The 54,440-nt window shown below is 66.6% G+C and carries 55 protein-coding genes and 1 tRNA gene (1 of these 56 only partly in view); 17 read left to right on the top strand and 39 right to left on the bottom strand.

The window, feature by feature from the left end:
- Positions 1 to 115 precede the first annotated feature (115 nt).
- The 4 genes from AC1DNE_RS09195 to AC1DNE_RS09180 form a co-directional block, all read right to left on the bottom strand.
- Positions 116 to 382: a hypothetical protein gene (locus tag AC1DNE_RS09195; protein ID WP_441468750.1), complete on the bottom strand. Its 267-nt coding sequence runs from the start codon at positions 380 to 382 to the stop codon at positions 116 to 118.
- Between the two features lie 11 nt (positions 383 to 393).
- Positions 394 to 663 carry a translation initiation factor IF-1 gene (gene infA, locus AC1DNE_RS09190; protein WP_047578165.1) on the bottom strand — a complete coding sequence of 90 codons (270 nt, stop codon included), beginning with the start codon at positions 661 to 663 and terminating at the stop codon, positions 394 to 396.
- Positions 664 to 867: 204 nt separating this feature from the next.
- Complete coding sequence (locus AC1DNE_RS09185; RefSeq protein ID WP_441468751.1) at positions 868 to 2,340, bottom strand: DEAD/DEAH box helicase; 1,473 nt, start codon at positions 2,338 to 2,340, stop codon at positions 868 to 870.
- A 172-nt stretch (positions 2,341 to 2,512) separates the two neighbouring features.
- Positions 2,513 to 2,722, bottom strand: a complete 210-nt coding sequence (locus AC1DNE_RS09180; protein ID WP_441468752.1) for a cold-shock protein — start codon at positions 2,720 to 2,722, stop codon at positions 2,513 to 2,515.
- Positions 2,723 to 2,996: 274 nt separating this feature from the next.
- On the opposite strand from AC1DNE_RS09180, the gene AC1DNE_RS09175 reads away from it, so the two are divergent.
- Positions 2,997 to 3,491 carry a GFA family protein gene (locus tag AC1DNE_RS09175; RefSeq protein ID WP_441468753.1) on the top strand — a complete coding sequence of 165 codons (495 nt, stop codon included), beginning with the start codon at positions 2,997 to 2,999 and terminating at the stop codon, positions 3,489 to 3,491.
- A 27-nt stretch (positions 3,492 to 3,518) separates the two neighbouring features.
- Here the strand turns inward: AC1DNE_RS09175 and AC1DNE_RS09170 are convergent, their stop codons facing one another.
- The 3 genes from AC1DNE_RS09170 to AC1DNE_RS09160 form a co-directional block, all read right to left on the bottom strand.
- Positions 3,519 to 4,220, bottom strand: a complete 702-nt coding sequence (locus tag AC1DNE_RS09170; RefSeq protein ID WP_441468754.1) for an HAD family hydrolase — start codon at positions 4,218 to 4,220, stop codon at positions 3,519 to 3,521.
- Positions 4,221 to 4,332: 112 nt separating this feature from the next.
- Positions 4,333 to 7,017 carry a pyruvate, phosphate dikinase gene (gene ppdK, locus AC1DNE_RS09165; RefSeq protein WP_441468755.1) on the bottom strand — a complete coding sequence of 895 codons (2,685 nt, stop codon included), beginning with the start codon at positions 7,015 to 7,017 and terminating at the stop codon, positions 4,333 to 4,335.
- Between the two features lie 182 nt (positions 7,018 to 7,199).
- Positions 7,200 to 7,694 carry a YcgN family cysteine cluster protein gene (locus tag AC1DNE_RS09160; RefSeq protein ID WP_441468756.1) on the bottom strand — a complete coding sequence of 165 codons (495 nt, stop codon included), beginning with the start codon at positions 7,692 to 7,694 and terminating at the stop codon, positions 7,200 to 7,202.
- A gap of 242 nt (positions 7,695 to 7,936) precedes the next feature.
- On the opposite strand from AC1DNE_RS09160, the gene AC1DNE_RS09155 reads away from it, so the two are divergent.
- From AC1DNE_RS09155 to AC1DNE_RS09145, 3 genes are all read left to right on the top strand, one after another.
- A complete protein-coding gene (locus AC1DNE_RS09155; RefSeq protein ID WP_441468757.1) occupies positions 7,937 to 10,159 on the top strand; it encodes a transglycosylase domain-containing protein in 2,223 nt (740 codons plus the stop codon).
- A 186-nt stretch (positions 10,160 to 10,345) separates the two neighbouring features.
- On the top strand, positions 10,346 to 10,921 hold the full coding sequence (locus AC1DNE_RS09150; RefSeq protein WP_441468758.1) for a DUF1214 domain-containing protein: 576 nt from the start codon (positions 10,346 to 10,348) through the stop codon (positions 10,919 to 10,921).
- The gene (locus AC1DNE_RS09145) at positions 10,918 to 11,550 is read left to right on the top strand and encodes a DUF1254 domain-containing protein (protein ID WP_441468759.1); all 633 of its coding nucleotides are present in this window, start codon (positions 10,918 to 10,920) and stop codon (positions 11,548 to 11,550) included. Before AC1DNE_RS09150 ends, AC1DNE_RS09145 begins: the two co-directional genes overlap by 4 nt.
- A gap of 10 nt (positions 11,551 to 11,560) precedes the next feature.
- On the opposite strand, the gene AC1DNE_RS09140 is transcribed toward AC1DNE_RS09145, so the two are convergent.
- Both AC1DNE_RS09140 and AC1DNE_RS09135 read right to left on the bottom strand, forming a co-directional pair.
- On the bottom strand, positions 11,561 to 12,358 hold the full coding sequence (locus AC1DNE_RS09140) for a hypothetical protein (RefSeq protein ID WP_441468760.1): 798 nt from the start codon (positions 12,356 to 12,358) through the stop codon (positions 11,561 to 11,563).
- The gene (locus AC1DNE_RS09135; protein WP_441468761.1) at positions 12,355 to 12,558 is read right to left on the bottom strand and encodes a hypothetical protein; all 204 of its coding nucleotides are present in this window, start codon (positions 12,556 to 12,558) and stop codon (positions 12,355 to 12,357) included. The genes AC1DNE_RS09140 and AC1DNE_RS09135 overlap by 4 nt, the downstream gene beginning before the upstream one ends.
- A 169-nt stretch (positions 12,559 to 12,727) precedes the next feature.
- Here AC1DNE_RS09135 and AC1DNE_RS09130 point away from each other — a divergent pair, with 169 nt between their 5' ends.
- The gene (locus AC1DNE_RS09130; protein ID WP_441468762.1) at positions 12,728 to 13,864 is read left to right on the top strand and encodes a DUF2336 domain-containing protein; all 1,137 of its coding nucleotides are present in this window, start codon (positions 12,728 to 12,730) and stop codon (positions 13,862 to 13,864) included.
- A gap of 9 nt (positions 13,865 to 13,873) precedes the next feature.
- Here the strand turns inward: AC1DNE_RS09130 and AC1DNE_RS09125 are convergent, their stop codons facing one another.
- The 3 genes from AC1DNE_RS09125 to AC1DNE_RS09115 are packed head-to-tail and all read right to left on the bottom strand — an operon-like array spanning position 13,874 to position 16,639.
- Entirely contained in the window at positions 13,874 to 14,209 is a 336-nt protein-coding gene (locus AC1DNE_RS09125) for a DUF1491 family protein (RefSeq protein WP_441468763.1), read from the bottom strand.
- An 18-nt stretch (positions 14,210 to 14,227) separates the two neighbouring features.
- On the bottom strand, positions 14,228 to 14,821 hold the full coding sequence (locus AC1DNE_RS09120) for a hypothetical protein (protein ID WP_476841016.1): 594 nt from the start codon (positions 14,819 to 14,821) through the stop codon (positions 14,228 to 14,230).
- 15 nt (positions 14,822 to 14,836) lie between these two features.
- Positions 14,837 to 16,639, bottom strand: a complete 1,803-nt coding sequence (locus AC1DNE_RS09115; RefSeq protein WP_441468765.1) for a sensor histidine kinase — start codon at positions 16,637 to 16,639, stop codon at positions 14,837 to 14,839.
- Positions 16,640 to 16,953: 314 nt separating this feature from the next.
- Between AC1DNE_RS09115 and AC1DNE_RS09110 the strand changes: the two genes are divergently transcribed.
- Together AC1DNE_RS09110 and AC1DNE_RS09105 are read left to right on the top strand one after the other, a co-directional pair.
- A complete protein-coding gene (locus tag AC1DNE_RS09110; protein ID WP_476764918.1) occupies positions 16,954 to 17,232 on the top strand; it encodes a hypothetical protein in 279 nt (92 codons plus the stop codon).
- A gap of 103 nt (positions 17,233 to 17,335) precedes the next feature.
- Positions 17,336 to 17,764, top strand: coding sequence for a SufE family protein (locus tag AC1DNE_RS09105; protein WP_441468767.1), 429 nt, complete (start codon positions 17,336 to 17,338; stop codon positions 17,762 to 17,764).
- 6 nt (positions 17,765 to 17,770) lie between these two features.
- Here the strand turns inward: AC1DNE_RS09105 and AC1DNE_RS09100 are convergent, their stop codons facing one another.
- From AC1DNE_RS09100 to AC1DNE_RS09090, 3 genes are all read right to left on the bottom strand, one after another.
- The gene (locus AC1DNE_RS09100; protein ID WP_441468768.1) at positions 17,771 to 18,568 is read right to left on the bottom strand and encodes a DUF6456 domain-containing protein; all 798 of its coding nucleotides are present in this window, start codon (positions 18,566 to 18,568) and stop codon (positions 17,771 to 17,773) included.
- Positions 18,568 to 18,852 carry a helix-turn-helix domain-containing protein gene (locus AC1DNE_RS09095; protein WP_476841070.1) on the bottom strand — a complete coding sequence of 95 codons (285 nt, stop codon included), beginning with the start codon at positions 18,850 to 18,852 and terminating at the stop codon, positions 18,568 to 18,570. The genes AC1DNE_RS09100 and AC1DNE_RS09095 overlap by 1 nt, the downstream gene beginning before the upstream one ends.
- A gap of 271 nt (positions 18,853 to 19,123) precedes the next feature.
- A complete protein-coding gene (locus AC1DNE_RS09090) occupies positions 19,124 to 19,540 on the bottom strand; it encodes a Ros/MucR family transcriptional regulator (protein ID WP_441468770.1) in 417 nt (138 codons plus the stop codon).
- Positions 19,541 to 19,932: 392 nt separating this feature from the next.
- Here AC1DNE_RS09090 and AC1DNE_RS09085 point away from each other — a divergent pair, with 392 nt between their 5' ends.
- On the top strand, positions 19,933 to 22,044 hold the full coding sequence (locus AC1DNE_RS09085; protein ID WP_441468972.1) for a S9 family peptidase: 2,112 nt from the start codon (positions 19,933 to 19,935) through the stop codon (positions 22,042 to 22,044).
- On the opposite strand, the gene AC1DNE_RS09080 is transcribed toward AC1DNE_RS09085, so the two are convergent.
- A complete protein-coding gene (locus tag AC1DNE_RS09080) occupies positions 22,045 to 23,403 on the bottom strand; it encodes a hypothetical protein (RefSeq protein ID WP_441468771.1) in 1,359 nt (452 codons plus the stop codon).
- Positions 23,404 to 23,691: 288 nt separating this feature from the next.
- Between AC1DNE_RS09080 and AC1DNE_RS09075 the strand changes: the two genes are divergently transcribed.
- Positions 23,692 to 24,291, top strand: a complete 600-nt coding sequence (locus tag AC1DNE_RS09075; RefSeq protein ID WP_476841015.1) for a superoxide dismutase — start codon at positions 23,692 to 23,694, stop codon at positions 24,289 to 24,291.
- A 72-nt stretch (positions 24,292 to 24,363) separates the two neighbouring features.
- Here AC1DNE_RS09075 and AC1DNE_RS09070 read toward each other — a convergent pair whose 3' ends face one another.
- A complete protein-coding gene (locus AC1DNE_RS09070) occupies positions 24,364 to 26,049 on the bottom strand; it encodes a methyl-accepting chemotaxis protein (RefSeq protein WP_441468773.1) in 1,686 nt (561 codons plus the stop codon).
- Positions 26,050 to 26,170: 121 nt separating this feature from the next.
- Positions 26,171 to 27,004: a ChbG/HpnK family deacetylase gene (locus AC1DNE_RS09065; RefSeq protein ID WP_476764916.1), complete on the bottom strand. Its 834-nt coding sequence runs from the start codon at positions 27,002 to 27,004 to the stop codon at positions 26,171 to 26,173.
- Positions 27,005 to 27,127: 123 nt separating this feature from the next.
- Here AC1DNE_RS09065 and AC1DNE_RS09060 point away from each other — a divergent pair, with 123 nt between their 5' ends.
- Positions 27,128 to 28,159 (top strand): glycosyltransferase family 2 protein, encoded by a 1,032-nt coding sequence (locus AC1DNE_RS09060; protein WP_441468775.1) that lies wholly within the window; start codon positions 27,128 to 27,130, stop codon positions 28,157 to 28,159.
- A gap of 116 nt (positions 28,160 to 28,275) precedes the next feature.
- Complete coding sequence (gene murJ, locus AC1DNE_RS09055) at positions 28,276 to 29,802, top strand: murein biosynthesis integral membrane protein MurJ (protein WP_441468776.1); 1,527 nt, start codon at positions 28,276 to 28,278, stop codon at positions 29,800 to 29,802.
- 3 nt (positions 29,803 to 29,805) lie between these two features.
- Here murJ and AC1DNE_RS09050 read toward each other — a convergent pair whose 3' ends face one another.
- The 4 genes from AC1DNE_RS09050 to AC1DNE_RS09035 form a co-directional block, all read right to left on the bottom strand.
- Entirely contained in the window at positions 29,806 to 30,789 is a 984-nt protein-coding gene (locus AC1DNE_RS09050) for an NAD(P)H-dependent flavin oxidoreductase (RefSeq protein ID WP_476841014.1), read from the bottom strand.
- A 16-nt stretch (positions 30,790 to 30,805) separates the two neighbouring features.
- A complete protein-coding gene (locus tag AC1DNE_RS09045; protein WP_441468778.1) occupies positions 30,806 to 31,678 on the bottom strand; it encodes a branched-chain amino acid aminotransferase in 873 nt (290 codons plus the stop codon).
- Positions 31,679 to 31,804: 126 nt separating this feature from the next.
- Entirely contained in the window at positions 31,805 to 32,122 is a 318-nt protein-coding gene (locus AC1DNE_RS09040) for an AzlD family protein (protein ID WP_441468779.1), read from the bottom strand.
- Entirely contained in the window at positions 32,109 to 32,768 is a 660-nt protein-coding gene (locus tag AC1DNE_RS09035; RefSeq protein WP_441468780.1) for an AzlC family ABC transporter permease, read from the bottom strand. The genes AC1DNE_RS09040 and AC1DNE_RS09035 overlap by 14 nt, the downstream gene beginning before the upstream one ends.
- A 183-nt stretch (positions 32,769 to 32,951) precedes the next feature.
- On the opposite strand from AC1DNE_RS09035, the gene AC1DNE_RS09030 reads away from it, so the two are divergent.
- Positions 32,952 to 33,566, top strand: coding sequence for a 4'-phosphopantetheinyl transferase family protein (locus AC1DNE_RS09030; protein WP_476841013.1), 615 nt, complete (start codon positions 32,952 to 32,954; stop codon positions 33,564 to 33,566).
- 3 nt (positions 33,567 to 33,569) lie between these two features.
- Here the strand turns inward: AC1DNE_RS09030 and AC1DNE_RS09025 are convergent, their stop codons facing one another.
- The 7 genes from AC1DNE_RS09025 to pheS form a co-directional block, all read right to left on the bottom strand.
- A complete protein-coding gene (locus tag AC1DNE_RS09025; RefSeq protein WP_476764914.1) occupies positions 33,570 to 34,310 on the bottom strand; it encodes a TerC family protein in 741 nt (246 codons plus the stop codon).
- A 21-nt stretch (positions 34,311 to 34,331) separates the two neighbouring features.
- Positions 34,332 to 35,036: a TerC family protein gene (locus tag AC1DNE_RS09020; RefSeq protein WP_476764913.1), complete on the bottom strand. Its 705-nt coding sequence runs from the start codon at positions 35,034 to 35,036 to the stop codon at positions 34,332 to 34,334.
- Positions 35,037 to 35,124: 88 nt separating this feature from the next.
- Positions 35,125 to 36,201, bottom strand: coding sequence for a tartrate dehydrogenase (locus AC1DNE_RS09015; protein ID WP_476841012.1), 1,077 nt, complete (start codon positions 36,199 to 36,201; stop codon positions 35,125 to 35,127).
- Positions 36,198 to 37,109 (bottom strand): alpha/beta fold hydrolase, encoded by a 912-nt coding sequence (locus AC1DNE_RS09010; protein ID WP_476764911.1) that lies wholly within the window; start codon positions 37,107 to 37,109, stop codon positions 36,198 to 36,200. The genes AC1DNE_RS09015 and AC1DNE_RS09010 overlap by 4 nt, the downstream gene beginning before the upstream one ends.
- Before the next feature lie 193 nt (positions 37,110 to 37,302).
- A complete protein-coding gene (gene pheT, locus AC1DNE_RS09005) occupies positions 37,303 to 39,726 on the bottom strand; it encodes a phenylalanine--tRNA ligase subunit beta (protein WP_476764910.1) in 2,424 nt (807 codons plus the stop codon).
- Positions 39,727 to 39,752: 26 nt separating this feature from the next.
- Positions 39,753 to 40,934 (bottom strand): ceramide glucosyltransferase, encoded by a 1,182-nt coding sequence (locus tag AC1DNE_RS09000; protein ID WP_476764909.1) that lies wholly within the window; start codon positions 40,932 to 40,934, stop codon positions 39,753 to 39,755.
- A 28-nt stretch (positions 40,935 to 40,962) separates the two neighbouring features.
- Positions 40,963 to 42,045: a phenylalanine--tRNA ligase subunit alpha gene (pheS, locus tag AC1DNE_RS08995; RefSeq protein ID WP_441468788.1), complete on the bottom strand. Its 1,083-nt coding sequence runs from the start codon at positions 42,043 to 42,045 to the stop codon at positions 40,963 to 40,965.
- 113 nt (positions 42,046 to 42,158) lie between these two features.
- On the opposite strand from pheS, the gene AC1DNE_RS08990 reads away from it, so the two are divergent.
- The gene (locus tag AC1DNE_RS08990) at positions 42,159 to 42,935 is read left to right on the top strand and encodes an LOG family protein (protein WP_441468973.1); all 777 of its coding nucleotides are present in this window, start codon (positions 42,159 to 42,161) and stop codon (positions 42,933 to 42,935) included.
- 134 nt (positions 42,936 to 43,069) lie between these two features.
- On the opposite strand, the gene rplT is transcribed toward AC1DNE_RS08990, so the two are convergent.
- Positions 43,070 to 43,444 (bottom strand): 50S ribosomal protein L20, encoded by a 375-nt coding sequence (gene rplT / locus AC1DNE_RS08985; protein ID WP_441468789.1) that lies wholly within the window; start codon positions 43,442 to 43,444, stop codon positions 43,070 to 43,072.
- Positions 43,445 to 43,472: 28 nt separating this feature from the next.
- Positions 43,473 to 43,673, bottom strand: coding sequence for a 50S ribosomal protein L35 (gene rpmI / locus AC1DNE_RS08980; protein WP_377846399.1), 201 nt, complete (start codon positions 43,671 to 43,673; stop codon positions 43,473 to 43,475).
- Between the two features lie 271 nt (positions 43,674 to 43,944).
- On the opposite strand from rpmI, the gene AC1DNE_RS08975 reads away from it, so the two are divergent.
- Positions 43,945 to 44,970: an amino acid ABC transporter substrate-binding protein gene (locus tag AC1DNE_RS08975; protein ID WP_476764908.1), complete on the top strand. Its 1,026-nt coding sequence runs from the start codon at positions 43,945 to 43,947 to the stop codon at positions 44,968 to 44,970.
- A 24-nt stretch (positions 44,971 to 44,994) separates the two neighbouring features.
- Here the strand turns inward: AC1DNE_RS08975 and AC1DNE_RS08970 are convergent, their stop codons facing one another.
- Positions 44,995 to 46,203 (bottom strand): MFS transporter, encoded by a 1,209-nt coding sequence (locus tag AC1DNE_RS08970; protein ID WP_441468791.1) that lies wholly within the window; start codon positions 46,201 to 46,203, stop codon positions 44,995 to 44,997.
- A gap of 102 nt (positions 46,204 to 46,305) precedes the next feature.
- Here AC1DNE_RS08970 and AC1DNE_RS08965 point away from each other — a divergent pair, with 102 nt between their 5' ends.
- Entirely contained in the window at positions 46,306 to 46,893 is a 588-nt protein-coding gene (locus tag AC1DNE_RS08965; protein ID WP_441468792.1) for a TetR/AcrR family transcriptional regulator, read from the top strand.
- 124 nt (positions 46,894 to 47,017) lie between these two features.
- Here the strand turns inward: AC1DNE_RS08965 and infC are convergent, their stop codons facing one another.
- A complete protein-coding gene (gene infC / locus AC1DNE_RS08960; RefSeq protein ID WP_441468974.1) occupies positions 47,018 to 47,560 on the bottom strand; it encodes a translation initiation factor IF-3 in 543 nt (180 codons plus the stop codon).
- A gap of 117 nt (positions 47,561 to 47,677) precedes the next feature.
- Positions 47,678 to 48,895 carry a glycosyltransferase family 4 protein gene (locus tag AC1DNE_RS08955; protein ID WP_476764907.1) on the bottom strand — a complete coding sequence of 406 codons (1,218 nt, stop codon included), beginning with the start codon at positions 48,893 to 48,895 and terminating at the stop codon, positions 47,678 to 47,680.
- Positions 48,896 to 49,002: 107 nt separating this feature from the next.
- On the opposite strand from AC1DNE_RS08955, the gene AC1DNE_RS08950 reads away from it, so the two are divergent.
- On the top strand, positions 49,003 to 49,779 hold the full coding sequence (locus AC1DNE_RS08950; protein WP_476764906.1) for an alpha/beta hydrolase: 777 nt from the start codon (positions 49,003 to 49,005) through the stop codon (positions 49,777 to 49,779).
- Between the two features lie 22 nt (positions 49,780 to 49,801).
- On the opposite strand, the gene AC1DNE_RS08945 is transcribed toward AC1DNE_RS08950, so the two are convergent.
- The 5 genes from AC1DNE_RS08945 to AC1DNE_RS08925 all read right to left on the bottom strand — a co-directional run bounded on the left by AC1DNE_RS08945 (position 49,802) and on the right by AC1DNE_RS08925 (position 52,427).
- Complete coding sequence (locus AC1DNE_RS08945) at positions 49,802 to 50,068, bottom strand: BQ00720 family protein (RefSeq protein ID WP_441468795.1); 267 nt, start codon at positions 50,066 to 50,068, stop codon at positions 49,802 to 49,804.
- 110 nt (positions 50,069 to 50,178) lie between these two features.
- Positions 50,179 to 50,607 (bottom strand): Hsp20 family protein, encoded by a 429-nt coding sequence (locus AC1DNE_RS08940; RefSeq protein WP_441468796.1) that lies wholly within the window; start codon positions 50,605 to 50,607, stop codon positions 50,179 to 50,181.
- Between the two features lie 185 nt (positions 50,608 to 50,792).
- Positions 50,793 to 50,869 (bottom strand) — tRNA-His (locus tag AC1DNE_RS08935).
- A 151-nt stretch (positions 50,870 to 51,020) separates the two neighbouring features.
- Positions 51,021 to 51,938: a phasin family protein gene (locus tag AC1DNE_RS08930; RefSeq protein ID WP_441468797.1), complete on the bottom strand. Its 918-nt coding sequence runs from the start codon at positions 51,936 to 51,938 to the stop codon at positions 51,021 to 51,023.
- Between the two features lie 93 nt (positions 51,939 to 52,031).
- Positions 52,032 to 52,427 (bottom strand): phasin, encoded by a 396-nt coding sequence (locus AC1DNE_RS08925; protein ID WP_441468798.1) that lies wholly within the window; start codon positions 52,425 to 52,427, stop codon positions 52,032 to 52,034.
- 222 nt (positions 52,428 to 52,649) lie between these two features.
- Here AC1DNE_RS08925 and AC1DNE_RS08920 point away from each other — a divergent pair, with 222 nt between their 5' ends.
- Positions 52,650 to 54,440 carry the 5' portion of an ATP-binding protein gene (locus AC1DNE_RS08920; protein ID WP_476803804.1) on the top strand. Its footprint extends 1,167 nt past the window's final position, so 1,791 of the gene's 2,958 nt are visible here — the first part of the coding sequence; it begins with the start codon at positions 52,650 to 52,652; its stop codon lies off the right edge, out of view.

Genomic DNA, 54,440 nt, shown 5'->3' with positions numbered 1-54,440 from the left:
CACGCAGACCCTTTTTTACCACGGAAATGACCACTTATACCCCGGCCTCGCGCCGGGGTTTTTTCGTGGTGCCTGGTTTTTCGTGGGGGCCCGCGGTGCGGCGCGATCCGCCCGCTCAGATGTAGCGTTCGCCGAGCAGGAAGATGCAGACCCCGACGACGAAGGCGAGGAAGCGGGCGGGCATGCCGACCAGCGTGCCGGGCGAGCGGCCTGCCGCGTAGCCGATCAGCACCTCCGCAAGACCGAGCCCCAGCAGCACGATGACGAAAGGCGGAAAGGCTCCGTCCTGAACGACGAAGCCCGCTTTCACGCCGTAACCGACCGCAGCACCGAGAATGGCGCCCAGCGCGATGAAGAGAAGCTCATTCCGCGACAGGCGCATCGGCAGATCTCTCAGCGACGGCGGAAGTTCTGACGCGGCGGACCGCCGGGGGCCGGGCCGGCCGTCTTCTGGCGGAAGTTGATGCGGCCGCGATCGAGATCATAAGGCGACATCTCGACGATGACCCTGTCGCCCGCGATGGTGCGGATGCGGTTCTTCTTCATCTTGCCGGCCGCATAGGCCAGGATCACGTGGTCGTTGTCGAGCTTGACCCGGTAGTTGCCGTCCGGGAGCACCTCAACCACGGTGCCGTCGAATTCAAGCAGTTCTTCTTTCGCCATCTGTCGTCCTTCGTGAGCCCCAGAGCACGCGCTGGTCGGATTGCTGCGCAATCTGACCGGATCAAGCGTTCTCTACCAGTAGTCCGGAGACGGATTCACCGGCCAGATTGAACAATCTGGCCGGATCCGGCTCCTGGCGCGGAGCGGGCCACCGTCCGGCTCGGAAGCCGGGATGTAGCCTACCCTGTTCTGGCCTATCGCGCGTCAGCGCGCGCGCCGCCGGGCGCCGTTGGTGCGTGGTTGCTGTGTTCTTTGCTGCAAGAACGCGACGCCGCCAAGCCCTTCTTTTGCGGAAACCGCTTCTTTTCGCTGCTGCGTCTGCTCAGGGCGCTGCGGCCGCTCGGCATTGCGCGGGCGATGCTCTTGCCGGTCCTGGCGTTCCGGCCGCGGGCCGCCGCCATTGGCGTGGTTGCGGTGGCCGGCGTGCTCGGCTCGCTTGCCCTGCTGGGCGGGCTGCCCCTGCGGCCTGCCCTGCCCTTGCGGGCGGCTTTGTTGCTGGCCGCGCCCACCGCGATTCTGCTGCGGCTTCTTCGGCGTGCGCCCGTCCCAGTACGGCACTTCGCCGACCGGTGTCGGCTTGACGCCGGTCAGCTTCTCGATCGCGGCGAAATCGCCGCGCTCTTCCGGCGTGCAGAAGGCGATGGCCACGCCGGAAGCGCCAGCGCGTGCCGTGCGGCCGATGCGGTGGACATAGCTCTCGGGCACGTTCGGCAGATCGTAGTTCACGACATGGCTGACGCCGTCGACATCGATGCCACGGGCGGCGATGTCGGTGGCGACGAGGATGCGCAAGCTACCGTCGCGGAAGGCGCCGAGCGCACGCTCGCGCTGGCCCTGGCTCTTGTTGCCGTGGATTGCCGCCGCCTCGATGCCGGACTGGCCGAGCTGGCGCACGACCTTGTCGGCTCCGTGCTTGGTGCGGGTGAAGACGATGGCGCGTTCGAGCTCGGGCACGTTCAGCGTCTTCGCCAGCAATGCCGGCTTGTCGTTCTGCTCCGTGAAGATGACACGCTGGTCGATCTTTTCCGCGGTCGTCGCGACCGGCGTCACCGCGACCTCGACCGGATGGGTGAGATAGGCGGAGGCGATCTCGCGGATCGGCTTCGGCATGGTCGCCGAGAAGAGCAGCGTCTGGCGCTCCTTCGGGATCAGCGTGGCGATGCGGCGCAACGCATGGATGAAGCCGAGGTCGAGCATCTGATCGGCCTCGTCGAGGACGAGGAACTCGATCTCGCGCAGCGAGACGGCGCGCTGGTCGACGAGGTCGAGCAGGCGGCCGGGGGTGGCGACGAGGATGTCGATCTTGTCGCCGAGGGCGCGGATCTGCTTGCCGACCGGCACGCCGCCGAAGATCACCGTCGAGCGCAGCGTGGTGAACTGCGCGTAGGTGCGGATCGAGGTCTCGATCTGGGCGGCGAGTTCACGCGTCGGCGAGAGGATCAGCGCGCGCACCGCGCGCTGCGGCATCTGGCGCGGCTTGCCGAGCAGCCGATGCAGCATCGGGAGCGAGAAGGCAGCAGTCTTTCCGGTGCCGGTCTGGGCGGCGCCGAGCAGGTCACGGCCCTCGAGAATGTGGGGGATCGCCTGCGCCTGGATCGGCGTCGGCGTTTCATAGCCCTCGGCCGCGAGCGCCTTGAGCAGCGGCTCGGCGAGGCCGAGATCGGTGAATTTGGTCAAGAAAGGTCTTTCCGGACGCCGCGATGCGAGGGGCGCATGTGGAATTCGGCGCGCCGCAGGCCCGCATCCGGCCTGATACTGATAGTCGAACCCGCCGGCGAACCGCTAGCCACAGCGCCGGCAGGCTTGTCGTATGCCGGGCGGCGCGACGCCGTCCCGGCTGTAGTTTGGCTCAGGCGACGACGAGGTTGCCGGCCGAGGTCTTGCCGGTCTTACGATCGGCAACGAGTTCGAAGGAGACGACCTGGCCGTCGCGCAGCTCGCGCAGGCCGGCGCGCTCGACAGCGCTGATGTGGACGAAAACGTCCTGGCCGCCGTTCTCAGGCGTGATGAAGCCGTAGCCCTTGGTGGTGTTGAACCACTTCACGGTGCCCTTGTTCATGGGGTTAGTCCTTACGTTTCAGATCCGCGTCTATCGTGATGACACGACGGGACGCGCGGACGCCTCGCCATGGCCTTGTAGCGATGTGTGGTGGATCTGATTCGTAACCGCCGACCGGACAAGCCGCCGAGCGGAGGGGTGGCCAGAACCCGGCCGCATCTCGTCTTACATCGTGCTCCCTAGCACGGAATGCAAGAAGGGTCCAGTAAGCCTGCAGCAGACATCTCGGAACACTCTGCGAAAGCCGGTGTTACTGGCGAATGGAGGCTGCATCATGCCGATAAAGCTGAAGGGCTCATGCCGCTGTGGAGCGGTGCACTTCTCCGTAGAGAGCCATGCGCCGGTGCCGTACCAGCTCTGCTATTGCTCGGTTTGCCGCAAAACCGCTGGCGGTGGCGGCTTCGCGATCAACCTGTCGGCCGATGCGGCGACGCTGAAGGTCGAGGGCAGAGACGCGATCGGCAGCTTCAGCGCGGAAATCAGAGGCGATGACGGTGTCTGCGAGCGTTCGCAGGCGCAGCGCCGCTTCTGCAAGACCTGCGGGACGGCGCTTTGGCTGTTCGATCCGCGCTGGCCGGATCTGCTGCATCCCTTCGCCTCTGCAATCGACAGCCATCTGCCGCACGCTCCCGAGAAGACCCATATCATGCTGCGTTTCAAGGCCGGTTGGGTCGACCCGGATATCGCAGCGAATGACCTGAGCTTCGAAGGCTATCCGGAGGAATCGATCGAGGAATGGCATCGCAGACATGGCCTTTGGGTCGACTGACCCCTGCCACGGCCGAGCTGCGAAACGCTAGCGAAACAGTTGCTCGACAAGGCCCCGCAGAGGGCCGAGGTCCGATATTGCGTGATAGCGACCGTGCCCGACAGGCTCTTCGGCATGCTCCAGCACCCAGGTCAGATCGTGCGGGACATGCACGGCCCAAGCACCCGCCTCGAGCGCCGGCAGGATGTCGGATTTCAGCGAGTTGCCGACCATCATCGCCCGCCCTGCGCCGTCGCCGTGACGGGTGAAGATGCGGTCATAGGTGGCGGCCTTCTTGTCGCTGACGATCTCGACCGCATGGAAGAAATCGCCGAGGCCGGACTGGGCGAGCTTGCGCTCTTGGTCGAAGAGATCGCCCTTGGTGATGAGCACGAGCCGGTAGTCGCCGGACAGGGCCTCAAGCGTCTCATGGACATGCGGCAACGTCTCGACCGGATGGGCGGCCATCTCGCGGCCAGCCGCGAGGATTTCCCCGATGACGGAGGCTGGAACCTGGCCCCTGGTGATCTCGATCGCCGTCTCGATCATCGAGAGCACGAAACCCTTGATGCCGAAGCCATAGAAGCCGAGGTTGCGCTTTTCCGCCTCGAGCAGGCGGCCGGAAATCTCGGCCGCCTCGCCATGTTCACCGAGCAGCGCGACGAAGCGATCCTCCGTCATCCGGAAGAATTGCTCGTTCTGCCAGAGCGTGTCGTCGGCATCGAAGCCGATAGTGGTCAGCTGTGGCATGGGCGAACGCCTTCTCACGACCGGGCGTCATTCCCGGGCGCCGCACCGCGGCGAGCCGGGAATCTCGTCGAAGAGATGCTCGGGTCAAGCCCGAGCATGACGGAAGCTGGCCTCAGCCATCCTTCGGCTTGATCGCGCCCAGTGCCGCCTGCGCGGCAGCGAGCCGCGCGATCGGCACGCGGAAGGGGGAGCAGGAGACATAGTCGAGGCCGACGCTCTCACAGAAGCCGATCGAGGCCGGGTCGCCGCCATGCTCGCCGCAAATGCCGAGCTTGATGCCGGGCCGCGTCTTGCGTCCGCGCTCGGCGGCGAGCTTCACCAACTCGCCGACACCGTCCTGGTCGATGGTGACGAAGGGATCGGCGTCGAGCAGGCCCTTGGCGGTGTAGGCGCCGAGGAAGGAAGAGGCATCGTCGCGCGATATGCCGAGCGTCGTCTGCGTCAGGTCGTTGGTGCCGAAGGAGAAGAATTCGGCACTCTCGGCGATCTCGGCGGCGCGAAGCGCGGCGCGCGGCAACTCGATCATGGTGCCGACCTGATAGTCGATCTTCGTGCCGCTCTCCTCGATCACGGCCCTGGCCATGGCGTCGATGCGCCCCTTGACCAGATCGAGCTCAGGCTTGCCCATGACGAGCGGTACCATCACCTCGGGGATCACCGGCTTGCCGGTCTCCCTGGCGGCGATGACGGCTGCCTCGAAGATGGCGCGGGCCTGCATCTCGGCGATTTCCGGGAAGGCGACAGCGAGGCGGCAGCCGCGGAAGCCGAGCATCGGGTTGAACTCGTGCAGTTCCGCGGCGCGCTGCTTCAGCGCATCGGGCGTGACGCCCAGCGCCGCGGCAACCTCGGCGATCTCCTTCTCGCCTTGCGGCAGGAATTCGTGCAGCGGCGGGTCGAGCAAGCGGATCGTGACCGGCAGCCCGCTCATGATGGTGAAGAGCTGGACGAAGTCCTGACGCTGCACCGGCAGGAGCTTGGCGAGCGCCGCGCGCCGGCCCTTGTCGTCCTGGGCGAGGATCATCTCGCGGACGGCCTGGATGCGGTCCCCTTCGAAGAACATGTGCTCGGTGCGGCAGAGCCCGATGCCCTCTGCGCCGAATTCGCGGGCGGTCTTCGCGTCTTCCGGCGTCTCGGCATTGGCACGGACCTTGAGGCGGCGAACCTTGTCGGCCCAGCCCATCAGCGTCGCGAACTCGCCGGAGAGCTCCGGCTTCTGCATCTTGATCTCGCCGAGCAGCACCTGGCCGTTGCCGCCGTCGATGGTGAGGAAATCGCCCGCCTTCAGCGTGGTCGGGCCGACGGAGAGCGTGCCCTTGGCATAGTCGACGCGGATCTGGCCGGCGCCGGAGACGCAGGGTTTGCCCATGCCGCGCGCCACGACGGCCGCATGCGAGGTCATGCCGCCGCGCGTGGTCAGGATGCCCTCGGCGGCGTGCATGCCGTGGATGTCCTCGGGACTCGTCTCCACACGCACGAGGATGACCTTCCTGCCTGCCTTCTTGGCGGCCTCGGCATCATCCGAATTGAAGACGATCTCGCCGGCGGCCGCGCCGGGCGAGGCCGGCAGGCCGGTGGTGAGCACGCGGCGCTCGGCCCTGGGGTCGATGGTCGGGTGCAGGAGCTGGTCAAGGGCGGAAGGCTCGACGCGGCCGACCGCCTCCTCCTGCGTGATGAGCCCCTCGGTGGCCAGGTCGACCGCGATGCGCAGGGCCGCCTTGGCGGTGCGCTTGCCGGAACGGGTCTGCAGCATCCAGAGCTTGCCTTCCTGGATGGTGAACTCCATGTCCTGCATGTCGCGATAGTGCTTCTCGAGGATGCCGTAGATGCGGCAGAGCTCCGCATAGGCCTCCGGCATCGCCTTCTCCATCGAGGGCTTGTCGGAACCGGCCTCCTTCTTCGCCGTCTCGGTGATGTCCTGCGGCGTGCGGATGCCGGCAACGACGTCCTCGCCCTGGGCGTTGATCAGGAACTCGCCATAGAGCGCGTTCTCCCCGGTCGAGGGGTTGCGGGTGAAGGCGACGCCGGTCGCGGAGGTGTCGCCCATATTGCCGAACACCATCGACTGGACATTGACGGCGGTGCCCCAGGAGGCCGGGATGCTGTTGAGCTCGCGATACTTGATCGCGCGGGCGTTCATCCAGGAGGAGAAGACGGCGCCGACAGCGCCCCAGAGCTGCTTCTGCGGGTCCTGCGGGAAATCGGCGCCGAGCGCCTTCTTCACGATGTCCTTGTACTTGCCGACCAGCACCTTCCAGTCGGCGGCCTTGAGGTCGGTGTCGAGGTGCAGGCCCTTGCGCTCCTTGTAGTCCTCCAGGGCCTCCTCGAAGAGGCCGTGGTCGATGTCGAGCACGACGTTGGAGTACATGGTGATGAAGCGACGATAGCTGTCCCAGGCGAAACGCTCGTCATTGGCCGCCTTCGCCACGGCCTCGACCGTCTCGTCGTTCAGGCCGAGATTGAGCACGGTGTCCATCATGCCCGGCATCGAGGCGCGCGCGCCGGAGCGGACGGAGACGAGCAGCGGGTTGGCGGGATCGCCGAAGGTCTTGCCGGTGAGCTTGGCCATGCCGTCGAGCGCGACCTTGACCTGCCCGTCGAGATCGGCCGGGAAGCTCTTGCCGTTATCGTAATACGAGGTGCAGACCTCGGTGGTGATGGTAAAGCCAGGGGGAACCGGCAGGCCCAGATTGCTCATCTCGGCGAGGTTGGCGCCCTTGCCGCCGAGCAGGTTCTTCATCCCGGCCTCGCCTTCGGCCTTGCCGTCGCCGAAGGTGTAGACCCACTTCCCACCAGCCATCACTTCAACCTCTTCGTTTGCAGCCGGGCGCAGCAACGCCGCGGCGATGCGAAAGTTTCGTGTGCATGCCGTCGATGCCTTGGCGACACCGGCGGCGGGACGGGGCGGTCATGCCCAAAAGCACCTGAACAATCAATGAGCAGGTGCAACAAAATCCCGGGCAGCGCACAAACGCCGACGCGTCATTTCAGGCCTGCCCGCGCGCCGCGCGGCCAACGCAGCGGCCAGTTGACGATGCGTTCGGCAACCTCCTCCTCCGGGACGTCGTCCTCCGAGGCGAAGACGCGGCCGCGGACCGACACCCCTGCCGCCACCACCGTTTCGGGATCCCCGGAAACGAGAGGGTGCCACCAGGGCAGATCCTTGCCTTCCGCGACGAGGCGATAGGCACAGGTCGGCGGCAGCCAGGGGAGCGTGCGCACGTCGTGCGGGGTCAGCGTCACACAGTCGGGCACCTTGAGCGAACGGTTCGGATAGTCCTTGCAGCGGCAGGTTCCGGCGTCGAACAACCGGCAGCCGACATCGGTCGCGAAGATACGCCCCGTGTCTTCGTCCTCCAGCTTGACGAGGCAGCAGCGGCCGCAGCCGTCGCAGAGCGATTCCCACTGCTCCACCGACATCCCCTCGAGCGGGGTGGTGCGCCAGAACGGCTCGTCTTTCGGCTGCTTCAGCGTCATGACCGGCTTATGCGCCGCCGCGCGCCAAGATGGAAGAGCGCCGCTTCGACGGCAGCTTCTGTATCAGGGTGGGACAATAGCACTGGCTCGCTTCCTGCTCGCGGGAAAGGATTCTTTGCGCCCGTCCCTTATCTGGAGACGGCGCGTAACTATGTGTCCATTCTCGGGCGCAATGCTGTTGCCAACGCGATCATCGCACGGCAGCACTGTGTCGGGGGCCATTCGAGAAGCCTGGAACGGCCATGGAGTTCAGGAAGGCAGGCTGGAAGACGCGGCTGAAGCGCTATGCGCTCGCCGCCGACTCATGGCTCGATGCCAGCCTGTGGGGTGCGGGCCGCGGCGCCGGAGAAATCTACGAACGCATTCGCAGCCAGGCCGACCGCCTGACGGTCACCGGATTCAAGCGCATCGCGGCCGAGTTCGCCAGCGAAGGCCTGAACATCGGCATCGTCGGCGCCCTCATCCTGCTGATGCTCGCGCTGCCCGCCTTCCGCATCGGCAATGAGGAAGCACTCAAGAACCAGGTCCTCGCCGTCACTTTCCTCGACCGCTACGGCCAGCCGATCGGCCATCGCGGGGCGCGTCACGACGACTCCCTCAAGCTGGAGGAGATGCCCGACCATCTGCTCAAGGCCGTGCTGGCGACCGAGGACCGCCGCTTCTACGACCATTTCGGCATCGACTTGATCGGCACCTTCCGGGCGTTGCTGGTCAACACCCGGGCTTCGGGCGTGGTCCAGGGCGGCTCGTCATTGACCCAGCAGCTCGCCAAGAACCTCTTCCTCAACAACGAGCGCTCGCTCGACCGCAAGATCAAGGAAGCCTTCCTGGCGCTGTGGCTGGAGACCCGGCTGAGCAAGAACGAGATCCTCAAGCTCTATCTCGACCGCGCCTATATGGGCGGCGGCACCTTCGGCGCCGCGGCGGCGGCCGAATACTATTTCGGCAAGTCGGTGAAGGACGTTTCGCTGGCCGAGGCGGCGATGCTCGCCGGCCTGTTCAAGGCGCCGACGAAATATGCCCCGCATGTGAACCTGCCGGCCGCCCGCGCGCGTGCCAACGACGTGCTCAACGCCATGGTCGATGCCGGCTTCATGACCGCCGGCCAGGTCGACAGCGCCAAGCGCAATCCGGCGACACCGGTCGATCGCAAGCGCGATTCCAGCCCCGACTACTATCTCGACTGGGCCTTCGACGCGGTGAAGGAGCTGGTGGCCGAGGGCAAGCTCGGGCCGGATCGCGTTCTGCTGGTGAAGACACCGCATGATTCCGCGATCCAGGCACGCGCGGACGAAGCGATAGAGACGGTTCTGCGGCAGCATGGCCCGGCCTATCGCGTCAAACAGGCCGCGACCGTCGTCATGGATCCGGACGGGGCGGTGCGCGCCATCGTCGGCGGCCGGGACTATGGCGCGAGCCAGTTCAACCGCGCGACCGCGAGCCAGCGACAGCCCGGCTCATCATTCAAGGCCTATGTCTACGCGGCGGCGCTGTCGTCGGGGCTCTACAAGCCCTCCACCATCGTCACCGACCGCCCGGTCTGCATCGGCAACTGGTGCCCGAACAATTACGGCCGCTCCTATGCCGGCTCGATACCGCTGACAGTCGCGCTGGCAAAGTCGATCAACACGATCCCCGTGCAGATGTCGATCGCCATCGGCCGTGCCACCGGCGAGACGCACGAGGCGCGCGCCGCCGCCATCGGCCGCAAGAAGATCGTCGAGACGGCGCATGCCATGGGCCTGACCACGCCGCTCACCGACACGGTCTCGCTGCCGATCGGCGCGGCCGAGGTCACCGTCATCGACCAGGCAGCGGGCTATGCCGTCTTCGCCAATGGCGGCAAACGGGCGAAGCCCTATGCCGCCATCGAGATCGCCAACTCGCAGGGCGAGGTCATCTACCGCCACGACCGGGACGAGCCGCCGCCCAAGCAGGTGCTGAGCGCGCAAGTGGCGCAGGACATGAACTTCATGCTCTCGAAAGTGCCGACCGAGGGAACCGGCCGCCGCGCTGCGCTCGACGGGGTCGTGACGGCCGGCAAGACCGGCACCACCAACGGCTACAAGGACGCCTGGTATGTCGGCTACTCCGGCAACCTCGTCGCGGCCGTCTGGTTCGGCAACGACAACTCGGCCGAGACCGCCAACATGACCGGCGGATCGCTGCCGGCGATGACCTTCAAGGAGATCATGCAGTTCGCCCATCAGGGGCTTGAGCTGAAGCCGATTCCGGGCGTGCCCACCACCGATCCCAAGGCTCTGGTCGTGGCCAAGGCCGGCGCAGCGGCGCCTGATGCGGGCCAGCAGCCCGGGCCCGGCGCCGGACACATGCCGCGGCAATCCTTCGAGGCGCTGTCGGCCGTCGGCTCGCTGTTCAAGACGATCGAACGATCGCGCGTGGCCGGCAGGCCGGTGCAGGTCGGCATCCGCGAGGTTTCGGGGGCCGACACGCGGCTGCGCTAGATCACGCTGCGATTGGGTGAAAGCGTCCGATCGCAGGAAAGGTGATCGATCCTAAAAGCTTAGAGCATGCTTTAGGCGAAAGGCCGCCGCCAGCTTTTCGCAGCGTGCCGGAGGCGCGTACGGTTGACGGCCCGTGTTCACACGGGTCAATTCGCGTGAGGGGCATCACGCCAGCGGAAGGCAAGCGTGCGGATTCTCGATCTCGCCTATATCCTTGCGCTCGGAGCGGGGCTCGGCCTTGGCTCCGCGCATTGGGCCGTGGCCGGCCGGCCCGCCCTCGGCAAGGTCGAGGTTGGGGCCTGGATGGCCTGGCCCCGCAGCGGCGGGCGCGACATCGACCCTTACATGCGCGCCTATCTCGCCCGCGGCGTCCATCTGCCGCTGGGCTCGGGCGAAGGCCTCGAGCTCATCGCCGAGCGCGACGATGACGGACAACTGCTCGACGGGCGCTGCCGCTACTGGCTGTCCGGCGCCACGCCGACGACGCGCGGCTGGACGCTCGGCGTCACCGATACCGACGGGCTGCCGTTCAGACTGCCGCTGGAACGCACAAGCTTCACGGATTCCGAGATCGTCCGGACCGAGGACGGACAATTGTCCATCGCGGCGGCTGCAACGCCCGTGGCAGGCAACTGGCTTCCCCTGCCGGCGAGCGGGCGCTTCCAGTTCCGCTTGCGCCTCTACGACACTCCGATCTCCAGCCAGACGGGCGAGACGCGGGCGACCAACCTGCCCCGCATCGAACGCCTCGACTGCCGATGAGCGCGATCGAACACGACATGGCGATGCCCCCTGCTCCATCCGCGGCAAAATGGAGAGCCCGGCTGCGCAGCGGCTTCGTGCGCCTTGTCATGACCACGCTGGCGGGGCTGATCCTCGCTGCCATCGTGCACATCGTCACCATCCTGGCCGTGCCCTCGCTGTCCTTGCACGATGCCGCGCACGCCTATCGCGAACTCGGCACCAACGGCCGTGCCGAACTCATCCCGGCGCCCGGCGATGCGCGGGGGCTGCCGGCGCTGCGCGAAGCCGACCCTGATGTCGTCACCGCGATCTGCAGCTACGATCTCTCCAACGGGCCGATGCGCGTCGTCGCCAGGACCGGCGCTCTGCCGCTCGGCCTGACACTGCACCGTCAGGGCGGCGGCGTGATCTACGCGATCACCGACCGGGCGGCGATCCGCGGCGTGCTCGAATTCCTGGTCATGACCGAAGCCCAGCGCGACGAGCGCATCGCAGCCGACGAGGAAGGCGAAACCAGCCGGGAGCTGCGTATCGTCTCCGATACCGAGCAGGGGCTGATCGTGGTGCGCGTCCTCGTCCGCCTGCCGTCCGACAAGGCCGATGCCGAAGGGCTCGCGACGGGTGTCGAATGCGGGATGGCGAACTGAGCGAGACCCGCTAGCCCTTGTAGACCACGGGCCGCTTGCCCTCGCCGAAAGTGCCATTGAGCTGCATCTGGCAGAGCGGAGCGGATTCGGCCGCCAGCGCCATGATCGCGCGTTCGGCCCGAACCGCCTCACGCGAGGGCATCTCGACGACGAGATTGGTCAGCGCGTAGCGATAGCTCCTGATCCGGAAATCCAGGCGCTCGCAGACCCAGTAGATCAGTCCCTCATTCTCGATCACGCGCGCCATGGCCGGCTCCTGCTTGCCGGGAATGACATCCGGCGAGGCCTCGGCGGCACGCATGCGGACGCGATCCATGGTGACGACGCGCATCGCATTGGCGCGGAACGGGCCAACCAGCAGGCGGTCGGCATTCGCGTCTTCCGCGAGGCGGTTATAGCGCGAGACTTGCGAGGCGAAGGACATCGAGGTCAGCCCGCGGAAATAATCCGAAACGTCGTTTGATTGTGCCGCGACCGGCAGGATGCGGCTATGCGCGAAGTTCGATATCTCGCCCTGGAAGACGCTGTGCGGGCTGCCGGGCATGACGAAGCGCCAGGCGCGATCGCGAAGCTGCTCCTCATCGTCAGTCAGACGGAAATAGGACGCAGCCTCACCTCGCCCGGCCGCCGACAGGAAGCCCGCCTCCGGAGCGATCAGCTGTGACCAGACGGTCGGGCGCGGGCGGCCGAGATCGCCGTCGGTCGCCGAGCAGGCGGAAAGGGCAAGCCCTGACGACAGCGCCAGGGCGGCAACGCTTCGGGACCGGCGCCGGAGCGGCCGCGTTTCATCGGGTAGTCGTCGTCTCACGCGGGCTGCCTGTGATCCATCTTGCGCATCGCCTTGCGCGGACGCCGCGCGGGGCGCGCCTTGGCCTGAAGCGGCGAGGTTTCGGCAGAGCGCTCATAGCGGACACCGGTGAAGAACAGGATTTCCGCCGTGCGTCGCGGAAACGGGCAGGACCGCGCCTGCGGGTAGCGGTAGAGCGCAAAGGGGATGATGACGGCCATGCAGCGCCTCCTATCCAGCGCCCGAGTTGCAATCGCGAGAGCCGTCCTGGTGCGCGAGGCCGCACCCGACGCAGGCCCTCAAGGACATCAGGCTCCAGCATGGTTAACGTGGCCTTAATGCCTCGGGGATAATTTGAGCGAACCCATCGGATTCGCAGCCGAGCCAACCATGCCTGCCCGTATCTCCCAGGAACTCGCCGATCTTGCCCGCCTCGCCCGCGACGGCGACCTCGGCCTCAGCCAGGTCTCGCTGCGGGTGAAGGCCGACCTGCTGATGTCGACCCCGCAGCCGCCGCGGGAGGATCTCGCTGCCTTCAACGAGATGGCGGTGATGCTGGTTCCGACCGTCGACGAGCCGACCGCGCTGATCCTGGCGCGCAAGCTCGCGGGTTGGCGGCATACCCCACTCGCGGTGCTGACAACGCTGGCCGCGCGCGGCGGCGCGGTCCTGATCGAGATGCTGCGTCATGGCATGCCGATTTCGCCCGCCGAGCTCGAACGGCTTGCCGAGACCGGCGACGCCGCTATCCGTAGCGCCCTCTCCGTCCGCAAGGACCTCACCAACACCGCGGTCCTGCTGCTGGTTTCCGAAGCCGAACGCGCCATCGATCTCGCCCTGATCGGCAATCGGGAGGCCCCGCTGCCCCGCGCCGCCGTCGACACGCTGATCGCCCGCTCGCGGGTCGACGCGGCCTATCAGCTCGGCCTGCTGGCACGCGAAGACCTGTCCAATCTCGAACTCGCTCCACTTTTCCTCCGCGCAGGGCCGGAGCGCCGCCTCGCCATTCTCGAATCGCTGATGGCGCGCGAGGCCCTGCATCCGAGCGAGCGGCGGCCGGCAGTCGCTAGCTCGACCTTTGCCGACTGGCTCATCCTGGCCGGCGAAGACCGCACGAGCGCATTCGCCGCGGTCGCCGGGCATCTCGGCGGCGGCGCGCCGTTCGCTGCTGCGATGGTAGAGGATGATTCACGTGATCTTGCGGCTCTGAGCCTCATCGCCAGCGGAGTGCGCGTCGAAGACGCTACGCGCTTCCTGATCCGCCTCGGCGACGAGACGGCGCATTCGGTCGAACGGATCTTCGCGCTGGTCGATCTGATGCGGCTGGTCAAGCCATCGATCGCGTTTCGGCTGGCGATGCAGATTGCCGGCGTACTGCCGGTGTCCGCTTCGCCGCGCAAAGGCCAGCACCAGCCGGCGATGGACCCGAGCGGAACGCCGGCCCGGCCCGGCGCTTCCCGCCCGGATGCTCAGCTCGGTCTCACCGAGGTTCTTGGCCGGATCGGCTCAAAGCGCGAGCGGGGCTGAGAGAAAGCGCTATCCGTCGGCCAGTTTGAGGCGCGGATCGCCGATCCGATTCTCGATCTCGACCAGCCAGAGATCGCTGTCGAAGCGCAGTTCCCTATCGACCCGATCCTCGACCGTGAGCGGATCGGCTTCGATCAGGAGTTGGAAGCGGCGCTCGCCATCGTCCTCGGCCAATGATTGGGGCGCCGGGCCGTAGAGGGCGGCCGTGCCGTCGAGGCGATCGAGCTTGACGAAGATCGCACCGGCCTCGCGCGCGCCCCGCCGCCGCAGCACCGCGAAGAGCCCGTCGAGACCGGCCTGGCGCAGATAGGCCGATACCCAGAATTCGCTGGTCAGGCGCGCCATCGCCCGGCGCCGCCCGGCTCAGTTCTCGGCCGATCGACGCGGCGCGGCAGCGGAACGGGAAGCCACGCCCTTGACGTCGGCCGGCGGGCGGAGATCGCCACCGTTGATGAGGTCGGCAATCGGGTCGCGGACCGGCGCGGCCTTGGGTACCGACGTCGTCGCCGACTGCGCCGTGCGCGGCTGGCTGGCGACCGGGGCCGGCGGACGCGGCGCCGCCTCGCGCACCGGCTGCGYATTCGAAAGGTCGGACGGCCGCGCCGGCGGCCGCGACGGCACCGCGGCCGGCGTCGGAAGCGGAGCCGGTGCAGCGTCCTGGATCGGCGCCGAGGCCGGCTCGGAGCGGCGTTCAGCCGCCGCGCGCGGCGGCGCCGCCGGTGCAGCCGAGAGCATCGGCGCCGGGTGACGCGCCTTCTGGAACATCAGCGCATTGGTGACGATCGCACAGGAAACGATACCGAAGGCGAGAAGCAGGATCGCCCGGCCCGGCCGCCGCCCGACCGTGCGGCTGATCCGCCCGAGCCAGGACGATTTGCGGCGTGCCGGCTGCGCGCGCCGGACGGGGGCGGACAGGGAGGCGCTGGAATGGGCGCGGGCGGCCATGGTCACGGACATCGGTCAGCTCGGTTTTCAGGCAGTCAGACGGAGTGGTTCTTTGGTTTCGAGCCCCTTCCGCGGAGCCCGTGCGAAAGTGACGATCTTGGCCAGCGGCTCGACGGCTTCGGCGCAGCCGACCGGCAGCCGGATCGAGACCCGCGTGCCGACGCCGAGCGCGCTCTCGACCGTCATGCGCCCGCCATGGAGGCCGACCAGGCCACGTACGACCGAGAGGCCGAGGCCGGTGCCTTCATGGTTGCGGTCATAGGCGCCCCTGACCTGGAAGAAGGGATCGCCCAGCCGCGGCAGGTCCACGGCCGCGATGCCGATGCCGGTATCGGAAACGGAGAGGTCGATCATATCGCCGTCGCGGACGATAGCGAGCACGACGCGCCCGCCTGCCGGCGTGAACTTGATCGCATTGGACAGCAGGTTCAGCACGACCTGCTTCAGCGCACGCCGATCGCCCTCTATCGACGGAAGCGCCGGGCCGGCGACACGGTCGAGCGCAATGCCGCCGTTCTCGGCGCGCAGCGCCATCAGCGTGCAGCAGTCGCGGGCAAGTTCGGCGAGATCGAGCGGGTCCCGCTCGATCTCCATCGCGCCGCTCTCGATCTTCGAGATGTCGAGCAGGGTGTTGACGACTTCGAGCAGGTGGTGGCCGGAGGCATGGATGATCCGTGCGTATTCGAGCCGCTTGGCCGCATCGATCCAGCCGTTCTCCTCGGAGCCCAGCATCTCGGAAAAGCCGATGATGGCGTTCAGCGGCGTCCGCAGTTCATGACTGACCGTCGCCAGGAACTGCGCCTTGACGTCATTCGCACGCAAGGCCTCTGCGTGGCCGCGATCGCGCTCCTCGTCGGCGGCCCGGCGCTCCGTGACATCGCGCATCACGCAGACCACGGCGGCACCGTCCTTCGCCTCGGCCTCCCCCGTGCGATAGGCCTGCATTTCCAGCCAGAGCGACACCGGCCGGCGATTATCCCCTTCCCGCGGGACGAAGAGCGTGCGGAAGCAGGCCGTGGCGGTGCCATCGCCATGGGCGGCATCGCTCAGCGCCTTCAGAAAGAGCGGACGGTCCGCGACATGGACGCGATCAAGCAGGCCGCGCCCGAGCAGTTCGCGCGGCTCGGCACCGGCGAGCGCACGCGCCGCGGCGTTGGCGAAGACGACGGCGCCGCCGGCGTCATGCCAGGTCACGAGATCACCGACGTGATCGAGGAGAAGCTGCGCCCGCGTATCCGCCGCACGGTGCGCGCGTTCCGCGACATCGCGCCGACGCAGCATGATCGCGGTTGCGATCAGCACCTGCGCCAGGGCCGCGATGACCAGCATCGACATTGCTTCGCTGGTCCAGACGGCAGGCCCGGCCAGGAGGCCGAGATGCTGCAGGCCGATGGCGGTCGCCAAGGCAGTAACAGCCATCCAGCCTGCCCTCAGGACGAAGTCACGCGAACCGAAAAACGCTGCCTCGACCGGAACGACGACGAGCCACAGCAGCAGCGGCGAGGACAGGCCGCCGGTCACGGCGGCGAGCGCAACGATGAAGAGAGACAGGGCCGCCGAAGAAATCAGATGCGCGATGTCGAGCCGGCCGGTGCGGGAGAGCAGCACGACGGCCAGGACGGGAAGGGCCGCAGCCACAACCATGACCGCCTCGAAAGCTCCGAGCGCTCCGCGCCAGGCCAGATAGGCTGGAGCGAGACTGAGTGCACCGCCTCCGACGAGCAAACGCGACAGAACGAAGCGCTCATGGCGCAAACGCTCAGCCGGGTTCGACCGCACCGATGCATGTACCAGTGCCGCCGCCTGTGTCCTCAGTGCAGTGATCGCCATACGGAACGCAACGCCTAAACTTTGCGGACCACCCGTCCGCGTCACGCATCTCGCCACGTGCGGTTTAAGCGGGACTTAAGGCGCAAAGTCCCGGAACTTCCGACCGAAGCGTAAAACCGGATTTACCCATTGTTTTTCATACACTTAGGTGAAAATCACGCGTTTCCGTGATGGCGCTCGATGTTCGCGGCAGGGTGAATGGAACCTGAAGATCGCCTGTGGCATTCGACTCGCATTTGAACATCCGGAATGACGCGATTTTTCCGGATCGATGCCTAATCTCGCTTGCCCGGTGCCGAAGGAAGGCATCGGCGATGGAGATCGAGATGGCTCACTTCCTGCGCAAGGTCGCGATCATCGGGTTGATTGCGGTGAACTCTCCGGTTCACGGCAACAAGCCCGCCGAGACGACGCTGCCGCAGACCGTCCGCGACGCCGTCGAAACCGCCCAGGCGAGCGCCCGCAACGCCGCCGGCAGCCTCACCGCCGCGCGCGAGGCGGCGGAGATCCTCGCCGGTCTCGATCCTGTGATGCGCGAGCGCATCCTGAACGCGGCGATGACGACCGCGACGGCAAAGCCAACGACGCGCTAGCGGCGCAGGGAGAGACCGGGCTTTGCGCGCTTGACGCGGAACTCCCCTCGCGGGAAGAGGTCGCGCGCCCTATCTGAAGGGGACAATCGCAGCCAGGCAGGTCATGACAGCAAGCCTCGACGAGATCGTCGCCAATTTCGAGCTGCTCGACGAGTGGGACGACCGCTATCGCTACCTGATCGAGCTGGGCAAGAGCCTCGAACCACTGTCCGAAGCCGCACACAACGACGCCAACAAGGTGCGCGGCTGCGCGAGTCAGGTCTGGCTCGAAGCGCGGCGCGAAGGCGGCCCCGGCCCGCAGACACGACTGCATTTCCGTGGCGACAGCGACGCCCATATCGTGCGCGGGCTGGTCGCACTGGCACTGACCATCTTCTCGGGGCGGCCAGCTTCCGAGGTCCTCGCAACCGATGCCTTCGCCATCTATGAGCGGCTCGGGCTCGCCGCCCACCTCACGCCGCAGCGCTCGAACGGCGTGCGCGCGATGATCGATCGGATCAAAGGCGACGCCCGCGCTGTCGCAGAAGGCTGAGCGGCCTCATCCGGCCGCTGCCGGGAAGAGCGTGGGACGTGCGTCCCCAGCGTGCCAGTTTCTGAAAGCGGCCGGCTGCGCAGAGTGGTGCAGGCCGTAATGCGTCGCCAGCGTAGCCAACGCGATGCGGAGCACGACCTTGGCCGAGCGTGCCGGCCAGCGGCGCTCCCTCTCGACGAGATCGAGCCCCTTCAGAAAGCCGCAGACATCGATGACGAGCCCCGACAGCTCCGGGCCCAGCTTGTCGCAGGCCAGCCTGACGCGCTGGCGGGCGGCGAGCGAGGTATCGGACGCTCCCGCCATGTCGCGGGGCCCCGGACCGCGCTGTTCGGGCGTGAAAGCCGCCTCCCAGTTCATCGTCGTACGAGGCAGCATCTGGGCCATCGTGATATCGGCCCGGAAACGTTCGCCGGCAGCGAACTCCTCGTCGCTCATTTGCGGCTTTCCGTCTTTTCCGGGGCGGCGATAAAGCCAGAGCAGCGGACTCTCGCGCTCGTCGAGTACGGGCTGGGGCGGACCCGCCGTCGCCAACGGGGCCTCCTCCGTCAACGGGCAAGCCGCTGCTCCCCCGTAGAGAACGAGCCGCGCCGCCTTTCCCGTTCCGCTCCATGCGATCTCCCCATCGGCAATCAGCACGGTCACCGTCTCCGCCGAGACGTAGCCCGCGCCCAGGCTGGCGCCTCGCGCCTCCCGATAGAGCGCGATGCGGCCACATCCCAGCGGTGAGGCGACGGCATAGCACCCGGGCTGTGCGAGGTGCCGCAGCAAGCGATGCCGTTCTTTGCGATCCTGTCCGGCTGTCATCAGTGCGCCTCCCCTGCGCGGCGCTCCAACCTGCTCATCAAGGCAAGAAGCGCTGCTTCGAGCGCGTTGAGCCCGCATTCGAGACGCAGGTCGTCGCGACGATCCTCAACCAGGGCACAAGCATGCCGGACCGTCGTCCGGTCGCGACCGAAACACGTGCCCACGCGCGTCAGGCTGAGACCGAAAGTGACATGGGCGAGATACATCGCCATCTGCCGCGCCAGGGCCACCTGCCGAGGGCCACGCGTGGCACCGCGCAGAGCGGTGAGAGGAACGCGTGCCATTCCGGCAACCGCAGCCTCAGCCAGCCGCGCCCCTGCCGCGGCGCGCAAGGAAGTCTCGCTCTCAACATAAATGTTCATGCTATGTTCCTATTTTCAGGCAACACCTGCCGCTGGCGATCCATTGCCGAAATAGGACTATAATCTTAAATTCTGACTTGCAAGCCTTAGCGACAGCCTATCCCCGGCTCCTGCCACGGGCTGACAGGTATGAAAAAAGCCGCCGGGGAACCGGCGGCTTCCTCTTTGCCAAATCGGCTGGTCGGACCGGGACTCAGCGGCGCTTCCGGCGCTGCTGACCCAGGCCCATCTTCTTCGCGAGCTGCGAGCGTGCCTCGGCATAGTTCGGCGCAACCATCGGGTAGTCCGGCGGGAGGCCCCACTTCTCACGGTACTGCTCCGGCGACATGTTGTACTGCGTGCGCAGATGCCGCTTCAGCGACTTGAACTTCTTTCCATCCTCGAGGCAGATCAGGTAATCGGCCGTGATCGACTTCTTTACAGGAATGGCCGGCTTCGGCGCCTCCGCCTGAACAACCGGGGCTGCTCCACCGATGACGCGATTCAACGCCGAATGAACTTCGCTGATCAGAGCAGGCAGCTCGGATGCAGGCACGGAATTGTTCGAAACATAAGCGGATACGATATCCGCGGTCAGTTCGATGAAATCCGACCCCTCGTGTTCGGTCATGGCGGTGTCACTCCTTATCGTTCTTGGTAGCGGTTTTCTGAGGATCGCCCGTTTTTCTCTGCCTAATTTCTGACCAAACTTTGCGATAGCGGATCAAGCACTACCGCGCCCAGAATCGGACAACGCGGACTGATCGAGATAAGCGTTTAGTCTATGCCGTCTATTCATGCAAGAGAACAATTCCCAACAATTGAAATTCTGGAAAGCTCTATAATTCAACCCTAGCGCGAGTGCTTTTCATTGCACCGCAAAATCAATCGCACGTTTCCGGAGGTATCTTGCCAGCGCGCGCGCCGCTCTCTACCTGTCGCGGCACTTATCGGAGAATTCCCATGCGCTCGGATCAGCATCGTCAGGTTCGCGGCACACCGCCGTCCCGCCGCGGTGGCCAGATGAAGGCGCCAAGCGCCGAGATCAGGACGAAAGAGACCGTCGCCCATGGCGTCGTACTACGCGACGACTATGATTGGTTGCGGGCGGCGAATTGGAAAGACGTCCTGCGGAATCCCGATGCATTGCCGGGCGATATCCGCAACTATCTCGAAGCAGAAAACGCCTATTGCAAGAAGCTGATGGCGCCGACACGCGCCCTACAACGCGACCTCGTCAAGGAAATGCGCGGGCGAATCAAGGAGGACGACTCCAGCGTGCCACAACCGGACGGCCCGTTCCTCTATTATTCACGCTATCGCAAGCGCGCAGAGCATCCGCTGATCTGCCGGCGCCCACGCGGCCCGGCCGATGCGGGAAAAGCGACACGCGAGCAGGTCATGCTCGACGCCGACGCATTGTCCGAAGGGAAGGACTTCTTTGACCTTGGCGATACTGCGCACAGCCCCGACCACAAGCTGCTTGCCTGGAGCGCCGATGAAGCCGGCTCGGAACTACATACGATCCGCGTCCGTGACCTAGAGAGCGGCGCGGATCTGCCGGACCAGATCAAGGATACAACCGGCGATATCGTATGGGCGAATGATTCACGCTCGTTCTTCTATGTCGCGCTCGATGCAGATCATCGTCCGTCGCGCGTGCTGCGCCATCGTTTGGGCACGCCCGACAGCGCGGATGAATTGCTGCACGACGAGGCGGATGCCGGCATGTTCGTCGACATCGACCGGACGCAATCGAGCCGATTCCTGCTGATCACCATCAGCGACCACGAGACATCCGAGACGCGCGTGGTCGACCTCGGCGAGGATGATGCCAGGCCTGTCCTGATCGCGCCGCGACTCACCGGACGGCAATACGCGCTGGAGCATCACGGCGACGACTTCCTGATCCTGACCAATGCCGACGGCGCCGAAGACTTCAAAATCGTCAGCGCACCCCTCTCCGAGCCCGCGCTCGAGAACTGGCGTGATCTGGTGCCGCACAAGCCGGGGCGGCTGATCCTCAGCCATGTCTGCCTGAAGGGACGGCTGATCCGGCTGGAACGCGAAGACGGACTGCCCCGCATCATCATCCGCGATCTCGCCGGCGGCGCAGAGAACAGCATCGCCTTCGAAGAAGAGGCCTACGGTCTCGGCATGGACCCCGGCTACGAATTCGACACGGATACGCTGCGGTTCATCTACGCATCGATGGCTCGGTCGGCAGAAACCTACGACTACAACCTCGCCACCGGCGAGCGAACCTTGCTGAAGCGGCAGGAGATCCCTTCGGGCCATGACCCAGCCGCCTACAAGGTGCGCCGCATCTTCGCGACGGCGAAGGACGGCGAGCGCGTGCCGATCTCGATCCTGCATCGCGTCGACACGCCGCTCGACGGCTCAGCGCCATGCCTGCTCTATGGCTATGGATCGTATGGCTCGGCGATGTCGGCGTCGTTCCGGACACGGCCGCTCAGTCTGGTCGATCGCGGCTTCGTCTACGCGATCGCCCATGTTCGCGGGGGCACGGACAAGGGTTGGCGCTGGTATCTCGACGGCAAGCGCGAGAACAAGCGCAACACCTTCACCGACTTCATCGCTGCGGCCGAGGCGCTGGCAGAGGCCGGCTTCACCAGCCGCGGCCGCATCGTCGCTGAAGGCGGCAGCGCGGGCGGCATGCTGATGGGCGCGATCGCCAACATGGCGCCCGAGCTCTTCGCCGGCATCGTCGCAGAGGTGCCCTTCGTCGACGTGCTCAACACGATCCTGGACGACACGCTGCCGCTGACGCCGCCGGAATGGCCCGAATGGGGCGACCCGATCCGCGACGCGAAGGCGTTCGAGACGATCCGTAGCTATTCGCCCTACGACAATGTCACGGCGCAAGCGTATCCGCCGATCCTCGCCATGGGCGGGTTGACCGATCCGCGCGTGACCTATTGGGAACCCGCGAAATGGGTGGCGAGGCTGCGCGCCACGATGACCGGCGGCGGGCCGATCATGCTTCACACCAACATGGAGGCCGGCCATGGCGGCGCCGCCGGCCGCTTCGACTCCCTGAAGGAGACGGCGCTGGCCTATGCCTTCGCAATCCAGACGGTTGGCGAAGGCTGGCCGGACGCCGGGGACGCTTGATCACACGCCCAAGCGGCTCTTCTCGCTGGCGAGATAGACCTTGAGCTCGTCCATCGAGGCGAAGCTGTACTCGCCATCGGGGGTGCGGGCCCGGATCGAGCCGTCGGCATAGATGGTGAAATGGGCGTCGCCGACCTGATAGGCGCCGACGACGCCTTCATCGGAAGCCGCCCGCTCCGGCGAAGGTACCTGATCGTCCTCCACCTTGTCCTCGACGGCCGGAGCGTGCGTGGCGGGCGCAGCCTGTGCGTCCTCATCCGGCACGGCATCGTCCAGAGCAGCTTCAGCCTGCGCCTCGATATCGGGTTCCTCCGCTACCGGCTCGGCAGGAGCGGCAAACTCAAGCGCCTCCGTGCGGGGCGGCCATGGCGGCGAAGCGGCCTCGGCAGCGGCTTCCTCCGCCGGTTCCGGGTTCTCGAACCATGGTTCCTTGCGGGGAGAGGCCTTGTCCATCCAGGCTTCCGCCTCGGCGAAGGGATCGGTCTCCGGCTCGAGCGTGGGCTCGATCCGCGTGCCGGCCTGGACAGGTTCGTTCAGGTGACCGGCCAGGCTCTCGCGCAGCGCGCTGAACTCGTCGAGATCGGCATCACGTCCGGCAGGCTTGCTTTCATCCTGCCCAGCCGCGAACGGATTCTCGTGCTCCTGCGAAGGTTCGGAAGCAGCAGGGGCCGGCTCGACCGCATGCGCCAGGGCTTCGTCCTCCCCCATCGACTGGATCTTCGCGGCAACGATTTCCGCCGGCTCGTGGCTCTCCGTCTCGATCGCGATCGGAGCGTCCTTCGGCTCTTCGGGTTTCCCGAACGCCATCTCCTCGAACATGTCGGGCAGCGGTTCGGCAGGCTCGCGGGACGTTGTGTCCCCTTCGCCATCCTGCTGGGGCTCCGTCTCTTCGAGACGCTTTGCCACCAATGCTCCGAACAGATCCCGATCCGGGGGCGACGCGCGCTCGGCAGCAGGCGCCGCCGTTTCCCGCGCCGGGGCCACGAGCGCATCGGCCACCGCGCCGACAGCGACGGCACCAGCCGCAGCCCCAACCGCCGCAGGCGCGATCGCAGACTGTTTCGCGAGGCGCTCCTCGCGTGCAGCCTCCCATGGCGCACGAACCGGCTCGGCGGCAGCCGGCGCCGGCTGCACGTCCGCCCGCATCTGCACGCCTTCCGCCAGCGACCGCTTGAGCGCCGCGATCTCGCGCAGCACCCAGGCAAGCGACAGAAGGATCAGGCCGGCGCTGCTCGCGATCGAGCCGATGATGACCTGGGTGAAACCGCGCTCGAGGACCAGATAGGGCCAGCCGTCATAGACGGCGTAGGCACCGCCGCCGAAGAGAACGAGGCCCAGAACGGTAAAAATCGCGATCAATTTCGCATCCTTGGCATGAGCCGCGCCGACGCTGAAGTGAAGCAATGGCGTGCGACTATCTAACGTATTGAATAAGGGAGAGTTTCCAATCCGGACCGCTTAGGCGGAGGAAATTGGCGTGATTGTGGCCGCCTGTCGAGAAGACATGCGCATTTCGCGGTGGGAGCGGTTGTCGGCCGGCGCCGGGAGGCTTAACTATCGCGTGGAATGGCAGGGCCTCCCTGCCCCCGTCCATTGACGGCAAGCCATTCTCATTCAAGCGATTTTCATAGCCCAAGGAGAGGCCTCATGTCTTTTACTCTTCCTGATCTGCCCTACGCTCATGATGCTCTCCAGCCCTTCATGTCGAAGGAGACGCTCGAGTATCATCACGACAAGCACCACCTCGCTTACGTGACCAACGGCAACAACGCGATCAAGGGCACGGAATTCGAGGGCAAGTCGCTCGAGGAGATCGTCAAGGGCTCCTACGGCAAGAACCCGGCCGTCTTCAACAACGCCGGCCAGCACTACAACCACCTCCATTTCTGGAAGTGGATGATGCCGAATGGCGGCGGCAAGCTCCCGGGCGCGCTCGAGAAGGCGATCGTCGACTCCTTCGGTTCGGTCGACAAGTTCAAGGAAGACTTCGTCGCGGCCGGCATCGGCCAGTTCGGCTCGGGCTGGGCCTGGCTCGAGGTCAAGGGCGGCAAGCTCGCCGTGAGCAAGACCCCGAACGGCGAAAGCCCGCTCGTCCATGGCGCCACGCCGATCCTCGGCGTCGACGTCTGGGAGCACTCCTATTACATCGACTATCGCAACCGTCGCCCCGACTACCTGAAGGCCTTCCTCGAGAGCCTGGTGAACTGGGAGTATGTTGCGGAGCTCTACGACGCCGCCAAGGCCTGAGCCTGTCGGCAAGCCCAAATGCAGACGGGGCCTCGCGGCCCCGTTTTTTTTTATCGCAGGTCCTGCAGCCGTTCAGGATGCGACATTGCGCAGGAACTGGTCGACCGTTGAATCGAGGCGCTGTGCCTGAGTGGAAACCTCGCTGGCGGCGCTGCGCACCTGCTCGGCCGAGCGCCCGGTTTCCTCTACGCTGTCGGCCAGCACGCTGAGATCGCTCGAAACCGAGAGCGAAGACGAACTCGCCATCGCCACACCGCTGGCGATCTCGCCGGTGGCGATCGCCTGCTGCTCGATCGAGGTCGCGACCGAGTTCGCGAACTTCTCGATCGCATTCATACGCTCGGCGATGTTCTGGATCGCACCGACGACCTGGCCGGTGGCGCCCTGGATGGCAGCGACCTGCGCAACGATGCGATCGGTCGCGTCCGCTGTCTGTGCAGCAAGCGACTTCACTTCGGAGGCGACGACAGCAAATCCCCGCCCTGCCTCACCGGCGCGCGCGGCTTCGATGGTGGCATTGAGCGCCAGCAGATTGGTCTGCGAGGCGATGTCACGGATCAGGTTGACGACCTCGCCGATCGCACGCGCCGTCTCGTCGAGTTCACGCACGGAGCCCGCCGTATCGCGCGAGGCCGAAGCCGCCTCGACGATCTCGGTACGAACACGCCGCACCTGAAATTCGACTTCCCGGATGGCCGCGCCCATCTCCTCGGCGGCCTGGGCGGCGTTCTCGACGTTGCCGGAAGCGCCGTGGGCATTGTCGGCAGCCCGTGCGGCACGCTGAGAGGATTCCGCCGCGACGCGCGCGAGACCGTCCGATGCCTCGCGCATCCGCTCCGCATTGTTCTTGAAAGCTTCGAGCGCGAGCCCGACCTCGCTGCGGAACGAGGTGATCGCCATGTCGACGCCCTGCTGGCGCGCGCGCTGCTCATCCTCCGACGCGCTCTGGTTCTGCTGCAGCGTCGCACGCTCAGCGAGACGAACCTTGAGCACGCCGAGCGCGCGGGCGATCGCACCGATCTCGTCGCGTCGCTCCAGCGCATCGATCGGCGTGTCGAGCTTGCCGTCAGAAATGCTGACGATGGATTTCGTCATGTTGCGCAGGGGGCGCATCGCCCGCGACAGCGAGAACCAGAGCAGCGGCCCGAGCACGACCAGGATGAGCAGGCCGAGCCCGATGGTGACGAGCTGCTCCCAGGCGGCACGCGCCACGAGCCGAGTCTTGTCGAAGCGCAACGCCACATAGCCGATCAGCTTGCGCTGGCTGCCAACGCGCACGGCATGAATCTTGGTCACGAAGACATCGTCCTCGATCGCGATCTCGTCGCGGCCCTGCAAGGCCTTCCAGGGCTCCTCGCCGACGATACCGGTCAACCACCGAGGCGTCAGCGAGAGACGCGCCTCCTCGGTGCGGCCGGCCGATGCCAGGGCGGAAAGATCATCCCCGACCACGCCGGCATCGAAATCGGGATCACGCTGCAACGAGGTCAGGATGTAGCCGAGGGTATTGGTGTCCCGCGACAGGATGAGCGACGGCGCCGCATTGACCACCATCAGGGTGAGCGCCGTGACCTTCTGATCGAGATCGGCACGTGTGCGGGCATCATTGTAACGCGCGATCGCCATGACGACGAGGACGACTGTCACTGCAACAATCGCCACGGCGGCGGCGGCGATCTGTCGGCTGAGCGAACCAAGGTCCCGCCCGACCGGCTGCGCCAACTCGCCCGCAACCGAGGCGCGTCTGAACCACGTCATCGCCCCGAACATCCTCGAAATCCGGCGCCAGCAGCTGATAAGCGGCCCGCCAATCCAACCCCTGCGGCGACATTCGCCGATCCCGGTAAACAAATCGCTTGCGTATCGGGCCCGGCGTGCCTCAGCCCGCCAGTTGGTGGAAGCGTCGCAGCGGCATGTCGGGCGGCGGCTCGAAGGCGGCCAAGGCCGCATGCTCGATGGGGCGCGTCGCGGTGACCGGGTCGAGCCCCGCCAGTTCGGCATCGATGAACCCAGGATGGCACATGACGAGATGCAGCTTGCCGGGAGCGATCAGGAAGCGGGCGAGATCAGCGCCGAAATCGCGATGCGGGTCGAACGGTGCCACTCCCGCGAAGCCGGAGTTGACGCGCAACTCGCGCCTGAGCGCCGCGCTACGGAAACCCGCCGCAAGCCCGGCGATGACGAGCGCCTTGCCCACCGCCACGCCGCGAGCACGAATTGCCGCGATCCGATCGGCCGGGTCGCGCACATAGAGCGAGCCGGCGGGATAGCGCCGGGCGAGCAAGTCGAGCAGCGCCCGCCGCACGCCCGGCAAGACATGCACATGCTGGTGACCATCGACGAAGTCCGGCGGGCGGCCCATCGCATCCTCGAAAGCGTCGAGCTGTCGCACTATCTCGTCGGCTATCTCGGCTCTGACCACGCCCGAGACCGCAGCGGCACGCGCGACGTCCTTCAACCCCGGCAGGGCACCGTGGGGGGCAAGGCGCGCCATGGTGCCAATCGGGGCCGCGCAGGTCAGGTTCAGATGGAGGCCAAGATCGGCCGTGCCGGAGAAAGCGGCGAGCTCCGGCGCCAGCCGCCGCCAGTGCGGTCGGTTGGTCATGGCGCCGGTGGCGGTCAGCCTGCCGCGCGCCAGCAGATCCAGAATCCCCCGGCTGACGCCCTCGGTCATGGCGAAATCATCGGCGCAGAGGATGAAGCCTTTCGCCATGCCGTTTGTTGTCCCTCGTTCAGCCGGATCGCGGTATAGCGCGCCGGGCTTGTCGGCCGGCAAGCTTTAAGGTTCTGTGCGTCGCGCGTCACCTTGTCGAGGAGGCGCGTGGAAAGGTTGTTCGTGTCGGATTCCGCATCCCAGCCGGTTCAGCGCGCGCCCCGGGCGGCCCGCTGGCCGGAGCTTTCGATCGTCGTGCCCGTGCACAACGAGGCCGAGAACCTGCTGCTGCTGGTCGGCCGGCTGCGCAGCGTGCTCGAGGGTCAGGTTTCCTCCTGGGAAATCGTCTTCGTCGACGACGGCAGCCGGGACGACACGTTGTCGGTGATCCGAGGCCTGAACGCCGCCGACCCTCGAATCAGCGCCGTCTCCTTCAGCCGCAACTTCGGCAAGGAGATCGCCATCGCCGCCGGGCTCGACCATGCGATAGGCGATGCCGTGGTCATCATGGATGCCGATCTCCAGCATCCGCCGGAAGTCATTCCGGCCTTTCTGGAGAAATGGCACGAGGGCTATCTCAACATCTACGGCCAGCGCATCGACCGCGAAGATGAAACCCCGCTGAAGCGCAACTTCGCCAAGGCCTTCTACCGAATCTTCTCCTATTTCGGCGAAACCGATTTGCCGGAGGGCGCCGGCGATTTCCGGCTGCTCGACCGCAAGGCCGTCGATGCGCTGCGGGCGCTGCCGGAGCGCGCGCGCTTCTCGAAGGGGCTCTATGCCTGGGTCGGCTTCCGTTCGATCGGCGTGCCCTTCCATGTCGCCGAGCGCGAGCACGGCCAATCCAAGTTCAAATATCGCAAGCTGTTCTCCTTCGCCTTCGACGGGCTGTCCTCCTTCTCCACCGTCCCGCTCAAGATCGCGACCTGGTCGGGCGCCATCATCGCTGTGATCGCAGCTCTGAGCGCCGTCTACTTCCTCTTGCGCACGCTGCTGTTCGGCACCGACCTGCCCGGCTTCCCGTCGCTGATCGTCTCGATCATGTTCTTCTCCGGTATCCAGCTGCTTTCGCTCGGCATGATCGGCGAATATGTCGGGCGCATCTTCGCCGAGGTGAAGCGCCGGCCGCTCTACCTGATCGGCGAACGCGTCGGCTTCGACGCGCGCACCGTCGACCACCCGCGCGGCGACGCGCTGCCGCCGTTGATCCGTTGAAGAACATGGCAGGGCGTCATTCTCGGGCTTGACCCGAGAATCTCGTTCAGGAAGAGGCTCAGGCGCCTCGCCGTCCCGAGATGCTCGGGTCAAGCCCGAGCATGACGAGGTTGCAAATGCTCAGAAACATCCTGTCGGTCGGCGGCTATACGCTGATCTCGCGCCTCACCGGCTTCGCTCGCGACGTCATGCTCGCGGCGGTGCTCGGCGCCGGCGCGATGATGGACGCCTTCTCGGTGGCGCTGCGCCTGCCCAACCATTTCCGCGCCATCTTCGGCGAGGGCGCCTTCAACCAGGCCTATGTGCCGACCTACGCCCATGTCGCCGAGCGGCAGGGCCAGGAGGCGGCGAATCTCTTCGCGGACCGGCTCTTCACCGTTCTCCTCGCCGTGCAGATCGTGCTGCTGGTGCTGGCACTGCCGCTGATGCCCTGGCTGGTGACGCTGCTGGCGCCGGGCTTCGTCAACGACCCCGCCGTCTTCGATCTCGCCGTCGCCCTGACGCGGATCACCTTCCCCTATCTGCTGTTCGTGACCATGGTCACGTTCCTGGGCGCAACGCTGAATGCGGTCGACCGCTTCGCCGCCTTCGCGGCCGCGCCGATCCTGTTCAACCTCTTCATCATGGCGGCGCTGGCCGTGCCCTTCCTGTTCCCCAGCGCAGCCTATGCCGCGGCCTGGGGCGTCGCCGTCTCGGGCGTGGCGCAGTGGATCCTGCTCTATGTCGCGGCCAAGCGTGCCAAAGTCTCCAGCACGATCGTGCGGCCGCATATGGATGCCGGCGTCCGGCGCTTCCTCAAGACCTTCGGCCCGGCGGTGATCGGCTCGGCCGGGCAGCAGATCGCGATCTTCGCCGACACGATCATCGCCTCGCTCTTGCCGCGCGGCGGCTATGCGGCGCTCTACTATGCGGAGCGGCTCTACCAGCTACCGCTCGGGCTGATCGCCATCGCGGTCGGCACCGTCGCTCTCTCCGCCATGAGCCGCGCGGTCGCGCGCGGCGACGAGGCTGCCGCCAACCGGGCGCAGAACCGCGCGATCGCGATCTCGCTCGTCGCCAGCGCCCCCTTCGTCGCGGCCTTCGTCGCAGTGCCCGAGCTGATGGTCGCGGGGCTCTTCCAGCGCGGCGCGTTCGATGCCCATGCGAGCGCCGCCGCCGGCGCCGTGCTTTTCGCCTATGCGCTGGGCCTGCCGGCGATCGTGATGATCCGCACGCAAGTCTCCGCCTTCCAGTCGCGCGGCGACACGACCACGCCGATGCTGGTGGCGCTCGCCGCCATCGCCTGCAATCTCGCGCTCAAGCTCGTGCTCTGGCGCGACTGGGGTGCACCCGGCCTGGCGCTGGCGACCGCAGCCGGCGCCTGGGTCAATCTGCTGGCGCTGTTCGTGCTGGCGCGCCGGCGCGGCTGGACAGTGCCCGACCGACGCCTCCCCGGTTTCGCGGCAATCGTCTGCGGCGCCGCCGCCCTCTGCGGCCTGCTGGCATGGTGGGGGGCGCCGCTCGTGATCAAGCTCACCGCATCCCTGTCCTTCGAGCCGCTGCTGGTCGCGGTGCTGCTGATCTCAACCGCTGCGGCTCTGCTCTACGCGCTCATCGCAGGCGGCGGGCTGAAGGCGGCGGGGCTGCTGAAGCTGCTGCGCTGACGGTCAGACGAGAAAGCGGCTGGCGCGGCCGAACAGCGTCGCGGCCTCCGCCACCATGCGCTCGACGATCTCACCCGCGCCGGGAATGTCGGAGATCAGCCCCGCCGCTTCACCGAAAATGACAGCCGCCCTGTCGGGATCGCCGGCCATGAAGGCCTCGCGATAGACGGGCGCCTCCGTCTCGATGGCGGCCTTCAGCTCTGTATCGCGCCCGGCCCATCTGGCGATGAAGGCGTTGTCCGAGACGCGGATATCGAAGGGCTTCGGCCAATCGAGCCGGCGTGCGATGTCGGGCAATGAGGAGCGCACGGTCTCGTCACCGGTCGCGGCCACAGCGGCTGCATGGTGGCGTTCGTGGACCACCGCCTCCCGGCTTGCCCAGAAGCGCGTACCGACCAGCACGCCATCGGCGCCGAGCATCAGCGCGGCAGCGAGGCCGCGGCCGTCCGCGATCCCGCCCGCGGCGAGCAGAAGCGTATCGGAGCAGCTTTCGCGGGCGATGAGATCAGCCGCTTCCGGCACGAAGGGCAGCGTCGCGCGGCTGGCGCCATGTCCGCCGGCCTCGGCACCCTGCGCGACGATGATCGCGGCGCCGGCCTGCAGCGCCTGCCGGACATGATCGAGCGATTGGCATTGGCAGATCAGCGGCACACCCGCCGCCGCGATCTCGATCGCAAAGGGGCGTGGGTCGCCGAAGGAGAGCATCAGCGCCGCGGGCTTGTGAGCCAGCGCCTGCGTCAGCAGCTCCGGCTTCCGCGCCATCGACCAGGTGATGAAGCCGCAGCCGACCTGCGTATTGCCGGCTGCGGAGAATTGCTGCTCCATCCAGGCACCGTCGCCATAGCCGCCGCCGATGAGGCCGAGGCCTCCGGCGTTGCTCACCGCAGCTGCCAACGCCCCGCCGCCGGCCAGCGCCATCGGCGCCGACAGGAGGGGATGGGCGATGCCGAGCCGCTCGGTGAGCCGCGTCGCGAGGCGCGCCGTCACGAGGCGAGCCGCCGCCTCAGGCGGCCTTGGCCTTGCTGTGGGCGAAGTCCATGTAGAGCTCGCGGGCGCGGCGGAAGAGCGGGCCGGGCTGGAGCGTGCGGTTGTCGATGCGTGTCACCGGCATGCACTTCGAATAGTTGCCCGACATGAAGATCTCGTCGGCCTGCTCGAAATCCTCGTAGCGCAGGCTGCACTCCTCGACCGGCACGCCGCTCTCACGCATCAGCTTGATCACGCGCTGGCGGGTGATGCCGTTCAGGAAGGTGCCGTTCGGCACGGGGGTCTTCACCACGCCGTCCTTGGCGAGGAAGATGTTCGAGGTCGCGGTCTCCGCGACATGGCCGAGCATATCGAGCACCAGCGCGTTGTCGAAGCCGGCGGCCTTCGCCGCCTTCAGCACCCGGGCGTTGTTGGGGTAGAGGCACCCCGCCTTGGAGTCGGTCGGCGCGGTCTCGTAGCTGGGGCGGCGATAGATGCCCTTGGTCACCGAGAAGCCGGCGGTCGGCTGCGGCATCGCTGCCTCGAACAGGCAGAGCGCGAACTGGGTCGACTCCGGATCGGGCATGATGGTGGACGGGCCATCGGCCTCGGCCCAATACATCGGCTTGACGTAGAGCGCGGTGCCGGGAGCGAATTTCTTGGCGCCCTCGTACATCTTCTCGACGATGAAGTCCGGCGTGACCGTGGGGTTCAGGCCGAGCGCCAGCGCCGAGCGGTTCACGCGGGCGGCGTGCAGGTCGATGTCGGGCGCGACGCCGTCGAAATAGCGACCGCCGTCGAAGACCGAGGAGCTCTGCCACAGCACATGGCTACGCGGACCGACGAGGCCGGGGTTGCCCTCATGCCAGGCGCCATCGAACCAGGTCCACGTCTGAGAATACCATGCCATGACGGCGCTCCATTTTAGCCGGTTTTGCTGTGACGCACCGTCCTCCCACCGCCCTTCGTCGTCAACATGTGCCGGTGCATATCGGGATGACGTGATGTGATGGAAGCAATCGGCGGGAGTGATGGATCAGAAGCCGAACGCGCGCAGGGCGGAGATCGCGGCCATGCCGGTCAGCAGCGCCAGCAACTCGCTGCGTCGCAGGATCATGGTGCCGATCGCGACCAGCAGGGCGACGGCGGCGCCCGCCCCCAGCCGCTCGATCAGAGGCAGCACGGTCGCGACCACGATCGAGCCGGGCAGTGCGGCCAGCCCGCGCCGGACATGCGGCGTCAGCGGGATGAAGCTCATCAACGCGACGCCGGCGATGCGGCAGAGATAGGTCGCGATCGCCATCGCGCCGATGGCGAGGACGGCGCCCCAACTTCCCGGATCAGGCAGCGTCATCGCGGAACGCTCCCGTGACGGCGCCGGCGAGCGAACCGACGATGATGAAGGCATAGCCGTCGACGAGCTTGGCCGTGACCAGTGCCACGAGGCCGGCGACGACCCAGGGCACCATGCCGCGCCGGCCGCGCCAGAGGGGCACGATCATCGCTGCGAAGAAGATCGGCATCACGAGATCGATGCCATAACGGCGCGGATCGCTCACCAACGCGCCGAGCATGTAGCCGCCGCCCGTCGCCACGACCCAGACCAGCCAGAGCGCGAGCCCAGCCCCGACGAGTACGCCGAGGTCGCGCCCGCCCTCGGCCTGGTAGCGCGTGCCGATCAGCCAGTTCGCGTCGGTGAAGAAGAAGAGGTTAAAGGCATTGAGCGTCTTGGGGTACTTCGCGAACCAGGGCTGGAGGGAAGCACCCTGCAGCACCATGCGCGCGTTGACCGTCGCCGTGACGACGGCCACGCCGACGATGGCGCCCCAGCTCCATTCGGGGCGCCAGAGTTCCAGCGACACAAGCTGCGCGACCCCGGCATAGACGAAGGCGCTCATCGACAAGGTCTCGATCAGGGAGAGCCCCTTCGCCGCCGCCGCCGCTCCAAAGGCAACGGCAAAGACCACGATGCCCGGCATCAGCACGGAAACCTTGCGCACGCCCAGCCTCATGCCGGCGCCGGTGATCGGCGCCTCTGGGGCTGTCCGCTCTGTGTTCTGATCTGGAAGCATCGTCTTCCAGAAGGAGAAACGCCCGGCGCCCGTCAACGCGCATCACAGCCACAGCCGCATGAATGGCGCGCAGAGCGCGACAGCATGCGGCAGCACCGGTAGAGTCCGGCCATGCTCTGGCTCGATTCCGCCGACAGCGCGGCCCCTGCCCTCCCGGCCGTCTGGCTGATCCCGACGGGTGCAAGCCCGCGCAACCTCGCGGAGCGCTCCGAGCTGAGGCGTAGCGTGGCGCGGCGCCTGCTGGCGCGGCAGCTCGGCTGCGCGCGAGAGGATGTCGTCATGGCGCATGACCCGGCCGGGCGACCGCTGCTCGTCCGGCCCGAGGCGCCGGGGCTTCAGCTTTCGCTCGCGACGCGGGCCGGAATCGTCGCCGTCGGCATGGCAGCACGACCCATCGGCGTCGATGTGGAGCGCATCGAGACGGAGGGCACCGCCCCTCTCGACCTGCTGCATCCGGACGAACGCGGGTTCCTCGCCACGGCGGCCAGCGCCCTTCGCCCGCTCCTCTTCGCGCGAATCTGGGCGGCGAAGGAGGCCTATGTGAAGGCGCTTGGCGTCGGCTTCCGACGAGCGCCGGAGAGCTTTGCGGTATCGCTCCTGTCGGAGAGCGCCTTTCGCGTCACCGACCCATCGCTCCGGGCCGAAGCGGGCGGGCATCTGCGCATCATGAAAAACGGCGGCCAGGAAATCCTGGCCGCCGCGGCGATCGTTCTGGGTGAAGGCTAACGTTCAGCCGGGCTGGTCGACCGGCTTGCGCTTCAGCGCGTAGGCGACGGCGCAGACGAAGAGCGCGCCGATGACCGCCGCCGCATAGTGCGGCAGGTTTGCCGGGCCGATGCCGATCGGGCTGACATCCGTCGGAACCGGCTTGACCCAATCCGGCCAGTTCACTTGCAGCCACTGCAGCACGGCAATGTCGCCAAGGATCATCTCGGCAGCGATCCAGCCCAGGAGCGCAGCACCGAGCCAGATCAGGATCGGGAAGCGCTCGATGATCGAGGTGAGCAGTTGCGCGCCCATGATGATCAGCGGGATCGAGAGCAGCAGACCGAAGATGAAGAGCTCGGCATGCCCGCGCGACGCCGCCGCAATGGCGATGACGTTGTCGAGGCTCATCACGGCGTCCGCGATGGCGATGGTGCGCACGGCCTTCCAGAGGCTTTCACTCGCCTCGATATTGCCGTGGGATTCTTCCTCTCCGACCGCGAGCTTGATCGCGATCCAGAACAGCAGGATGCCGCCAATCACCTTCAGATAGGGCACGCCGAGCAGATAGGTCACGACCAGCGCGAAGATGATGCGCAGGCCGACGGCCGCGCCGGCGCCGAGCCAGATGCCGATCTTCCTGCGGCTCTCCGGCAACGAACGGCAAGCGAGAGCGATCACGACCGCATTGTCGCCGGAGAGCAGCAGGTCGATCCAGATGATCTGCAGCAACGATATCCAGAAGGTGGAGGAGGAAAAATCCATCACTCGGTCTGCCCCTTTTCTTCAGTGAGCCGGATCGGGCCGGCGCGATTTGATGAAGTAGCCGAGACCGACCACGAGCAGAGCGCCCAGGATCGCGGCCGGATATTCGAGCTTGTGCAGCAGTTCCGCGCCAAACCGGTCGACCAGCCACGGATCGCTTTCGAACATCTCGCCCGCGACCCAGCCCAGCAACGCCGCGCCGGCCCAGACGAGGATCGGGAAGCGGCTCAGGAGATTGGTGATGAGCGAGGCGCCAAGCACGATCAGCGGGATCGAGATGATCAGGCCGGCGACCAGCAACGGGATCGAATCCTTGGCGACGGCGGCGATGGCCAGCACGTTGTCGAGGCTCATGACGATGTCGGCGATGGCGACCGTCTGCACGGCCTTCCAGAGCTTGCTGCTGGCGGCGACGGAGTTCTCGTCCTGCCCCTCGTCCTCGACGATCAGCTTCACCGCGATCCAGATGAGCAGCGCAGCGCCGACGATGCGCAGGAAGGGCGCATTGAGCAGCGAGGCGATCAGCACCGTGAAGACCACGCGCAGCACGACGGCGACGCCGGCGCCGAGCGCGATGCCCTTGGTGCGCTGTGCCGGCGCCAGCGCGCGGCAGGCGAGCGCGATCACGACCGCATTGTCGCCCGAGAGCACGATGTTGAGGGCGATGATCTCTGCAAGCTTGCCCCACATCCGGGGGTCGACGATGGAAATCGACGAAATATCCATGAGTTCAAATCCGTTCTCAGCCACATGACCCCGGTCGAAGCGGCCGGGGCTCGTCTTGTTGCAACCTGACGTCCCTGTTCGTCGCCGATCAGAGAGCCTGTTCGACCGCCTTGCCCGCCGCTTCCGTTCCGAGCGAGCCACCGAGATCGCGGGTACGCGTGCGGGCATCGCCCAGCGCCCGCTCGACAGCCGCCTCGATGCCCTTGGCAGCCTCGTGCTCGCCGAGATGATCGAGCATCATGGCGCCGGACCAGATCATGCCGACCGGATTGGCTATGCCTTGGCCTGCGATATCCGGCGCCGAGCCGTGAACCGGCTCGAACAGCGAGGGATGATCGCCCGTCGGGTTGATATTGCCGGAAGGCGCGATGCCGATCGTGCCGGTGCAGGCCGGGCCGAGGTCCGAGAGGATGTCGCCGAAGAGATTGGAGGCGACGACCACGTCGAAACGGTCCGGATTCAGGACGAAATGCGCGGTGAGGATGTCGATATGGTACTGGTCGACCGCCACATCCGGGAACTTCCTCGCCATCTCCTTCACCCGTTCGTCCCAATAGGGCATGGTGATCGAGATGCCGTTCGACTTGGTGGCCGAGGTCAGCTTCTTGCGCGGCCGGCGCTGCGCCAGTTCGAAGGCGTATTTCAGCACGCGGTCGACGCCGACGCGGCTCATCACCGTCTCCTGGATGACGATCTCGCGCTCGGTGCCGGCATACATGCGCCCGCCGACCGAGGAATACTCGCCCTCGGTGTTCTCGCGCACGACGAAGAAGTCGATGTCGCCCGGCTTGCGGTTGGCCAGCGGGCCGGGAACGCCCGGCATCAGCCGCACGGGGCGCAGGTTGACGTATTGATCGAACTCGCGCCGGAACAGCAGCAGCGAGCCCCAGAGCGAGATGTGGTCGGGCACCTGTTGGGGCATGCCGACCGCGCCGAAATAGATCGCGTCGTGCCCGCCGATTTTCTCCTTCCAGTCGTCCGGCAGCATCTTGCCGTGCTTCGCGTAGTAATCGCAGGAAGAGAAATCGAACTCGTCGAGACGCAGTTCGAATCCGAACTTCTTGGAAGCGGCCTCCAGCACGCGCAGTCCCTCGGGCATGACTTCCTTGCCGATGCCGTCGCCGGGGATGACGGCGATACGATAGACGCGATTGGTCCCGCTCATGATGTTGCTCCGAAGAAGGCGTTAAATTCCGCGGCAACGAGGTCGGGGACCTCTTCCGCGAGGTAATGCCCGCCCGGGAGGGCGTGGCCACGCACATCCTGCGCACGCTCATGCCACAAGGCCAGAGGGTCGAAGCACTTGCCGATAATGCCGTTGGCGCCCCAGAGCGCGAGCAGCGGCTGCGTCAGCTTGCGGCCGCCATCTTCGTCGTCATGGCGGATGTCGATGGTCGCTGCGGCGCGGTAATCCTCGCAAGAGCCGTGAATCGTCGCCGGATCGGCGAAGCAGCGCAGGTAGTGAGCGAGCGCCTCCGGCGCAAAGGGCGTCATCCCGGCCGAACCCGAGCCGCATTTCTTGCGCCAGTAAGCCTCCGGGTCGGCCCCGATCATCCGCTCTGGAAAGGGGGCGGGCTGGATCAGGAAGAACCAGTGCCAATAGGCGCGGGCGAAGGCGTCCGTCGTGTGGGCGTACATCTCGCGCGTCGGCGCGATGTCGAGCGTAGCGAGGCGGATGACACGCTCGGCATGGTCGAGCGCGAGGCGATGCGTGACCCGCGCCCCGCGATCATGGGCGCCAACGAAGAAGCTGTGATGGCCGAGCGCGGTCATCACCTCCGCCATGTCCTGCGCCATGGCGCGTTTGGAATAAGGCGCGTGCTCGGCGTCGGTCGCCGGCTTCTCGCTGTCGCCATAGCCACGCAGGTCGGCGCAGACCAGCGTGAAGCGGTCCTTCAGCCGCTCGGCCACCTTGTGCCAGAGCGCATGGGTCTGCGGATAGCCGTGCAGCAGCAGGAGGGGCGGCCCCTCTCCACCCGTGCGCACGCGGATGCGCGCGCCCGACGTCTCGATGTCGAGCAGGCGAAAACCGGGAAACAGATTGTCCGCAACGGGACGTTCGGTGAGTGTCATCAGATCGCGGCGATGCAAGAATGCGCCAGCCGATACCCTGAAAGCTCAGGGATTTCTTCTGCGGATTATTACATAATCCTGATCAATGGTGGCCGCGGCCGTCAATCCCGGGCGGAGCGAAGCGCAGACCCGAGAATCCCGATCAGGAGATGCTCGGGTCAAGCCCGAGCATGACGCAGGCGTGGTGCCGCTCTCAGCCGCGCAGAGTTGCGCCGTAGCGCTTGCCCATCTCTGCGACGATCTTCGAGCCGACGGCCTCGATCTCGGCCTCGGTCAGGGTCTTCTCGGTCGGCTGCAGCGTCACGGCGAGCGCGACCGACTTCTTGTCGGCCTCGACACCCGGCCCCTCATAGAGATCGAAGACGCCGACATTCGCGATCAGGACACGGTCCGCGCCCTGCGCCGTCCTGGCCATGTCACCGGCCGCCACTGCCTTGTCGACGATGAATGCGAAGTCGCGCGTCACCGGCTGGAAATCGGAGAGGGCGAGCTTCGGCTTGACCTTGGTCGGCTTGGACTTGGGCAGCGGCAGCGCATCGAGATGGATCTCGAAGGCGACCAGCGGCCCCTTGACGTCGAGTGCCTTGAGGATGCGAGGATGGACCTCGCCGAAAGCACCGACGATGCCCTTCGGGCCGAACTGCAGCGTGGCCGAGCGACCGGGATGGGCCCAGCCAGGGCCGCCCGGAACGATCTGCAAGCCGCCGGTCGGGACGCCGAGGCCGGAGAGCAGGCCGAGCACATCGGCCTTGGCGTCGAAGACGTCGACATTCTTGGCGCCGCCGTCCCAATGACGGCCAACGCCGTCGAGGCGGGCGGTGCCGCGACGCAAGCCGGTCGCGGCGATGAGCTGGCCCTCCGGCTCGTCGCTCTTGAAGACCTGACCGACCTCGAACAGAGCGACGTCGGGGAGACCGCGGTCGGCATTGGCCTGCGCCGCCCGGATCAGGCCCGGCAGCAGAGACGGGCGCATGTCGGAGAGATCGGCGGCGATCGGGTTGGCGAGCGCGAGCTTGGGCGAGCCGCCACCGAAGAGCTTGGCCTGGTCATGCGAGATGAAGGACCAGGTCACGGCTTCGACGAGGCCACGCGCCGCCAGGGTGCGCTTGGCGATGCGCGTGCGCTTCTGGAGCACGGTGAGGACCGGCTTGACGACCTCGCCCTTGATGCGCGGCAGCGGCGTCGAGGCGACACGGTCGAGACCAGCGATCCGGACGATCTCCTCGACGAGATCGGCCTTGCCGCCGACATCGGCACGCCAGGACGGGGGGGCAACCTTCACGCGGTCGCCCGCGCCCGAGACGTCGAAGCCGAGCGAAGTCAGCGCCGCCTGCATCTCGTCCTGCGGCAGGTCGAGCCCGGTCAGGCGCTTGACCTCAGACCAGGGGAAATCGATCGTGGCCGGGCTGCCAGGCAATTCGCCGACGAACTCCATCTCGGAGGCCTCGCCACCGCAGAGCTCGATGACCATCGCCGTGGCGAGATCGAGGCCCGGACGGGCGAAGTCGGGGTCAACACCGCGCTCGAAGCGATAGCGCGCATCCGAGTTGATACCGAGTGCGCGGCCAGAACGGGCAATGTTGAGCGGGTCCCAGAGGGCGCTCTCGATCAGCACGTCGGTCGTCGTTTCGCTGCTACCCGAAGCCTCGCCACCCATGATGCCGGCGAGCGACTCGACGCCGTGCTCGTCGGCGATCACGACCTGCTCGTCGGTGAGCGTATAGGTCTTGCCGTCGAGGGCGAGGATGGTCTCGCCCGCCCTGGCGCGGCGGACGGTGAGATTGCCCGTCACCTTGGCCGCATCGAAGACGTGGAGCGGCCGGTTGCGGTCGAGCGTCATGAAATTGGTGATGTCGACCAGCGCGTTGATGGGGCGCAGGCCCACTGCGCGCAGACGCGCCTGCAGCCAATCCGGCGACGGGCCGTTCTTCACGCCCCTCACGAGACGCAGCGCGAAGGCCGGGCAGAGCTTGCGGTCCTCGTCGGTCAAGTCGAGCGTGACCTTGACCGGGCATGGGAACGAGCCGCGCACCGGCTGGATCGGCTGCGATTTGAGCTTGCCGATGCCGGCGGCCGCCAGGTCGCGAGCGATACCGGCGACGCCCAGCGCATCGGCGCGGTTCGGTGTCACGGCGATCTCGATCACGGCGTCGTCAAGCCCGGCATAGGTCGCATAGGGCTGGCCGACCGGCGCGTCAGCGGGCAATTCGATGATGCCGTCATGGTCGTCCGAGAGCTCGAGCTCGGCTTCCGAGACCAGCATGCCGTTCGATTCGATGCCGCGGATCACGCCCTTGCCCAGCGTGACCTTCTTGCCGGGGATGTAGCTGCCCGGCGGCGAGAACACGCCCTTCATGCCGGTGCGGGCGTTCGGCGCACCGCAGACGACCTGGACGGGCTCACCGGTACCGGTGTCGACCATGCAGACGCGCAGGCGATCCGCGTTCGGGTGCTGCTTCGCCTCGATGACATAGGCGATGGTAAAGGCCGACAGCGCGGCGGCGCGATCCTCGATCGCCTCGACCTCGAGGCCGATACGGGTGAGGGTTTCGGCGATCTCGGCGACTGAGGCGTCGGTGGCGAGGTGCTCTTTGAGCCAGGAAATCGTGAATTTCATCGCGCTATCGGGTCAGTATCTTCGGATCAGTCGGAAATCTTCGCGTTCGCCGCCGAAAGCTTCGGGGCCGTATCGTTGAGCTCATTGGTGCCGTCAGCGCGGATCTTCATCGCGTTGCCGCGCCAGCTCACCTCGCCACCGACGAAGGCATAGGCCCAGACGCCGGGGAAGGAGATATCGCGCACGAGCATGGCAATGGGCGCGCGCCAGTTCAGGAACCAGCCGACGCTCGCCGACAGAATGATGTCGCCGGCATACCAGAGCAGCAGTACCAGCAGCGGCGGCGCCCAGAACGGCAGGCCCACAGCCGAAGCACCAAAAGCCGCCAGCACGGCTGCCAGGAACGGCGTGGAGAGGATCTCCAGCATGAAGAACGGCAGGAAGGTGACACGCCTAAGCCGCGCCCAGCGGAATTGACGCTGCACCGCATCCGCCAGACGGCGCGGCCCCAACGGCTGCTCGAAGGGCTGGCCGACGAGATGGACATGCCTGCCGGCCCCGCGCACGAGCTTGGTGGCGGCGGCATCCTCCGCGATCTCCTGCCCGAGCGCGGCAATCCCGCCATTCGCATCCAGGAAAGGCTTGTTCCAGAGCATCGACTTGCCCTGCGCGAAGCCGAGCCCCAGCGCCTCGCCGACATATTGCCAACGCGCCTGGAAGGCATTGAGGAAGGCGCATTCAACCTCGGCGCCGAAGCTCTGCGGCCGCGAGCCGGCCGGCGTCGAGCAGACCAGGCCGGTATCAGGCTGCCAGGCTGCGAGCATGCGCTGGATATAGTTCTTCGGCATCAGCACGTTGGAATCGGCGAGGATGACCCAATCGGTCGTCGCCTCTTCCCAGCCCCGGACGCAGTTGTTGAGCTTGGGATTGGCGCTGACGGCGACGTCGCCGACGATGAGCCGGACTTTCTCCGTGCCATGGGTTCCGATCAGCTCCTCGATCAGCGGGATGATCGGGTCGTGGGCATCGGCGACGCAGAAGATCGTGCTGTAGCGGGGATAATCGAGCTCAAGGCCCGAGACCGCGGTCTCGCGGCTGAAAGCCTCGATGCCGCGCACCGGTCTGATGATCGTGACCGGCGGCAATCTGTCGAGCAGGGCGGAGCGCTGCATGGGCCGGCGCAGCCGCCAGAGCGCGATGGCCTGGCTGACCAGGTTCATCGCAACCAGCAGCACGGCGATCGCCGCCGCCCAGCCCGCAGGCGTCATCGCGCCCTCCCCTGCCCGGTCCGTGCCGTCATGAGGAGAGGCCACCCGTCAGCGTTGGCAGGTCGAGCGGGCGGAAGCCGTAATGGGCGAGCCAGCGTACATCCGCCTCGAAGAAGGGGCGCAGGTCCGGCATGCCGTATTTGAGCATGGCGATGCGGTCGATGCCCATGCCCCAGGCGAAGCCCTGATAGACCTCCGGGTCGAGCCCGCAATTGCGCAGCACGTTCGGGTGAACCATGCCGCAGCCGAGGATCTCCAGCCAGTCGTCACCCTCGCCGAAGCGGATCTCCCCGCCCTTGCGCGAACACTGGATGTCGACCTCCATCGAGGGTTCGGTGAAGGGGAAGAAGGACGGGCGGAAGCGCATCTTCACGTCGTCGATCTCGAAGAACGACTTGCAGAACTCTTCGAGGATCCACTTCAGATGACCGAGATGGGCCGACTTGTCGATGACGAGCCCTTCGACCTGATGGAACATCGGCGTGTGGGTCTGGTCGGAGTCGTTGCGATAGGTCCGGCCCGGGCAGATCACGCGGATCGGCGGCTGCTGCGCCAGCATGGTGCGGACCTGCACCGGCGAGGTGTGGGTGCGCAGCAGCTTGCGCTCGCCGTTCGCGTCCGGCGCGAAGAAGAAGGTGTCGTGCATCTCGCGGGCGGGATGGCCGACCGGGAAGTTCAGCTTGGTGAAGTTGAGATCGTCGGTCTCGACATCCGGCCCTTCGGCGATGGCAAAGCCCATGTCGCCGAAGATGGCGGTGATCTCGTCGATGACCTGGCTGATCGGATGGATGCGGCCGCGCGCCTCCGGGCCGTCCTGAACCGGCAGCGACACGTCGACGCGCTCGGAAGCGAGTCTGGCTTCGAGAGCAGCCTCGCCCAGCGCCTCCTTGCGGGCGGCGATCGCTCCCTGCACGCGATCGCGCAGGCCGTTGATCTGCGGGCCCTTTTCCTTGCGCTCATCGGCCGTCATCGCGCCCAGCGTCTTCAGCAGCGCCGAGATCGAGCCGGACTTGCCGAGGGCGGCGATGCGCACATCCTCGACGGCGGCTTCATCGGCGGCAGAAGCGATCGCGGCGAGGACGTCGCGTTCCAGGGTGGCGATATCGATCATGAACAGGTCGCAAGCGTTTGAAGGCGTGGGAACGGGCGCGTTCTAGCGGGAACGGCCGGCTTATGCCAGAGCGAAGCGACGCTTTGCCGAACAACCCGGCGCAGCCGATGCCGATGCAGGAGGATGCCTTGCCCGACAACACCCATCAGAAGGAATCGCCGTCCTACCGGCTCGCCGCGCTCGACCCGGACTTCATCCTCGGTGATTCGACCCGCGGCGTGCGCTTCATGCTGGAATACCAGAAGGCCGAGGACCATCTGCGGGCGCGCGGCGTCGTCTCGACCATCGTCGTCTTCGGCTCGGCGCGCGTGCGCGAGGGCAATCCCTGGTACGAGGCGGCAAGGCAATTCGGCCGCATCGCCTCCGAGCGCGGCGGCGCGCTGCTGGACGGCGAGGCCGGACGCCATCACGTCATCGCCACGGGCGGCGGGCCCGGCATCATGGAAGCGGCCAATCGCGGGGCCACCGAAGCCGGTGCGATCTCGATCGGCTTCAACATCACTCTGCCGCACGAGCAGGAGCCGAATGCCTGGTCGACGCCCGACCTGACCTTCCTCTTCCATTATTTCGCGATGCGTAAGATGCATCTGGCGATGCGTGCCGCGGCGCTCGTCGTCTTCCCCGGCGGCTTCGGTACACTCGACGAGTTGTTCGAAATCATGACGCTGGTCCAGACCGGCAAGATGGGGCCGGTGCCGATCGTGCTCTACGATTCCGGCTACTGGAAGGGCCTGCTCAACCTCGACCGGATGGAAGCGGCCGGCTTCATCCGCCCGGCGGATCTGAAGCTGTTCGCTTATGCCGATACGCCGGAAGAGGCCTATGACCGGATCGTCGCGGGCGCCGGCGACGGCTGGAACCCGCCGGGCAACGGCAGCGTGCAGACGTGATGCGGCCTGCGCCTCTTTCGACTAGAGATTCTCGGGTCCGCGCTGGCGCCGCCCGAGAATGACGGGGGAAGGCGGCCCAAAGAAAAAGGCCGGCGTCACCGCCGGCCTTTCCCAATTCAGCAATATCAAACCGCTCAGGCGGCCTGGGCCTGCGCGCCGAGCGCCCCCTTGACCGTCTCGACCACGGCGGCGAAAGAAGCCGCATCGTCGATGGCCATCGCGGACAGGGTCTTGCGGTCGAGCTCGATGCCGGCCTTGATCAGGCCGCCGATGAAGACCGAATAGGTCAGGCCGTGCTCACGCACCGCAGCGTTGAGACGCTGGATCCAGAGAGCGCGGAACGAGCGCTTCTTGTTCTTGCGGTCGCGATAGGCGTACTGCATCGACCGATCGACGGCCGCCTTGGCGGCGCGGATCGTGTTCTTGCGGCGGCCATAGAAGCCCTTGGCGGCCTTCAGTGTCTTCTTGTGCTTGGCGTGGGACGTTACGCCCCGTTTCACGCGAGCCATGTCATGATCTCCGGAATGTCAGGGGGCGTCAGCCGTTGGGGAGGAAGAACTTCTTCACGTTGGCCGCATCGCCCTCGAACAGGACGGTGGTGCCGCGGTGATTGCGGAGCTGCTTGTTGGTCCGCTTGATCATCCCGTGACGCTTGCCGGCCTGGGCGTACATCACCTTGCCGGTTCCGGTGATCTTGAACCGCTTCTTCGCGGCCGATTTAGTCTTGATCTTGGGCATTTCAGCTCCTCAATGGTCGCGGCGCCGCGCTTTTTTGAACGCGTTGCCAATGTCTTGCTTTCAGGAAGCAAAGCACGACCGCCACGGCAGCCCTTATCAGCCGGGCGATCGAAGGCCGGCCCTATCGCAGAAAAGTGCCGTTCTGGCAAGTGCGAAGCCGGCAATGCCATGTGAGGCTGCCCGTAAAAGCAGCAGCAATCCACGCGCTTCCTTCAGACGCCTGTCACAACGTAAGGTCAACAGGCGCGTTCCGCATCTGGAGAATCCCCCCGTGAAGAAGCTTCTGCTCAGCCTCGCCGCAGGCCTCGCCCTGACGGCTGCCGCCTCGGCCCCAGCGCTTGCCCAGTCGACCCTCGATAAGATCAAGGCACGCGGCAACATCATCTGCGGCACCAGCGAAGGCGTGCCCGGCTTCTCCCTGCAAGACAAGAACGGCATCTGGCGGGGCTTCGACACCGATGTCTGCCGGGCGCTGGCCGCCGCGATCTTCAACGACCCGGACAAGGCGAGCTATCTCTCGCTGTCCAGCAAGAACCGCCTCGTCGCGCTGCAGTCCGGCGAGATCGACGTGCTCGCCCGCACCACAACCTGGTCGCTCGGCCGCGACATCGGCCAGGGCGTCACCTTCACCGCCATCAACTATTATGACGGCCAGGGCTTCATCGTCCGCAAGAAGCTCGGCGTGAACACGGTGAAGGACCTCAACGGCGCTTCGGTCTGCGTCGCGCAGGGCACGACCACCGAGCTCAACCTCGCCGATTACGGCCGCACCAACGGCATCAAGTTCGAGACCGTCGCCTTCGCAACGCTGGAGGATACGGTGCAGGCCTATGAGGCCGGCCGCTGCGACGCCTACACCACCGATCTCTCGGCGCTGGCCGGCACGCGCGGCAGGCTGAGGAATCCCGACGAGCACATGCTGCTGCAGGAGGTCATCTCCAAGGAGCCCCTCGGCCCCTGGGTCCGCAAGAACGATCCGGCCTGGTTCGATCTCGTGCGCTGGACCGTGATCGCGACAATCAATGCCGAGGAGCTCGGCGTGACCCAGGCCAATGTCGAAGAGCTGGCGAAGACCTCGCAGAACCCGGAAGTCCGCCGCATGCTCGGCGCCGAAGGCAAGTTCGGCGAAGGTCTCGGCCTGACCAACGACTGGGTGGTGCGCATCATCAAGGCCGTCGGCAATTACGGCGAGAGCTTCGAGCGCCATTTCGGTCCGAAGACCAGCAACCCGCTGCCGCGCGGCGTCAACAAGCTGTGGACGCAGGGCGGCCTGCAATATGGCCCGCCGATCCGCTGACGCGCCGAAATGCGGGCCGGCCGATCAGGCCGGCTCGCAAACCACCGTCTCCTTCCGCTCGCCCAGCAGCCGGCTGTAGCCGAGGAGCGTGACGATCAGCGCTACGGCGCCGGCCGCGACCGAGATCCAGAAGCCGCTGCGCGCCCCGAAAGCATCGATCAGAGCGCCGGCGGCAGAGGCGCCGAAGGCCATGCCGATGCCGATGCCGGTGATGCCCCAGGTCATGCCCTCGGTTAGCTGGCGCGGCGGCACCAGCCGCTCGATCAGCCCCATGGCGATGATGATCGTTGGCGAGACGGCCGCGCCAGCCATGAAGAAGACCAGCGCCAGCGAAGCCAGGCCGGTCACTGCCAGCAACGGCAGCGTCGTGGCCGCCGCGAGCGCGATCGCGGCGACGAACTGCGTCGCGAGCGAGGCCCTCAACCGCAGCGTGCCGAAGACGAGACCGACGATCAGGGAGCCCGCGGCATAGGTGGCGAGGACGACGCTCGCCATCGCCTTCTGGCCCTGCGCCTCGGCGAAGGCGACAGCGGTGATCTCGGCGGTGCCGAAGATCGCGCCGACGGCAATCATCGCCAGCACGACGACCTGCACCCCGCCGAGCCGGATGACGGACGCATCCATTCCCGCCGAGCGGGCTCGGACAGGCGGTTCGGTGCGGCGCTGGGCGCAGAGCAGCGGCACGCCGACCACCAGGAATATCATGGCGGCAAGCGGCCCCGCCTCGGGGAACAGGGCGACACTCAGCCCGATCGCCACGATCGGCCCGACAATAAAGATGACCTCGTCGACCACCGATTCGAAGGCGAAGGCCGTGCGCAGCTGCGGCGTGTCGCGGTAGAATTCCGTCCAGCGCGCCCGCACCATCGCGCCGATGCTCGGCATCAAGCCGGCGAGCAGCGCGAAGAGGAAGAGCAGCCAGCTCGGCGCGCCCGCCCAGGTCGAGATCATGAGGCCGCTCAGCGCCAGGGCCCCTGCCCCGGCGGCCGGCATCAGCACCCGGCGCTGGCCATAGCGATCGACGAGACGCGAGACCTGCGGCGTGATCAGCGCGCTGGCCAGCGCGAACACGGCGGCGACAGCGCCGGCAAGGGCGTATTCGCCGCGTCGCTCCGACAGCATGGTGACGATACCGAGGCCGACCATCGAGGCCGGCAGACGTGCGACGAAGCCAGCGGCGGAAAAAGCGAGCGCGCCGGGCACCCGGAAGATCTCGCGGTAAGTGTTAGGCATGGCTTGTCCCGAAGGAAGCGGACATATGCCGCGTATACGGATGGATAATTGCATACGCCGCGTATGTCAATTAACATACGGGACGTATGTGAAAGGGATGTGATGGCCCGCAGACTTCGCGCCGACATGATCGCGGAAACCCGCGCCAGCCTGATCGCCGCCGCGCGCGAGGCATTCGGCTCGGTCGGCTATGCGGCTGCATCGATGGACGACCTCACCGCGGCAGCGGGCCTCACCCGCGGCGCGCTCTACCATCATTTCGGCGACAAGAAGGGCCTCTTCGCCGCGGTGCTCGACCAGATCGACGCGGAGATGACGGTCAGGCTGCGCGCCGTCTCGGCCAAGGCGGAGGATCGCTGGACCGGCTTCCGCGACGAATGCGCCGCCTATCTCGCCATGGCGCTGGAACCGGAGATCCAGCGCATCGTCCTGCGCGACGGGCCGGCCGTGCTCGGCGATCCCTGGAACTGGCCGATCCAGAACGATTGCATCCACATGATGACCAGAGGACTGGGCGAGCTCGTCGCGGACGGCGTGCTGGCGCCGCTCGATCCGGAGGCCGTGGCGCGGCTGATCGTCGGCGCGACCCAGCATGCGGCGCAATGGATCGCGCATGCTCCGGAACCCGAAGCCGCCCTTCAGGCCGCGACCGACGCCTTCGACGCGATGCTCGGCGGACTTCTGCGCTAGTTCTTTACCTTAGTCTTCACGCGAACCGGCACACACTTCGCTCGAGAGTGCTCCGACCGGCATGAAAAAGGGCGCCGGAGGCGCCCCATTTCTCGACCCGAACGAGATCGTGAGATCGTTCGCGTTAGCGCGGTGCGAGCACCATCACCATCTGGCGGCCTTCGAGCTGCCAGTCGCTTTCGACCTTGGCGATCTCGACGAGATCGGCCTTGACGCGCTCGAGCACCTTCACGCCGAGGTCCTGATGCGCCATCTCGCGGCCGCGGAAGCGCAGGGTGACCTTCACCTTGTCGCCTTCCTCGAAGAAGCCCTGCATGGCCTTCATCTTCACGTCGTAATCGTGCTTGTCGATGCCGGGCCGGAGCTTGATCTCCTTGATTTCGATGGTGCGCTGCTTCTTGCGCGCCTCGGAAGCCTTCTTCTGCTCGAGAAAGCGGAAGCGGCCGTAATCCAGGATCTTGCAGACGGGCGGAACGGAGTTCGGGGCGATCTCGACCAGATCGAGACCGGCATCCTCGGCGATCTTCAGCGCCTCGAAGAACGACACTACGCCACGGTTGGCGCCGGTATCGTCAATGAGCTGTACCTCGCGAACTCCGCGGATATCACGGTTCGAGCGGGGACCTTCCTTGGTCGGGGCCGGGGCAGCACGGTAAGGGCGACGAATGGGGTATTCTCCTGTATTTGGCGCAGTTCGCGCCGTTGATTCAGACACATTGCATAATGATGCGCGTTGTCAATGCATGACGCCGCTGCGGCAGGCATTCGCCCGCGCCTTGACACCTCAGCGTTCCAGCAGCGCGCAGTAGACGTCGAGGGTCTCGGTGACCATCGCTTCCAGCGAAAAGTGCTTCTCCACATGCTCGCGCGCTCTCCTCGCCAGCGCATCGCGCGCGGAAGGCCGCAGCGACAACGCCTCGGCGAGACCGGCCGCCAAAGCGGTCGCGTCGCCCGGCGGGACGCGCCAGCCGGTGCGCTCGCCGGGAGTGACCTGCGGCGGGGCGAGCACCGTTTCGGGCACGGCGCCGAGATCGGAGACCACGACGGGCGCGCCCATCGCCTGCGCCTCCACCGCGACGCGGCCGAAGGCTTCGGGCTCGGTCGAGGGTACGGCAACGACCGCGGCCGAGAGCATCGCCGCCGGCATATCCGTGCAGTGGCCGACGCGCCGGACACGGCCTTCCAGCCCCGCCTTGGCAATAAGCCCGTCGAGTTCCTTCATATAGCCGTCGCGCCCTTGGGCGTCGCCGGCGAGGATGAAGGCGGTATCGGTATCACCACCGTCCCGCATCAGGCGTGCAGCCTCGATCAGGACGCGCTGGCCCTTCCAGCCGGTCAGTCGGCCAGGCAGCAGAACGATGCGCTGATGCGGCTCGACGCCCCAGGCCTTGCGCAACGCCTGGATCCGCTCCGCCCCGACGGCTGCCGGTGCAAAAGCCGAGAAATTGGTGCCGCGGTTGACCACCCTGATCCGGTCCCGCGCCATCGGATGCTTCGCGAGAATCAGCTCGGCCGTGTAGCCGGAATTGGCGATGACGACATCACCGCGCGCCATCACCGAATTGTAGAGCGTCTTCACCGCGGAGCGGCTGTTGTAGGATCCGTGATAGGTGGTGACGAAGGGCAGCTTCAGCAGCCGCGCCGCGCCGAGCGCGACCCAGGCCGGCGCGCGCGAGCGGGCATGGATCAATTCCACCCCCTCCTGCCGGCAGAGCAGCACGAGCTTGCGGATATTGAGCGCCATCGCGACCGGGTTCTTCGACGCCGCCGGGAAAGGCAGCCAAACCCCGCCCTTGGCCTGAAGCTCGGCGACGAGGCGCCCGCCCTCGGTCGCGACCAGCGCGCGGGCGCCCGCATCGGTCAGTCCCTTGGCGATGTCGACCGCGGTCCGCTCGGCACCGCCCGCCTCGAGCTCCGGAATGATCTGCAGGATCGTCCGCCCCGCCAGCGGATGCGTTTCGGTAGAAGGCAGCGAAAGATGGGCACCCGGTTTGAAGGACATGCTCTCTTGGTCTGGACTTTCATTCGTTGGGGCGAATATGCCCCTATCGGAGAGCCGCCGCAGCCTTTAATCGCCGCGGCCGCGCGATTCGTCACAGGAGATTTGCCTTGGAGCGCCAGCCGCCGCAATGGCTCAAGGTCGGAGATGGGCCCGCCGGACGCCGCCTCGCCTATCTGATCCAGGACGGCACGGGAACCCCCGTGGTCTGGCTCGGCGGCTTCCGCTCCGACATGCGCGCGACCAAGGCCGAGGCGCTTGCAGACTGGACCCGAGACGCGGGGCGAACCTATCTGCGCTTCGACTATGGCGGGCATGGCGAGAGCGAAGGCGACTTCGCCAGCTTCACCCTGTCGGACTGGCTGGCGGACGCGCTTGCGGTCATCCAGACCCAATGCCGGCAGAGTCCGATCCTCGTGGGATCCTCGATGGGCGGCTGGATCGCGCTGCTCGCTGCGCGCCGCCTGTTCGGCACGCCGCTGCAGCCGGCCGGCCTCGTGCTGATCGCGCCCGCCGTCGATTTCTCCGAGGAGCTGATGTGGGCGCAGATGCCCGATGCCATCCGCCGGACGATTCTCGAAGAGGGCGTCTGGCAGCGCCCCTCCGAATATTCACCCGATCCGACTCCGATCACCCGCGCCCTGATCGAGGACGGGCGCCAGCATCTGATGTTCGGCGGCGAGATCAAGGCCGGCTGCCCCGTCCACATCCTGCAGGGCATGCGCGATCCCGACGTGCCCTGGCGCCAGGCGCTGAAGCTCGTCGAACATCTCAGCGGCGATCCAGTCGTCCTGACGCTGATCAAGGACGGCGATCATCGCCTGTCCACGCCGGAGGATATTGTGAGGCTGCAATCGGCGGTCGCCGGGATGGCGACCGCGCCCTGAGCGGCTGGAAGCCTGGTCAGCGTCAGTGGACGCTGACCATCTTCAGATCATGCTCCCAGGCATTGGCCGTGGCGGCCTCGCGCGAATCCGTGACGAGGATCGGCGCGCCGTCGGCCGAGAGCAGAGTGAAGAGCTGCAAGCCGGACTCGATCTTCGGAGCCTGCGGAAAGATCCGCATCAACTCGTCAGAGGTCATCGGCTTGACGTAAGCGACCTCGCCGGTGCCGAGCGCGGCGAATTCCGCAGGGGTCAGCGGGTCGGCCTGGATAAGGATTCTGTCCTGTTTCATCGCGCCCTCCTTCAGAGCAGTGCGAATGCGGTTCTGATACTGCGCCTTCAATTATGAACAGATGCGAAAACCGCGGCCGCATCCTTCGAAGCTGGACGGTGACCCGTCCTCTACTTTCGGCTCATGATATCGATACGCCGGATGAGCCGTTCCGGTTCCGGCCTGACGAGATCAATCGCAAGCAAGCCGTTCGACAGATCGGCGCCGAGAACCTGCATGCCGTCGGCCAGCAGGAAGCTCCGCTGGAACTGACGGGCGGCGATGCCGCGGTGCAGGAATTGCCGATTCTTGTCGTCGCCCTGGCGGCCCCGGATCGTCAGCTGGTTCTCCTCCAGCGTGATCTCGAGCTGCTCGCGCGAGAAGCCCGCCACAGCCAGCGTGATGCGCAGACAATCGGGCTCGTCCTCCGTTCGGGGCAGCCGCTCGATATTGTAGGGCGGGTAACCCTCGCTCGCGCCCTTGGCCACGCGATCGAGCGCACGCTCGATATCGTCGAAGCCGAGCAGGAACGGGTGTGACAGGCTAGGCGTACGCGTCATCTCTTCCAGGCCCTCGAAAGGCGCCTCACAAACATCGGGACCCGCCGCCGGCAGCATCCCGCGGGCGAAAGGCGAACCCTTTCGCTTGCGCAGGATATGGCGAAGCCATGGCCGCGCTTCAAGAGGACCGCGGATTCGGCCGCAGCCGACCGCGCCGCATGACGATGAGGGAAAAACTTGAAGGATGGTACAGCCACCCCGGCTTGAACGGGGGACCTCTAGATCCACAATCTAGCGCTCTAACCAACTGAGCTATGGCTGCCCGTACCCGGGGCGTGGAACCCGGCCGCCGCAGCGGGGATCACCAGCGGCGCGGACCCTAGAGCCGGCGTGCCGCTTTTGCAACCGCGGAATTCGATTTCCACCGCAGGAATTTCGGCGCACCCACAAGCGCGCCGATCCTGTCCCCGCACCTAGTCCTTGCGCAGCGCCGTATTGGCGACGCGCGCGAGCTCCTTCAGGTGCTCCGCATAGGATTCGTAGCTGCGGCGAACCGCCTTGGCCTGAAGCGTGATGGCCTCCGAGGCGCTGTTGCTGCGCGCCAGCTTCTGCGCATCCTGCAACGTCGCCTCAAGCTCGGCGCAGGCATGGTCGAGCATGTGGGCCTGCAGAGCGCCGAAGGCCCGCGCCATCGTCAGCGCCTGGCTCATGATGGTCGAAGACGCGACGGTTGCAGCCTCGGGCGGACGCGGCAGCGAATCGAGCGAAACCGGCTGGATCAGCTTGGCTGCCACGGGCGCGGAGACCGGATCGGCCGGCTTGACGACCGGAGTAGACGGCGCGGCTTCGGCCGACCGTGCGGGTTCCCGAGCCGGCTTCAACGCGGCCGGCGCGGCGTTGACGCGCGGGGCGGTCTCTTGCGAGGCAGCCTTCGGAGCAACGGAAGCTTTGGCTACTGCGGTCTTCAGCGGCGCCCCAAGGGCCGTGGCTGGAATTTTGGACGCAACGATCTTCGCGGGCGGCTGTTGGGCAGGAGCCGCCTTCACCACAGCCGGGGATGCCGGCGCCATATCGGCCGGATTCGGCTTGGCCGCAGCAACCGTATCGTTCCGCACCGGCGCCGGAATGGCGGATGAAACCGGCTTTTCGGTCACCAACGGCTTCTGGGCAACCGGAGGAGCGGCTGCGGTCGGCAAAGCAGGCTTCGCAGCGGTCTCGGCGGCGAAAGTGACTTGAGGGGGCACCGCAGGGCTGGCCGCGGGGCGGGCCTCGGCACTCGTCGACGGCGGCGTTGCAGCTTGCGGCTCGGCGGATACGGACGGCAGCGCCCTCACCGGAGGCAGGCTGACCGGGACCTTGGACTTCGTCCTGGTGGGAGCAGGCTTGACCATGACGGCTCTCCTTCAGCGGCAAACAGCGGAGACCGGGCGCAAGGCCCGGCCCGATAGGACGATGCCGGCGCGTCGCGCGCCGGCAGTGAGGTTTCAGCGGCCCTTCGTGGCCTTGCTGACGGTCTCGGCAGCCTTGGCCGCAGCTTCCTGCGCGGCAGCGCCGACATCCTTGAGCTGGTCCTGGAGCGCCGCCATCTGCGACTTAAGGAACTCCGACTGATGCTGCATGACCTCGGTGAGATCCTTGGACTTCACCAGCTTCTGGGCGAAGTCGAAGGCGGCGGCGACATTGTTCTCTGCATAGGCGATGGCCTTGCGGGTCGCATCATGGGTGTTGGCGCGGGCGCTCTCGGCGGAGCCATGGGCGCTGTCCACAGCCTTCTGAGCCGCGCCAATGAAACCGTCGAAGGCCTTGCGAGCCTGCTCGACACTACGCTCGGCGAATTCGCGCATCTCGGTCGGCACTTCATAAGGCAGTTTGCCGTTCATGGGATCCTCCTGTCGTCCTACAGCCAATCCTACGTCATTGTGCACTGCAATATCATTGTTGCACCGCAATGACAACAACGTGACAGTTGCGACACCGCGCATGTTAACGCTGTTTCGAGGAGAAGCGGGAGAGCGATCTTTGGTTCCATGGATTCGCCGCCGTTTGGGAGCTATTAAGCATTCATTAGGTATAACAGGCGCGGATCGAACGAGCGGGCAGGCATGAGCGAATCCGGAGAGGACTGGACGCGACGGGGCGTGGCGGCGGCTGAAGACGCCGCCCTTGCGTCCTTTGCCGCGGGCGGCGCCCTGCTGCTCTGGGACGCGGCCGTCGGGCGCCCCGGCTTCGCGAACGACGCCGGCTGGTCACTGCTCGGCGGCAAGGCGGCCGATGCCATTCCGAATCAGGCGCGGCAGCGGCTCGATGCGCTCGCCGGCGGCCTTGCCTCCGCGGCCGGTATCCGCCTCGAACGATTGCGCCTGACGTCCGGCTTCGCAGCCATCCCCGTCACCTGCGGCTGCAAGCTCCTGCCCTGCCCGGACGGACAGACTGTCCTGGCGATCGCCATCCCCGGTGCCGAGCTGCGCCGCCTTGGCATCACGATACCTCCGAAGGCTGAGCCGACGCCGGCCATACCGGCGACGGCCACGCCGTCGGCGCAGACCGATTCGCCCACCTCGCCGCGGCCGTCGACGATCCGCTTCCTCTGGCAGAGCGACGGCGAGACCCGGCTGACCAAGCTGTCCGACCAGATCGCCGCCCTGACGGGCGCCGACGCAGCAGCCAGGCTGATCGGCCAGCGCTGGCACGATCTCCTCGGCTCCACCATTCTCGACCGTGACGGCGGACTGATCGAGCGGCTCGGCACCGCCACGACCTGGAGCGGCCACAACCTGCTCTGGCAGACAGATACGCCCGGTGAAGGCGCACGCGTCGAGCTGTCGGGCGTGCCGATCCTCGATGCGGCGCGCGCGCTCGCCGGCTTCCGCGGCTTCGGCATCGCCCGATTGAACGAGCGCGAACCGTTCCCTGCGTCCGGTGTCGCGCCTGAACAGGCCGCGGCGGACGCGCCTGTTGCGCCAGCGGAAGCCACCCTAGCGGACGAGGACGCGAATCAGCAGGAAGAAGCTGCCAAGGCGACGCATGCCATTGCCGACGTAGAGGCGGGATGGTCGCAAGCCGACGAGGCAGACGAGCCGTCAGAGGAGCGCGCGGCAGAGCGCGAAGTGGCGCCTGAAGCGGAAAACCTCCCTGACGAGAGCGGCGAGTTTCCGCTCTCGGAGCTGGGAGGGCGCGACGAACCCGAAGCGTCCCCCGCAGATCAACCGGAAGACGAGCAGGCTGCTCCGCGGACGAAGGCGCCCTCCGACAACATCGTTCCATTGCGCAACGGCGGCACGCTGACGACGCTGCGCCCTCTTCTCGAGCCGTCGAAGCCGCATCTGAGCTCGGCCGAGCGCAATGCCTTCCGCGAGATCGCCAAGGCGCTCGGTGCGCGCCTGGCCGGCGACGAAGAGCCCAGCGGCCCGCGCCTGCCGCCGGTAGCGCCGCTCCAGGTCAAGGAACAGGAAGAGGCCGCCGCCGTCGCTGAGAAGCCGGCAGCGGAGGCCGAAACGGTCACGGCCCCGGCGCGGCAGCGGAACTCCCATGCCGACGTGCTCGACCGGCTGCCCATCGCGGTCCTGGTCAACCGCGGCGACGAGGCGCTCTATGCCAACCGCACCCTGCTCGCGCTGCTTGATTTCGCCGACCTCGCCGACCTGAAGGCCGGCGGCAATGTCAGCCGGCTGATCAAGGAGGCGTCGCGGGCCGATGGCGGCGCGATGACGCTGATCGACCGCCTCGGTCATCTGGTCAGTGTCGATGCCGTGCTCTCCAGCGTGAGCTGGCAGGACGAGCCGGCAACGCTGATGGCCTTCCGCCATCCGAACGGCGGCGGTGGCGAAGTACCAGTGCTGACGCCGGAAGAGGCGGAGGAAGCCGAACTCGCTGCGGAATTCGCGGCCGAGGAG

It is taken from the genome of Allobosea sp. 05L423, assembly GCF_056397745.1.
The sequence above is the reverse complement of the archived record's forward strand: the minus strand, read 5'-3'. Positions and strand labels throughout refer to the sequence as shown.

What these genes read in the sequence shown, in the direction of transcription:
- AC1DNE_RS09195 (WP_441468750.1), bottom strand. Translation starts at nt 382, where the DNA reads ATGCGCCTGTCGCGGAATGAGCTTCTCTTCATCGCGCTGGGCGCCATT.
- infA (WP_047578165.1), bottom strand. Translation starts at nt 663, where the DNA reads ATGGCGAAAGAAGAACTGCTTGAATTCGACGGCACCGTGGTTGAGGTG.
- AC1DNE_RS09180 (WP_441468752.1), bottom strand. Translation starts at nt 2,722, where the DNA reads ATGAACAAGGGCACCGTGAAGTGGTTCAACACCACCAAGGGCTACGGC.
- AC1DNE_RS09175 (WP_441468753.1), top strand. Translation starts at nt 2,997, where the DNA reads ATGCCGATAAAGCTGAAGGGCTCATGCCGCTGTGGAGCGGTGCACTTC.
- AC1DNE_RS09170 (WP_441468754.1), bottom strand. Translation starts at nt 4,220, where the DNA reads ATGCCACAGCTGACCACTATCGGCTTCGATGCCGACGACACGCTCTGG.
- ppdK (WP_441468755.1), bottom strand. Translation starts at nt 7,017, where the DNA reads ATGGCTGGTGGGAAGTGGGTCTACACCTTCGGCGACGGCAAGGCCGAA.
- AC1DNE_RS09160 (WP_441468756.1), bottom strand. Translation starts at nt 7,694, where the DNA reads ATGACGCTGAAGCAGCCGAAAGACGAGCCGTTCTGGCGCACCACCCCG.
- AC1DNE_RS09155 (WP_441468757.1), top strand. Translation starts at nt 7,937, where the DNA reads ATGGAGTTCAGGAAGGCAGGCTGGAAGACGCGGCTGAAGCGCTATGCG.
- AC1DNE_RS09145 (WP_441468759.1), top strand. Translation starts at nt 10,918, where the DNA reads ATGAGCGCGATCGAACACGACATGGCGATGCCCCCTGCTCCATCCGCG.
- AC1DNE_RS09135 (WP_441468761.1), bottom strand. Translation starts at nt 12,558, where the DNA reads ATGGCCGTCATCATCCCCTTTGCGCTCTACCGCTACCCGCAGGCGCGG.
- AC1DNE_RS09130 (WP_441468762.1), top strand. Translation starts at nt 12,728, where the DNA reads ATGCCTGCCCGTATCTCCCAGGAACTCGCCGATCTTGCCCGCCTCGCC.
- AC1DNE_RS09125 (WP_441468763.1), bottom strand. Translation starts at nt 14,209, where the DNA reads ATGGCGCGCCTGACCAGCGAATTCTGGGTATCGGCCTATCTGCGCCAG.
- AC1DNE_RS09115 (WP_441468765.1), bottom strand. Translation starts at nt 16,639, where the DNA reads ATGGCGATCACTGCACTGAGGACACAGGCGGCGGCACTGGTACATGCA.
- AC1DNE_RS09110 (WP_476764918.1), top strand. Translation starts at nt 16,954, where the DNA reads ATGGAGATCGAGATGGCTCACTTCCTGCGCAAGGTCGCGATCATCGGG.
- AC1DNE_RS09105 (WP_441468767.1), top strand. Translation starts at nt 17,336, where the DNA reads ATGACAGCAAGCCTCGACGAGATCGTCGCCAATTTCGAGCTGCTCGAC.
- AC1DNE_RS09100 (WP_441468768.1), bottom strand. Translation starts at nt 18,568, where the DNA reads ATGACAGCCGGACAGGATCGCAAAGAACGGCATCGCTTGCTGCGGCAC.
- AC1DNE_RS09095 (WP_476841070.1), bottom strand. Translation starts at nt 18,852, where the DNA reads ATGGCACGCGTTCCTCTCACCGCTCTGCGCGGTGCCACGCGTGGCCCT.
- AC1DNE_RS09090 (WP_441468770.1), bottom strand. Translation starts at nt 19,540, where the DNA reads ATGACCGAACACGAGGGGTCGGATTTCATCGAACTGACCGCGGATATC.
- AC1DNE_RS09085 (WP_441468972.1), top strand. Translation starts at nt 19,933, where the DNA reads ATGAAGGCGCCAAGCGCCGAGATCAGGACGAAAGAGACCGTCGCCCAT.
- AC1DNE_RS09075 (WP_476841015.1), top strand. Translation starts at nt 23,692, where the DNA reads ATGTCTTTTACTCTTCCTGATCTGCCCTACGCTCATGATGCTCTCCAG.
- AC1DNE_RS09070 (WP_441468773.1), bottom strand. Translation starts at nt 26,049, where the DNA reads ATGACGTGGTTCAGACGCGCCTCGGTTGCGGGCGAGTTGGCGCAGCCG.
- AC1DNE_RS09065 (WP_476764916.1), bottom strand. Translation starts at nt 27,004, where the DNA reads ATGGCGAAAGGCTTCATCCTCTGCGCCGATGATTTCGCCATGACCGAG.
- murJ (WP_441468776.1), top strand. Translation starts at nt 28,276, where the DNA reads ATGCTCAGAAACATCCTGTCGGTCGGCGGCTATACGCTGATCTCGCGC.
- AC1DNE_RS09045 (WP_441468778.1), bottom strand. Translation starts at nt 31,678, where the DNA reads ATGGCATGGTATTCTCAGACGTGGACCTGGTTCGATGGCGCCTGGCAT.
- AC1DNE_RS09040 (WP_441468779.1), bottom strand. Translation starts at nt 32,122, where the DNA reads ATGACGCTGCCTGATCCGGGAAGTTGGGGCGCCGTCCTCGCCATCGGC.
- AC1DNE_RS09030 (WP_476841013.1), top strand. Translation starts at nt 32,952, where the DNA reads ATGCTCTGGCTCGATTCCGCCGACAGCGCGGCCCCTGCCCTCCCGGCC.
- AC1DNE_RS09025 (WP_476764914.1), bottom strand. Translation starts at nt 34,310, where the DNA reads ATGGATTTTTCCTCCTCCACCTTCTGGATATCGTTGCTGCAGATCATC.
- AC1DNE_RS09020 (WP_476764913.1), bottom strand. Translation starts at nt 35,036, where the DNA reads ATGGATATTTCGTCGATTTCCATCGTCGACCCCCGGATGTGGGGCAAG.
- AC1DNE_RS09015 (WP_476841012.1), bottom strand. Translation starts at nt 36,201, where the DNA reads ATGAGCGGGACCAATCGCGTCTATCGTATCGCCGTCATCCCCGGCGAC.
- AC1DNE_RS09010 (WP_476764911.1), bottom strand. Translation starts at nt 37,109, where the DNA reads ATGACACTCACCGAACGTCCCGTTGCGGACAATCTGTTTCCCGGTTTT.
- pheT (WP_476764910.1), bottom strand. Translation starts at nt 39,726, where the DNA reads ATGAAATTCACGATTTCCTGGCTCAAAGAGCACCTCGCCACCGACGCC.
- AC1DNE_RS09000 (WP_476764909.1), bottom strand. Translation starts at nt 40,934, where the DNA reads ATGACGCCTGCGGGCTGGGCGGCGGCGATCGCCGTGCTGCTGGTTGCG.
- pheS (WP_441468788.1), bottom strand. Translation starts at nt 42,045, where the DNA reads ATGATCGATATCGCCACCCTGGAACGCGACGTCCTCGCCGCGATCGCT.
- AC1DNE_RS08990 (WP_441468973.1), top strand. Translation starts at nt 42,159, where the DNA reads ATGCAGGAGGATGCCTTGCCCGACAACACCCATCAGAAGGAATCGCCG.
- rplT (WP_441468789.1), bottom strand. Translation starts at nt 43,444, where the DNA reads ATGGCTCGCGTGAAACGGGGCGTAACGTCCCACGCCAAGCACAAGAAG.
- rpmI (WP_377846399.1), bottom strand. Translation starts at nt 43,673, where the DNA reads ATGCCCAAGATCAAGACTAAATCGGCCGCGAAGAAGCGGTTCAAGATC.
- AC1DNE_RS08970 (WP_441468791.1), bottom strand. Translation starts at nt 46,203, where the DNA reads ATGCCTAACACTTACCGCGAGATCTTCCGGGTGCCCGGCGCGCTCGCT.
- AC1DNE_RS08965 (WP_441468792.1), top strand. Translation starts at nt 46,306, where the DNA reads ATGGCCCGCAGACTTCGCGCCGACATGATCGCGGAAACCCGCGCCAGC.
- AC1DNE_RS08955 (WP_476764907.1), bottom strand. Translation starts at nt 48,895, where the DNA reads ATGTCCTTCAAACCGGGTGCCCATCTTTCGCTGCCTTCTACCGAAACG.
- AC1DNE_RS08945 (WP_441468795.1), bottom strand. Translation starts at nt 50,068, where the DNA reads ATGAAACAGGACAGAATCCTTATCCAGGCCGACCCGCTGACCCCTGCG.
- AC1DNE_RS08940 (WP_441468796.1), bottom strand. Translation starts at nt 50,607, where the DNA reads ATGACGCGTACGCCTAGCCTGTCACACCCGTTCCTGCTCGGCTTCGAC.
- AC1DNE_RS08930 (WP_441468797.1), bottom strand. Translation starts at nt 51,938, where the DNA reads ATGGTCAAGCCTGCTCCCACCAGGACGAAGTCCAAGGTCCCGGTCAGC.
- AC1DNE_RS08925 (WP_441468798.1), bottom strand. Translation starts at nt 52,427, where the DNA reads ATGAACGGCAAACTGCCTTATGAAGTGCCGACCGAGATGCGCGAATTC.